Origin of the sequence: Burkholderia sp. lig30 (genome assembly GCF_000687455.2) — a bacterium.
Lineage (GTDB): Bacteria > Pseudomonadota > Gammaproteobacteria > Burkholderiales > Burkholderiaceae > Burkholderia.
Genome location: NZ_JGVW01000033.1, coordinates 1 through 56,828, shown reverse-complemented (window position 1 = coordinate 56,828; position 56,828 = coordinate 1). Strand labels below are relative to the sequence as shown.

Sequence of the window (56,828 nt, the reverse complement as noted above, 5' to 3'; positions counted from 1 at the left end):
GCCCGGTACGCTATTTCGAATTGAACCACATCAAACCAATTCGAGGCGTTCACGCCTCGCAGGAGACACGATCATGACGCAGATGTTCGAGGAAGGGCTGGGCCGGCGCGACGCAAACTACGTTCCGCTGTCGCCGATCGACTTCCTGGTGCGCGCAGCGGAAGTCTACGGCGACCGGCTCGCCATCGTGCACGGCGACGTGCGGCGCACCTGGGGCGAGACCTATACGCGCGCGCGGCGGCTCGCCAGCGCGCTCGTGCAGGCCGGCGTCGGCCGCGGCGAGACGGTCGCGGCGCTGCTGCCGAACATCCCGGCGATGGTCGAGGCGCACTTTGGCGTGCCGATGGCGGGCGCCGTCCTCAATACCCTCAACACCCGGCTCGACATCCCGTCGATCCTGTTCATGCTGCGTCACGGCGAGGCGAAGGTCCTGATCGTCGACACCGAGTACGCCGACTTCGCGCACCGTGCGGCGCTCGAAGTGCCGGGCCTGAAGATCGTCAGCGTCGCCGACGTGGCGCCTGCCGACCACGACCGCTTCGCGGGCGCGACCGATTACGAGGCGTTCCTCGAAGGCGGCGACCCCGATTACGCATGGGTCGGCCCGTCCGACGAATGGGAAGCGATCGCGCTGAACTACACGTCCGGCACGACGGGCGACCCGAAGGGCGTCGTCTATCACCACCGCGGCGCGTACCTCGGCGCGCTCAGCAACATCCTCGAATGGGACATGCCGAAGCATGCCGTCTACCTGTGGACGCTGCCGATGTTCCACTGCAACGGCTGGTGCTTCCCGTGGGCGGTCGCCGCGCGCGCGGGCGTCAACGTCTGCCTGCGCCGGTTCGACGCGAAGACCGTGTTCGACCTGATCCGCAACGAGCGCGTCACCCACTACTGCGGCGCGCCGATCGTGCAGAGCGCGATCGCGAACGCGCCGGCCGAATTGCGCGAAGGGATCGACCACACCGTCCACGCGATGGTCGCGGGCGCGGCGCCGTCGCCGTCCGTGATCGCGAAGATGAAGGAGATCGGCTTCGACCTGCTGCACGTGTACGGCCTCACCGAGGTGTACGGCCCGGCGTCGGTGTGCGCGAAGCAGGCGCACTGGGATCAGCTGTCCGACGAGGAACGGGCGCGCGTCAACGCGCGGCAGGGCGTGCGCTACCACCTGCAGGCGGGCGCGACGGTGCTCGACCCCGATACGCTCGCGCCGGTGCCCGCCGACGGCGAGACGCTCGGCGAGATCATGTTCCGCGGCAACATCTGCATGAAGGGCTACCTGAAGAACCCGCATGCGACCGAGGAGGCGTTCCACGGCGGCTGGTTCCACACCGGCGATCTCGGCGTGCTGAGCCCGGACGGCTACATCCGCATCAAGGACCGCCGCAAGGACATCATCATTTCGGGCGGCGAGAACATCTCGAGCATCGAGGTGGAAGACGCGCTGTACCGGCATCCGGCTGTCTCGGTGGCGGCGGTCGTCGCGATGCCCGACCCGAAGTGGGGCGAGGTGCCGTGCGCGTTCGTCGAGCTGCGCGACGGCATGCAGGCGACCGAGGAAGAGATCATCGCGCATTGCCGCCTGCTGCTCGCGAGCTACAAGCTGCCGAAGGTCGTGCGCTTCGGCGAGCTGCCGAAGACGTCCACCGGCAAGATCCAGAAATTCCAGCTGCGCACGGAAGTCGGCTCGGACAAGGCGATCGACCTGGCCGGCGATCCGGCGAAGTAATACCACCCGCGTTCCGGGCGGCTTTCCGCCGCCCGGCGCAACACGCGAACGGCCCGGCCGCCGGGGAGCATCCCGCTCCGGCGGCCGGGCCGTTCGTGCATTTGCGTCGGCTCTCAGCTTTCCAGTCTCAGCTCCGGGGCTCCGGGGCTCCGGGGCTCCCAGCTCCCAGCTCCCAGTTCCCAGCTCCCCAGCTCCCCAGCCTCGCGCCTCGCGCCTCCAGCCTGAGGCATCAAGCCTCAGGCGTTGCGACCCTCGCGCGTCAACTCAATCCTCGTCCGCGGTGCTGAACAGCAGGTGCGAGATCATCGACTTGTCGATCGCTTCGTCGTTGAGCGTACTCGCGAGCAATTCGCCGGCGAGCTGCTGCGGCGAGAACACCATGTCGGGCTTGAGCAGCTTCAGCCGCTCCAGGTTCCGCCCGTGGTTCACGAGCGCGACGGTTCGCACCGACGCCGCCAGCGCATGGATCGCGAGGATGATGAACGCGTTCTCGCCGTCGTCCGAGCGCAGCGCGAGCACGGCGCGCGCCGTCGTCGCGCCGGCGCGCTCCAGCACTGTGTGGTCGGTCGCGTCGCCGACGACCAGGTCGGTGCCCGCCGGATAGTTGTGCTCGGTGTTGCCGGACACGATGACGGTGACGGCGTAGCCGCGCTTGCGCAGGCCGTCGTGGACGCTGTGCGCGACGGGCGTCGCGCCGACGATCAGGTAATGATTCTTGCGGATCACGTTCGAAATGCCTCCCTTGACGATTCGTTTGAGGTTGCCGCCGATCACGGGGCCGATGACCGCGCTGATCGACGTCGCGAATACGGTGATGCCGAGCACGATCACCGACGCGGTGAAGAGGCGCGCGGTAGTGGTATGCGGCACGATATCGCCGAAGCCGACGGTCGACATCGACACGATCGAGAAATACACGGCGGTGGTGAGGTCGCGGATCGGCGGCGCGAACTCCTCGCCGAGATAGAGGGTGCCGAAGGTCGCATAGATCAGCAGCGACGCGATGCTGAGCATCGCGAACAGGCTGCTGGCCGCGATGCTCGCGCGGTCGAAGTGGCGCCAGTAGTAGAGCAGCGCGCCGGCCAGCACGCCGGTATAGACGAAGACGGTATGGTCGCGGTAGCCGCCGAGCAGGCTGATCGCGGCGGCGGCGACCAGCAGCACGATCGACAGCACCCAGGCCACTCGGGCGCGCAGCAGGATGCCGACCGCCATCGTCGCGAGGCCGACCGCGACGATCACTTGCGGCAGCACGACGAGGCCCACGCTGTCGACGAGGCGCAGCGCATTCGCCAGCCAGGTGTCGTCGAGCGTGAGGCCGGCCCGGTCGATGACGGGGCGCACCACCATGAAGCCGTCGAGCGCGAGCAGGACGGCGAAGTACCAATGCAGGCCGATCGACGCGATGATGCGCCGCAGGCGGGTCACAGCTTGCTTCATTCCAGCGTACCCGGCACTGCGGGCCTGTCCAACGATCCAGCCGCTACCCTATAGCATCTGACGATTTGTTGCATTGTCGCGGGTCGTCATTCCGCGCCGATCCAGCCGAACCGCCAGGACAGGCGCTGCGTCGCGGCGAGCAGCTGCCGCGCGGTCTCGCTGTCGCGGCTGCGCGCAAAGCCGCGCGACGCGCCGATCACCGCGATGACGAGCCGGACGCTGCCGGTGTGGTCGAACACAGGGGCGGCCAGCGTCGCGATGCCCGGCACTGGCGCGTCGAACGCGTCGTCGATGCCTTCGGCGCGAATCCGCGCGAGGCGGGCCCGGTACGCGTCGCCCGACAGCGCGGCATCGCCCGTGCCGGCGGGCGCGTCGCCTTCGGCCATGCGGCCCGCCAGCCGGACCGCTTCGCCCGGCAGCAGGTCGGCGAGCACGTCCTCGGGCACGTAGGCGGCAAACGTCCGGCCGATCGCCGTGTTGACGAGCGACATCACCGTGCCGACGCGCAGGCTGAAATGCTGCGGCCGCGCAGCTTCCTCCAGCCGGATCACGGTCGGCCCGAGCGGGCCGAGGATCGCCGCCGCGACGCTCATGTCGGTCGCCTCCGCCAGCGCGACGATCTCCGGCTCCGCGTCGCGCGTCGGCGACACGCGCTGCATCGCGATCAGCCCGAGTTCCCGGCTGAGCGGCCCGGCATCGAAGCAGCCGGCGTCGTCGCGGCTCAACAGGCCGATCTTGATCAGGCTGACGAGGTGCGGAAACGCCTTGGCGGCCGGCATGCCCGCCGCCGCCGCGAGATCCCGCAACGGCAGCGCGCGGCCCGCGGACACGAGCGCGAGCAACAGGTCGCCGGTGTTGTCGAGCGCGTTGATGCCGCGCTGCGCCTTCGCGTCGTCGGCCAGCGCGGGCGGGCAGCGCGCCACCGCCGGCGTGCCCGGCGGCGTATCGTCGGGCACGCCGAGCGCGTGCGTGGCCTGCCGCGCCGCGTCCTGCAGCGCGGCGGCCACCGGGCCGTCCCACGCCACGTCGATCGAGCCGGTCGAGCCGATCACCGTCAGCGCGAGCTGCAGCCGGCCGTCGGCATCGAGCACCGGCACGCTCATGCTGCTCACGCCCGGGCTCGGCAGGTCGATGCTGCGCTCGATGCCGCGCCGGCGAATCTCGTCGATGCGCGCTTGCCATCGACGCGCGGCATCCGGATCGGCCGCGGGTGTGCCGTTCCCGCCGGCGAGCGCGCCGGGCGCGCCCGCCTGGGCTTCGGCCATCGCCGCGCGCTGAAGCGGGTCGCCGAACGCCGAGAACACGCGTCCCGTCGCGGTGGCGTCGAGCGACATCACGGAGCCGACGTGAAGGTTGACGTGCAGCGGATAGCCGCCGCGCTCGTAGCGCACGATCGTCGGGCCGAGCGCGCCCGGCACGCACAGCGCGACGCTGAAGCCGATCGCGTCGGCGAGCCGCGCCGCATGCGGCAGCGCGGCGCGGTAGGCCGGCTGGCGCTCGATCGACATCAGGCCGAGCCGCAGCGACAGCGGCCCCGGCTCGTAATTGCCGGTGATCGCGTCGCGCTTCACCAGCGCGAGGCGGGTGAGGCTCACCAGATACGTGTGCGCCTGCGCGGTCGACAGCCCGGCGTCCGCCGCCAGCTCGCTCAGGCCGAGCGGCTTGCGCTGCCGCGCCAGCGCGTCGAGCAGGCGGCCGCCCACCTCGACGCTCTGGATGCCGCGCTGCGCCTTTTGCGCCGCGTCGCCTGCCGCGCGGTCCGCGCGCTCCTGGTCTTTCAACAATGTGCTTACCCCGTATCGAAACACCCGCATGGTATCCGACACCCATATCGGCGCCAGCCCGCGCGTTTACCCGCATTAGTAAATAACAAGCAAACTTGTTATTGACAAATTATAGGCCCGGGACGATGATCCATTCACCCCCAACACATGGCGTGCAGCCACGGAACGGAACATGTCCAAAGCATTTGCCTCCCAGGCCGATCTCGAAGCGAAAGAAATCACCTGGACCCAGCTCTCCGAAAACGCCTACGCATACACCGCGGAAGGCGACCCGAATTCGGGCGTGATCATCGGCGACGACAGCGTGCTGATCGTCGACACGACCGCGACGCCCGCGATGGCGCAGGACCTGATCGCGAAGATCCGCAGCGTCACCGACAAGCCGATCAAGCACGTCGTGCTGTCGCACTACCACGCGGTGCGCGTGCTCGGCGCGTCCGCGTATTTCGAGGAAGGCGCGCAGAACGTGATCGCGAGCCGCGGCACCTACGAGATGATCGTCGAGCGCGGCGAGGCCGACATGAAGTCGGAAATCGAGCGCTTCCCGCGCCTGTTCGCGGGCGTCGAGACGGTGCCGGGCCTGACCTGGCCGACGCTCGTGTTCGAGCGCGAGATCACGCTGTTCCTCGGCAAGCTCGAAGTGAAGATCATGCATCTCGGCGCGGGCCACACGAAGGGCGACACGATCGTCTGGCTGCCGTCGCAGAAGGTGCTGTTCTCGGGCGACCTGGTCGAATACGACGCGGCCTGCTATTGCGGCGACGCGCAGCTCGAACAGTGGCCGGCGACGCTCGAGGCGCTGCGCGCGCTGAACGCCGAGAAGCTCGTGCCCGGCCGCGGCCCGGCGCTGCTGAACCCGGCCGAGGTGAACCAGGGCCTCGACTACACGAAGGATTTCGTCACGACGCTGCTGGAGCAGGGCCGCAAGGCGGTCGAGCGCAAGCTCGACCTGAAGGGCTCGATGGCGCTGACGCGCGAAGCGATGGACCCGAAGTTCGGCCACGTGTTCATCTACGAGCACTGCCTGCCGTTCGACGTGTCGCGCGCGTATGACGAAGCGAGCGGCATCGCACATCCGCGCATCTGGACCGCGGCGCGCGACAAGGAGATGTGGGCCGCGCTGCAAAACTGACGCGCGCCCGCCGCGAGGCGCCCGCACGGGCGCCTCGTCGTGGTTCCCCGATCCGCTCACAAGAAGGCGCAACGACGCCTCGGAGACCGCCGCGCGATCCGCGCGCGGCCCGTTTGGAGAGAGACATGCCCCAATCCATTCCTGCCGGCCCGGCGGTGGCGCCCGCGTGCGCGTCCGACGAGCAACTGATGTTCCGCAAGATCGCCTGGCGGATCATCCCGTTCCTTTTCCTGTGTTACGTCGTGTCGTTCCTCGACCGCATCAACATCGGCTTCGCGCAACTGCAGATGAAGCACGATCTCGGTTTCAGCGATGCGATGTACGGCCTCGGCGCGGCGGTGTTCTACGTCGGCTACGTGTTTTGCGAGGTGCCGAGCAACATGCTGCTCGCGAAATTCGGCGCGCGCCGGACCTTCACGCGGATCATGCTGCTGTGGGGCATCGCGTCGGCCGGGATGATGTTCGTGTCGGCGCCGTCGCATTTCTATGCGATGCGCTTCCTGCTCGGCGTGTTCGAGGCGGGCTTCTTTCCCGGCATCGTGCTGTACCTGACCTACTGGTTCCCGGCCAGCCGGCGCGCGGCGGTGATCTCGGTGTTCTTCGCGGGCGTCGCGGTCGCCGGCGTGCTCGGCGGGCTGATGTCGGGCTGGATCATGCGCGACATGAGCGGCGTGCTCGGCCTCCACGGCTGGCAATGGATGTTCGCGATCGAAGGCGCGCCCGCGATCGTGCTCGCGTTCGTCGCGCTCGGCTATCTGGTCGACCGCCCGCAGGACGCCTCGTGGCTCACGTCCGCCGAAAAGGAGCGCATCGCCGCGCTGTGCGCGCAAGGGCAGGGCAGCGACCACGCGCACGACACGCGCAGCGTTGCTGCCGCGCTGCTGAACCCGCGCGTCTATCTGTTCGCGTTCATCTACTTCTCGCTGACCTGCGCGTCGCTGACGCTCAACTTCTGGATGCCGCTGATGATCCGCGACTTCGGCATCACCGATGTGGTGGCCGTCAGCCTCTATACCGTGGTGCCGAATGCGATCGGCGCGGTCGGCCTGATCGTGATCGCGCGCCGCTCGGACCGCACCGGCGAGCGCCGCAAGCACTTCGCGTTCTGCACGGTCGGCGGCGGGATCGCGCTCGCCGCGCTGACGCTGCATCTGCACAGCTTCGCCGCGATGCTCGCGTGCCTGTCGATCGCCGCGACGCTGATCTTCGCCGCGCTGCCGATTTTCTGGGCCGTGCCGACCGGCTATCTGTCCGGCAAGGCCGCGGCGGCGGGCATCGCGCTCATCAGCAGCATCGGCATCACGAGCGGGATCGTGAGCCCGTGGGTGATCGGCCTGATCCGCACCCGCACGGGCAGCATGGATCTTGCCGTCTACCTGCTGTCTGCACTGCTGCTCGCGAGCGGCGCGGCGCTGATGCTCGGCGTGAAAGGCGAGCCGGCGCGGCAGCGCTGAATGCAGCGCGGCGGGCGCGGCCGGCGCCGCCCGCCGCTTTCATCCATCACGGGAATTCATCGACGAGATGGTCGATGTCTGCCCCGCTTCAATCGCAGTGGAATGCTCACGGAAGACACCTTGTCGACGCCCTCGCGCCGCAGGGGGGATCGAGGCTGAACACGGCGCAGGCCAGAAAGAAGGCGCGGCGCGGCGGTGACATGCTTTCCGTCGCGATCGCGTCGATCGAATGACGTTATTCATCGGATTCATTCAACCGACTCGACCCGGACACATAGCTGTCCCGTCGTCGTCATGTCCGGTCACTATCTTTCAGTACGGCTTGTTATTTCTTGTAATACGCCGTCCGCCTCTCGCCATCTCGCGCCCCCCGACCCCGTCCGGTCGTCTTCAAGGAGCAGTCATGAGGAATCATCCGCTCGAACGCGCATTCAGGTTGTGCGTCGTCGCCTCTGCCGTATTGCTTGCGATACAGGGGGCGCGTGCCGATTCAGACGACGAAAGAGGATTCACGGAACACAGTCGTGGGATACCGCTGGCGACGGGGCAGTACATCACGCCCCGGCATCTCGACGGCGCGGTGCTGCAGCCGCTCAACCCGGGCCTGCCCGCGTACCCGAACTTCGTCGCAGGCGAAGCGGTGCGCTCGCAGCTCAGCCCCGACGGCACGACGCTCGCGGTGCTGTGCGCCGGCCAGAATTCGCTTTATTTGCCCGACGGCAACGTCGACACGGCAAACTCGACGCAATACCTGTTCCTGTACGACGTGAAGGGCGCCAACAAGACCCGGCCGGTGCTGACCCAGGTGATCAAGCAGGCCAACGCGCACGTCGGCCTGGCCTTCTCGCCGGACAGCGGCACGCTCTACGCGGCGGGCGGCGTCGACGATGCCGTGTATGTGTATCGCCGCACCGGCGGCGCGTGGTCGCAGTCGGCGAAAATCGCGCTGGGTCATGCGGGCCTGGGCCTGGGGCTGGGCGTGCAACCCAATGCCGGCGGCCTCGGACTGTCCGCCGACGGCAAGACGCTGGTCGTGGCCAACAACTACAACGATTCGATCAGCGTGATCGACACCGCCACGCAGACAGTGCGCTACGAGCACGACCTTCGCCCGTATCGCGCGAACAATGAAGGCACGAACGGCGGCGCCGGCGGGACTTTTCCGTTCGCGGTGGTCGTGAAGGGCAACGGCACCGCGTACGTGTCGTCCGATCGCGATCGCGAAGTCGTCGTGGTCGACATCTCGTCGCCCACCGCCGGCCACCTGGTCAAGCGCATCAAACTCGACGGCAATCCGCTCGGGATGACGCTCGATGCCGCGCAAGCCCGGCTGTACGTCGCGCAGGACAACGCCGACCAGGTCGCGATCATCGACACCGCGAGCAACACGGTCGCCGCGAAGATCGATGCGCGCGGTCCGGCGCACCTGCTGCGCGGGTCGAAGTACACCGGCGCGGCAACCTTCGCGGTGACGCTTTCCCGGGACGGCAGGACGCTCTACGCGGTGAATTCCGGCGCGAACTCGGTCGCTGTGATCCCGCTGACCGGTCACAGCGCGAACACGGTCACGGGCCTGATCCCGACGGCCTACGAGCCGCACGACATTACGTTCAGCGCCGACGGAAGCTGGATGTATATCGTGAACGGCAAGAGCGTCACGGGCGCGAATCCGGGCCACCTGTATGGTCATACGGAACTCGTCACCAGCGTCACCTTCCCGGGCGGCAATGCGGCGGCGGCTGCGGCGGCGAGAGCATCGAACCAGTATCAGTTCCAGCTCGAACGCGCGTCGCTGGTCAGCGCCAGGGTGCCCGACGCGCACGCGCTCCACCAGCTGACGGAGATCGTCGCGCGCAACAACTTCTATTCGGACGACCCGGCCGAGCGCGGCGAGCGGAAGATCGAGTTCCTGCGCAACCGGATCAAGCACGTCATCTACATCGTCAAGGAAAACCGCACGTTCGACCAGATCCTCGGCGACCTGCACAACGGTGCGAATGCCGATCCGAAGCTGGCGATGTTCGGCAGGAACATCACGCCGAACTTCCACCGGCTGGCGACCGGCTTCGTCACGCTGGACAATTTCATGGACCCCGGCGACGGCAGCATGGACGGCTGGTCATGGGCGTTGCAGGGCCGCGTGACCAATACCGAAACGATCACCCAGCAGATCAACTACGCGGCCGTGAACCGGGGCTTGTCCTACGAGTCCGAAGGGTCGAACCGCAACGTGCCGGTCAATCTGGCCACTGTCGCGGACCGCGACCACGCGACCAACGGCGCCTACAGCAGCGGCGCGGGCGGGCTGGCCGGCGGGCCGGCGAACCTGCTGGCGGGCACCGGCGACCATGCGTCCTCCGATGCGCCGTTCGGCATCCAGAAGGGCTACATCTTCAATGCGGTGCTCGAAGCCGGCGGCACCGTGCGCAATTACGGCTTTCTGGTGAACAACATCGGCAGCATCGGCACCCAGAGCGCGCCGGTATCGAATCCATTCGGCGCGGGCATCGTGCAGGTCGCGCCGCTCGACACGTCGCTCGCCGCGCTCACCGACCTCTACTTCCGCGGTTACGACCAGAACTACCCGGATCTCTGGCGCTACAACGAGTGGAAGCGCGAATTCGACCAGTTCGTCGCGCAAGGCAACCTGCCGAGCCTGTCGACGGTTCGCTTCAGCCACGACCACACGGGCAGCTTCGGCACCGCGCTCGCCGGCGTCAACACGCCGGAAACCCAGCAGGCCGACGACGACCTCGCGGTGGGCCGGCTCGTCGAGGCCGTGGCCCACAGCCCGTATGCGGCGAACACGCTGATCATCGTCACCGAAGACGATTGCCAGGATGGCCCGGATCACGTGGATTCGCATCGCGCGACGAGCTATGTCGTCGGACCGTACGTGAAGCAAGGCGCGGTGGTCAGCACGCGCTACAGCCAGGTCAATGTGCTGCGGACGATCGAAGACATTCTCGGCACGCAGCACATCAACCTGAACACCGCGTATCAGCGGCCGATGACGGACGTCTTCGACATCCACGCGTCCGGTGCATGGACCTACGACGCGACCGCCTCGACCGTCCTGAAGACGACGACGCTGGCGCTGTCCGAGCCGGACGGCAGCGTGCGGTTCGCGCAGGGTCCGGACGTCAGGCCGACGCACGACGCCGCCTACTGGGATCGCGTGACCGCCGGCTTCAACTTCGACGAGGCCGATCAGGTGCCGCCCGCCAGATACAACAAAGTGCTGTGGTCCGGCATCAAGGGCGCGAAACCGTATCCGGCGCTGCCTCGCCGTCAGACGCTGGCCGGCACGGACGACTGACGCACGGCGCGAATGCGCGGGCGAGGCAGCGGCGCTGCTCGCCCACGCGCGCGCAGCGCGACGGCTTGGGCCCGGAGCTTGCGCCGGTCGGACACATCCCGGTATCGCGTGCGATTCCGCGCCGAACGATGCGCGCCGCCGCTTTCAGCGCGTGATGAACGGCGCAGCGGCATCCGGCGCCGTGCGCGCATGCTTGCGCTGCCGCAGCAGCGCGACGCGGCAATTCTCCCGTGCGGTTTCCTGGCCGTCGTCGTCGAGCAACACGAGATCGCCGCGCATCACGTTGAGTGTGATCACGTCGGAGCCGGCGTCGCCGAGGGCTTCCGGTGTATGGACCGAGCCGGCCGGTTCGAGCACCGTCGAGCCTGCGTGCGCGACCCAGTCGTATTCGAGATAGCGCCACGCACCCTGCAATGTGTAGACGAACACCTGCCCGTCATGGCGGTGGCGCGGCAGCGTTCCGCCCGCCGGCATCCTGAGCAGCGCGGTGAGCGTGTCCTCGGCCGCATTGATGTGCAGATACTTGATCGCGAGGCCCGGCAGGTCCGGGCTCATCGGCAGCCACGGCAGCGTGTCGCCGGGCAGGCACGAGATCGGTGGCAGGTCGGTCGGGAACGGAGCGGACGTCATGGCGGCAAGGAGTCGGCGAGGATCGCGGAAGCCGGCATTATCGCAGAGCGGCGCATAGATGCCGAGCGGGCGGCGGGCTCATGCCGCTTCGCTGCCTGGCCGCCGCTCACGCGGGTCACGCCGCCAAGGTGAATCCGCCGCTCACGCCGCCTCGCTGCCGCCGCGCACGACGGCCGTGGGCTGCGTTTGCGCCAGATGCCGCAGCAGCTTCGTCACCATCACGACGACCGTGAGCGCGAGGATCACGAAGAACACCGCGAGCGGCGTCAGCACCTGCACCGACACGAAGCCGGCGAGCCCCATCATCGCCGACGACACGAGCAGCAGCGCGCAGCCGAGGATCGCGCTCGTCAGGCCCGCGATGTGCGGGAACAGCGAATTGCCCTTGGCCATCAGCGTCGGATACATCGCGCCGGCGCAGAACCCCATCACGAGCACGGGCGCGGCGAGCGTCCAGATGCGCAGGCCGACCGTCAGCGCGAGCACCAGCATCGCGATCGACGCGGCGGCCATCACGCGCGTCAGGACATGCAGCCGCCGCTCGGCGGACGGCAGGCGCGGGCCGTGCACGCGGTTCGACAGGCCGCCCAGGAAATACATCATCCCGATGCCGAGCGCGAGGTAGCCGAAGTAGGTCGGCGGCTTGTGCAGCGTGTTCTGCACCATGAACGGCCCGATGATGTTGAACACGAGCAGGATGCTGTAGCACAGCCCCTGCGCGAGGAAGCAGCTCTGGAACACCGGGCTCGACAGCACCTTTCCGGCATTCGTCATCAGCGTGCGCGGCTCGAGACGCACCGGCCGCCGCAAGGTCTCGCGATAGCGCCACAGCACGGCCCACATCGCGAGCGAGTAGACGAGCAGGAACACGAGGCACGCCTGCCAGCCGAACCACGTCTGCAGGTGCGCGCCGATCACGGGCGCCACGATCGGCGCGAGCCCCCACGCGATCGACATGTAGGTGAACGCGTGCATCAGCGCCTGTCCGGAAAACGAATCGGTGATGATCGCCTTCGCGAGCAGGTTGGTGGTGGCGATCCCGAAGCCCTGCAGGCAGCGCGCGAGGATGAACGTCTCCAGGTTCGGCGCGCCGAGCGACAGCAGGCAGCCGATGGTGTAGACGATGAGCCCGAACGCGAGCACGCGCTTGCGTCCGTACGCGTCGGCAACCGGCCCGAACACGAGCTGGCCGAACGCATAGGCCGCCATGTAGCCGGACACGCTCGACTGGATCGCCTGCGGCGACGTCGTGAAAAAGCGCGCCATCGCGGGCAGCGCGGGCACGTAGATGTCGATCGCGAGCTGCCCGGCGGACGAGAACAGGCAGATCATGAACAGCAGGAAGCGCGGCGAGTTCGGCACGCGCGCGGCAGTGACGGCGGGATCGGGAATCGAGTGGTTCATGACGGCATCGGAGGAGCGGCTGCCGGCGCTGCGACGTCATCCTGTTCGGATGTCGAACGGGTGTGCGGCCGGCGTGATCGGCCTGTATTGTGCCTGTTGCCGCGCCGGTCTGCCCGATAACCATTGCGCGCGCAAGGATTGCCCGGCGATGCGGGCAGCGCGCGATCCACCCGATCAGCCCGGCTTGCCGGCTGCATGCGCCGCATCCAGGCACGACTGGAACAGCAGCGCGGCCCGCGACGGCCGCGGCGAGCGCCGCAGCAGGCTGACGAACCGGCACGCATAGTGGAACCGCTGCGGCGCGATCGCCTGCATCAGCCCCTTGTGCTCGAAGCTCTCCGCGTAATGATCGGGCAGGAAACCGAGATAGCGCCCCGACAGGATCAGCGTCGCGATCGATTCCTGGTCGGACGCGGTCGCGCTGCGCGTCAGTTTCGCGCGGTGGCTGAGCTCCATGTTTGGCGAGTGATAGCCGAGCCCGGCGAACGGATACTTGCGGATCGCGCTCCAGGTCAGGCGGCCGTGCGGCGCGTCGAACAGCGGGTGCTGCGTGCCGCAGTACAGCCGCATCCGCTCGTCGAACAGGTCGGTGTAGACGAGGCTGCCGGAACTGCGGTGGGCCGGAATGATCCCGACCTGATAGCTGCCGTCGATGATCCCGCGCTCGACCTCGTTGATCGACGCGACGTGCAGGTTCAGCGCGACGTCCGGCGCTTCGTCGGCGAACTGGCGGATCGCGTCGCCGAGGCGCGCGTGCGGATTGGTCGCCGTCTTGTCGAACACGGCGACGTGCAGCTCGCCGCCCATCCGGTCGTGAATCCCGTCGATCCGGCTGCGGAACGCCTCCATCGACGCGAGCAGCCGCAGCGTTTCCTCGTAGACGGTCTGCCCCTCGGGCGTCAGCGTGAAGCCCGCGCGGCCGCGCCGGCACAGCACGAGGCCGAGCCGCGTTTCGAGATCCTTCACGTGCCGGCTGATCGTCGAGATGCCGATGTTCAGCTCCAGCTCGGCCGCCGCCATCCCGCCGCACTGGACGACGCCCTTGAAGACCCGCAACAGCCGCAGGTCCATGTCGCTGAGCTGTCCGAGCAGCGCCCGGCTCTTCGGTTTCTTTGCTTGCATGATTGCGCAAGTGAACATTGATATTGCGATATTCAAAAGACTAATTGGCGTCCCGACAATGCGCAACATCTTCATCGACGAGGGGCGCGCCGCGCCGACCGACATGACCGTTCAGACCGCACCGCAGCAAGAAGAAGCTCTCCGCACCGACGCCGCCTGGCTCGACGCGCACTGGATGCCGTTTACGGCCAACCGCCAGTTCAAGGCCGACCCGCGGATGATCGTGTCCGGCCAGGGCGCGTATTACACCGACGCCGACGGCCGCAAGATCTTCGACGGCCTGTCGGGCCTCTGGTGCACGGGCCTCGGCCACGGCCGCGCCGAGATCACCGAGGCGGTGAGCCGCCAGGTCGCGCAGCTCGACTACGCGCCGGCGTTCCAGTTCGGCCATCCGAAGTCGTTCGAGCTGGCGAACCGGCTCAAGGCACTGACGCCGGACGGCCTCGACTACGTGTTCTTCACCGGCTCCGGCTCGGAATCGGCCGACACCTCGCTGAAAATGGCCCGCGCATACTGGCGCGCGAAGGGCAAGGGCACCAAGACGCGCCTGATCGGCCGCGAGAAGGGCTACCACGGCGTGAACTTCGGCGGCATCTCGGTCGGCGGCATCGGGCCGAACCGCAAGCTGTTCGGCCAGGGCATCGACGCGGACTTCCTGCCGCACACCCAGCTGCCGGAGAACCGTTTCTCGCGCGGCCTGCCGGAGCATGGCGCCGAGCTGGCCGACCGCCTGCTCGACCTGATCGCGCTGCATGACGCATCGAACATCGCGGCGGTGATCGTCGAGCCGTTCTCGGGCTCGGCCGGCGTGGTCGTTCCGCCGAAGGGCTATCTGCAGCGCCTGCGCGACATCTGCACCGCGCACGACATCCTGCTGATCTTCGACGAAGTCATCACGGGCTTCGGCCGCGCGGGCGCGATGACGGGCGCCGAGGCGTTCGGCGTCACGCCGGACATCATGAACGTCGCGAAGCAGGTGACGAACGGCGCGCAGCCGCTCGGCGCGGTGATCGCGAAGAAGGAGATCTACGACACCTTCATGGCGGCGGGCGGCCCGGAATACATGCTCGAATTCCCGCACGGCTACACGTATTCGGCGCACCCGGTCGCATGCGCGGCGGGCGTCGCGGCGCTCGACGTGCTGGTGAAGGAAGACATGATCGGCCGCGTGCGCGAGCTCGCGCCGCATTTCGAGGCGGCGGTGCACGGCCTGAAGGGCCAGCGCCACATCGTCGACATCCGCAACTGCGGGCTGGCCGCGGGCCTGACGATCGCGCCCGCGCCGGGCGAGCCGGCGCGCCGTCCGTACGAAATCGCGATGCGTTGCTGGGAGAAGGGCTTCTACGTCCGCTACGGCGGCGACACGATCCAGCTCGCGCCGCCGTTCATCGCGGAAAAGCGCGAGATCGACAACCTGGTCAACGCGCTCTCCGACGCGCTGAACGCAGTCGAGTGAGCCGTGCGCGGCACGCCCCCGATTACCGAATCACGAGCGAATCCGAATCATGAAACACGATAGCAACGTCACCTCCACTCTCGGCCACCTGATCGACGGCAAGCGCGTCGACGGCGGCAGCCGCGTCCAGCCGGTGTTCGATCCGGCCACGGGCGCATCGAACAAGAGCGTCATGCTCGCGGACAAGCCGACCGTCGAGGCGGCCATCGCGTCCGCGCAGGCCGCGTTTCCGGCATGGCGCAACACGCCGCCGCTGAAGCGCGCCCGCGTGATGAGCCGCTTCAAGACGCTGCTCGAGGAGCATGCGGACGAGCTGTGCGCGCTGATCACGGCCGAGCACGGCAAGGTGCTCGCCGACGCGATGGGCGAACTGCAGCGCGGCATCGAGAACGTCGAATACGCGAGCTACGCGCCCGAGCTGCTGAAGGGCGAGCACAGCAAGAACGTCGGCCCCGCGATCGACTCGTGGAGCGAGTTCCAGGCGCTCGGCGTCGTCGCCGGGATCACGCCGTTCAACTTCCCGATCATGGTGCCGCTGTGGATGTGGCCGATGGCCGTCGTGTGCGGCAACACGTTCGTGCTGAAGCCGTCGGAGCGCACGCCGTCGTCGACGCTGCGGATGGCCGAGCTGGCGCTGGAAGCCGGCCTGCCGCCGGGCGTGCTGAACGTCGTCAACGGCGACAAGGAAGCGGTCGACACGATCCTGACCGACGCGCGCGTGAAGGCGGTGAGCTTCGTCGGCTCGACGCCGATCGCCGAATACATCTACACGACCGGCTGCGCGCACGGCAAGCGCGTGCAGGCGCTCGGCGGCGCGAAGAACTTCGCGGTCGTGATGCCGGACGCGGACATCGGCAACGCGGTGAACGCGCTGATGGGCGCGGCGTACGGCTCGTGCGGCGAGCGCTGCATGGCGATTCCGCTGGTCGTCGCGATCGGCGACGAGACGGGGGATGCGGTGGTGGCGGGCATCCAGGCCGAAATCGCAAAGATGAAGGTCGGCCCGGGCGTCGAGCAGGGCGTCGACATGGGGCCGCTCGTCACGCAGCAGCATTTCGACAAGGTGACGGGCTTCGTCGAGGCGGGTGTCGCGGCGGGCGCGACGCTGGTGGTCGACGGCCGCGGCGTGAAGGTGCCGGGCCACGACGGCGGCTACTACCTCGGCCCGTGCCTGTTCGACCACGTGAAGCCGGGCATGCCGATCTATCAGCACGAGATCTTCGGGCCGGTGCTCGGCGTCGTGCGCGTCGCGTCGCTCGGCGAAGCGATGGCGCTGATCGATGCACACGAATACGGCAACGGCACCTGCCTGTTCACGCGCGACGGCGAGGCGGCGCGCTTCTTCAGCGACAACATCCAGATCGGCATGGTCGGCATCAACGTGCCGCTGCCGGTGCCGGTCGCGTACCACTCGTTCGGCGGCTGGAAGCGCTCGCTGTTCGGCGACCTGCACGCGTACGGCCCGGATGGCGTGCGCTTCTACACGAAGCGCAAGACGATCACGCAGCGCTGGCCGTCGGCCGGCGTGCGCGAAGGGACGGTGTTCAGCTTCCCGTCGAGCCGCTGACGCGCGGCCGCGATCGCGCGCGGCGCTCGCCATGCGGCGGGCATCGCGCGCGCCAACGCGCAGGCACACGGCCCGGCCGGGCGATCCGGCCGGGCCGTCGCATGTCGGGCGTCCGGGCGCGCGATGCGCTCAGGGCGCCGCGACGTGCCAGATGTTCCTGAAGCCGTCGCCCTTGCGGTCGCCTTTCGTCTGATCCTGCGAGAAGAAATACAGCGGCTTGCCCTTGTAGGCCCATTGCAGGCTGCCGTCGTCGCGCCGGACGACGGAATAGGGCGCGGCGGGATGGTCGGTCGCGCTCGCCCGGTACGGCGGCCACAGGCTCGGGCATCCGCCGGTGCAGGCGCTGGTGCCGGCATTGGCCGGGTCCTTGTCGAACGTGTAGAGCGTCATGCCGTTCGCGGCGACGAGCGCGCCGCCGGCGGGCATCGCCGGGGTCTCCTGCGCAACGGCGCTGGCCGATGCGGCGGCCAGCAGGATCGAGCAGGCGAAAAGCACGGCTTTCATGATGGTCTCCTTGTTCTCGGGCCGACGTTGAGGCCGGCCGCGCGCGGCGCCGGTCGCCTTCTCAACCATAGGCGGTTTTCGTCGCTGCGACGGCCTTTCGTCGAAGCGCGACCGTCGCCACGCATGGCCATGGCTATCGTCCGATCAATGGATGGCGCGGGCCAGGTGGGCGCACGGGATCGGGCCGGCAGAGCGAGGCGCGCAGCTCCCCATACGTGATGCTCCCGATGACGCGCGCCGCCGCGTTTGCCAGAATCGAAGCGCGCACCGGCGATGCCGAGCGCTTTCACGGAAAACGGGAGATGAGCATGAACGACGAAACGCTGAACATGAGCATTCGCAAGCTGCTGAAGTCTTTCGGCATCGCCGCGCAGCGCGAGATCGAGCACGCGGTCGCGCAGGCCGCGGCCAGCGGCGACGTGACGGGGAGCGAGACGCTGCCGGCCACGATCACGCTGGAAGTCGCCGGCCTGAAGCTGAAGGTCGCGTTCGGCGGCGACATCGAGCTCGAGTGACGGGGCCGCGTCCCCGGGGCGGACGCGGCCGGCAACGCGCGTTGCCCCGTTCCTGAGCGATGCCTTCCGGCGGCCCGCGCAAGCCCGCTATCGGCGGGAACCTGCGCCCGGCTGGCGCGGGCGTCAGAACGCCGGCACGGCGGCCGGCTCGGACGAGCGGTGCAGCAGCACCGGTATCGACTTCGAGGTCGGCGTGTTGCAGACGTCGCCGACGCTCGACAGCGGCACGAGCGGGTTGGTTTCCGGGTAGTACGCGCCGATGCAGCCACGCGGAATGTCGTACTCGACCAGCCGGAAATAGTTCGCGCGGCGCTCGACGCCGTCGTTCCACACCGTGGTCATGTCCACCCAGTCGCCATTCTTGAAGCCGAGCATCGCGATGTCGGCCGGATGGATGAACACGACGCGGCGCTGCCCGAACACGCCGCGATAGCGGTCGTCGAGCGCATAGACGGTCGTGTTGTACTGGTCGTGCGAGCGGGTCGTCATCAGCGTCATCAGGCGCTCGCCGTGGATGTGCTTCGCGCGCGCGATCGGCGTGTCCTGCTGGATCGCGTGCACGACGAAGTTCGCCTTGCCGGTCGACGTCGCCCAGTCGCGCTCGCGCGACGCCACGCGCAGGTGGAAGCCGCCCGGATGCGCGATGCGCGCGTTGTAGTCGTCGAAGCCTTCGACCACCTGTTCGATCGCGTCGCGGATCGTCGCGTAGTCGCGCGCGTAGCCGAGCCAGTCGACCTTCGCGTCGCCGAGCGTCGCATGCGCGATGTTCGCGACGATCGCGGTCTCGGACATCAGGTGCGGCGACGCGGGTTTGTTCATCCCGTACGAGATGTGGACCATGCTCATCGAGTCCTCGACGGTCACGCCCTGTGCGACGCCGGCCTGCGTGTCGATCTCGGTGCGGCCGAGGGTCGGCAGGATCAGCGCGTCGGTGCCGTGGACCAGGTGGCTGCGGTTCAGCTTCGTCGTGATGTGGACGGTCAGCGCGCACGAGCGCAGGCCGTCGAAGGTGCGCAGCGTGTCGGGCGTCGCCATCGCGAAGTTGCCGCCGAGGCCGATGAACACCTTCACGCGGCCTTCGATCATGTGCGCGACCGTTTCGACGACGTCGAGCCCGTGCCCGCGCGGCGGCTCGAAGCCGAACACCCGGCCGAGGCGATCGAGGAACGCATGCGACGGCTTCTCCTCGATCCCGACCGTGCGGTTGCCCTGCACGTTCGAGTGCCCGCGCACCGGGCAGAGCCCCGCGCCTTCGCGGCCGATGTTGCCGCGCATCATCAGCAGGTTCGACAGCAGGTGCACGGTCTGCACCGAGTGCTTGTGCTGGGTGATGCCCATGCCCCAGGTCGCGATCACGCGCTGGCCGTTCGCGTAGATGCGGGCGAGGCCCTCGATGTCCTCGCGCGCGACGCCGGATTCGGCTTCGAGCAGCGGCCAGCTTTCGGCGCGCAGGTCGTCGGCGAACGCGTCGAAGCCGAGCGTGTGCTCGCGGATGAAATCCACGTCGATCACGCGCTCGCCGCCTTCGGCGACGGCCCGGTCGTCGAGCTCGACCACATGCTTCGCGACGCCCTTGATCAGCGCGAAATCGCCGCCCAGCTTCGGCTGGATGAACGTCGACGCGATCTTCGTGCTGCCGAACGTGAGCATTTCGAGCGGATGCTGCGGGCTCGCGAAGCGTTCGAGCCCGCGCTCGCGCAGCGGATTGACCGACACGATCGTCGCGCCGCGGCGCGACGCCTCCCGCAGTTCGCCGAGCATGCGCGGATGGTTGGTCGCGGGGTTCTGGCCGAAGATGATGATGGTGTCCGCCCGCTCGAAATCGTCGAGCGTGACCGTGCCCTTGCCGATGCCGACCGTGGCCGGCAGGCCGCGGCTCGTCGCTTCGTGGCACATGTTCGAGCAATCGGGGAAATTGTTGGTGCCGTACATGCGCACGAACAGCTGGTACAGGAACGCGGCTTCGTTGCTGGCCCGGCCGGACGTGTAGAACGCCGCGTCGTGCGGCGAGTCGAGCCCCTGCAGGTGCTTCGCGATCAGCGCGAACGCGTCGTCCCACGCGATCGGCCGGTAGCGGTCGGTGCGGGCGTCGTATACCATCGGCTCGGTCAGGCGGCCGTGCTGCTCGAGTTCGTAGTCCGTCTGCTTCATCAGTTCCTCGACGGTGTGGGCATCGAAAAACGCCGGCGTGACGCGCTTGCTGGTCGCCTCGGCGGCGACCGCCTTCACGCCGTTCTCGCAGAATTCGAAGGTCGACGCGTGCTGCCGGTCGGGCCACGCGCAGCCGGGGCAATCGAAGCCGTCCGGCTGGTTCTGCCTGAACAGCGTGCGATAGTTGCCGCCCGCGACCCGTTCCTTGATCAGGTTGATCGCGACGTACTTGAGGGCGCCCCAGCCGGCGGCGGGGTGGTGGTATTCCTCGATCTTGCCCTTCGGTTTTGCCTTTTCCATGGCGTTGGCTCCATTGACGACCCGTCGCCAAGCCCCGACACCCGGGACTCGCCGCGCGAAATGTTCACTGGCTGGAATCGTAAGCGCAGACGGGGTGCGCGAAGGCGCACACATCCGGCGGGGTCGCAAGAGCACAGTTCTGTTAGCATCTCGGCGGCGCGGAATCTGTGCCGCGACCGGACGCCGCAGCAGGCCAGACTGCGAACCGTCGCGCGGGGAAGGGGGGCGATGAAACTTTACGAAAAGCTGGCGGACGATATCGAGAAACTGATCCGGCAAGGCGTGTACAGCTACGGCGATCGCGTGCCGTCGGTCCGGCAGACCAGCCAGCAGCACCGGCTCAGCATCACCACCGTGATTCACGCGTATCTGCTGCTGGAGAGCCGCGGCCTGGTCGAGAGCCGGCCCCAGTCCGGCTATTTCGTCAGCCTGAGAAGCGGCGACGGCGAAAGCCCGTTGCGCGAGCTCCAGCCGACCAGGCCGATCGCCACGTCGTCGTCGGTCGACGTGAGCCGGCTGGTGCTGTCGACCTTGCGCGCGATCGGCACCGACGATGCGGTGCCGCTGGGCTCGCCGTATCCCGATCCGAGCCTGTTTCCGTTCGAAAAACTGAACCGCTACGCGTACGCGGCCGGCCGCGACAAGACGCGCTGGTGCGTGACGGACGCGCTGCCGCCCGGCACGCCGGCGCTCGTGCGCCAGATCGCGCGGCGCTACCTCGAAAACGGCATGCCGGTCGATCCGAACGAGATCGTCGTCACGATCGGCGCGACCGAGGCGATCAACCTGTGCCTGCAGGCGGTCGCGAAACCCGGCGACGTGATTGCCGTCGAATCGCCGACCTTCTATGCGATGCTGCACGCGATCGAGCGGATGGGGATGAAGGCGATCGAAGTGTCGACGCATCCGGAGCACGGCATCGACATCGCGGCGCTCGCCGCGATCATGGAATCGCAGCCGGTTGCCGCGTGCATGGTGATGCCGAACTTCCAGAACCCGCTCGGCTTTCAGATGCCGGACGCGCGCAAGCGCGAGCTGGTCGAGCTGCTGACGAAGAAGGACGTTCCGGTCATCGAGAACGGCGTGTACAACGAGCTGTATTTCGGCGACACGCACCCGAGCACGTTGAAGTCCTACGATACCCGGGGGCTCGTCCTGCATTGCGGATCGTTCTCGAAGAGCCTGACGGCCGCCTACCGGATCGGCTGGGCGCTGCCGGGCCGCTATCGCGATCAGGTCGAGAAGCTCAAGTTCCTGAACACCCTCGCGACGCCGGCGATTCCGCAGCTCGCGATCGCGGAATACCTCGAACGGGACGGCTATGAACATCAGCTGCGGCGGGTCAGGAAGGCCTACGCGCAGCAGGCGAGCCTGATGCGCGCGATGGTGTCGCGGTTCTTTCCCGACGGCACCCGCATGTCCTGCCCGGCGGGCGGCTACGTGCTGTGGATCGAGTTGCCGCCGAAGGTCGATTCGATGCGCCTGTATCAGCTCGCGCTCGAGCGGGGCATCACGATCGGGCCGGGCTACATGTTCTCGACCTCGGATGCGTACCGGAATTTCATCCGGCTGAACTACAGCAGCCCGTGGTCCGGCGACATCGAGCAGGCGGTGATCACCGTCGGCAAACTGGTCTCGACGCTGGCCGGCTGACGCGGCGCGTGCCGGTGTGCGGCCCGATCGGAGGAGCACAGCTTGCGGGCAGCGCGGCGAGCACAGTATGCGGATCGCGTGTCAGGCCGGCGCGGGCCGGCGCGCCGCGGCTAGAATCGGCGCTGTCGCAACTGCTGTACAGGAAGGGCGAACATGAACGAACCGCAATCGGGACAGGCGGCCGACGCCGAATTCGACCCGGTCGTCGCCGTGGTTCTGGAGCAACTCTGGATGGCGTCCGCCGACGGTTCCGGCAAGCCGTGGACGCTGGCGAAGCTCGCAAAGCGCGCCGCGCTGCCGATGAGCACGCTGCGCCGGACGCTCACGATGCTGAAGTCGGCCGGCCTGGCCGACTTCGACATCGACGAGGAAGGGCGCGGGATGGCCACGCTGACCGGGCCGGGGCGCGCGCTCTGCGAGACGGTGGCGGGAGCCGGCTCCGGCCGCGCAGGCTGACGCCCGGAAGGCGTGCGGCGCGGGGCGGCGAACCGCCGAACCGCTGTCCGGCCGCGCGCGTCTCAGCCGCCGGTGACCGGCGGGAAGAACGCGACTTCGCAGTCATCGCGCAGCACGAACGTGCCGGCGACCATTTCCTGATTGATGGCCGTCCGGACCGGGCGGCCGGGGTGCAACGCATCGGCCGCCCGCGCGTCTCTCGACGCGAGGAGCGTGCGCAGCGAGTCTACGCTCAGCGCCGGCGCGTCGATGGTCATCACTTCCTGAGCGATGCCGAGCTGTTCGCGAATGCTCGCGAAGTATCTGATGGTCAGTTTCATGCGGGGCCTCTTGCTGTCAATGTCGATGCGTGCGGAGGCTGCGTCAACCCCATCGCCGCATCGTGTGTTCGTCGCGCGATGGCGCGCGGGACGCGCCGGCCATCAGCCGCCCACCAGCGACATGCGGACGGTCGGGTAAGCCTTGCCCGACCCGGGCTTGCGTCGGGTCGCGCGACGCTCGGAGTAGCGGTCGTCGCGGCGGGTCCAGACGGCGCGGACCGCGTCGGCGAGCTGCGCGGCGGATGCGGCCTCGGACAGCCACGGCCTCAGGTCGGTGCCCTGTGTCGCGAACAGGCACGTATAGAGCTGACCGTCGGCCGACACGCGCGCCCGCGTGCACGAACCGCAGAACGGCTGCGAGACGCTCGAGATGAAGCCGACTTCGCCCGAGCCGTCCGCGTGCCGGTAATTGACCGACGTGCCGCCACGTTCGGGCGTGTCGACCGGGATCAGCGGGAACGCCGATTCGACGATGTCGCGCGTCTGCGCGGCCGTCAGCACCTTCGCGCTCGACCAGAAGCTCGCGCCGCCGACGTCCATGTACTCGATGAACCGCACCGCGATGCCGGAACCCTTGAACAGGCGGACGAGCGGCAGGATCTGGCTGTCGTTCACGCCGCGTTCGATCACCGTGTTGACCTTGAGCGGCGCGAGCCCGGCCGCGTGCGCGGCGTCGATGCCGTGCAGGATGCGCGACACCGGCACGTCGACGTCGGTCATGCGCCGGAACACCGCGTCGTCCACCGCGTCGAGGCTCACCGTCACGCGGCCGAGCCCGGCGTCGCGCAGCGCGCGCGCCTTCTCCGCCAGCAGCGTGCCGTTCGTCGTGAGCGCGATTTCCATCGGCTTGCCGTTCGCGGTCGTCAGCGCCGCCAGCCGTTCGATCAGCGTTTCGAGCCCGCGCCGCAGCAGCGGCTCGCCGCCGGTGATGCGGATTTTTTCGACGCCGAGCGACGCGAATGCTTGCGCGGTCCGGACCATCTGCTCGAACGACAGCCGCTCGGACGACGGCAGGAACGGGTAGCCGGCGTCGAACACGTCGCGGGGCATGCAGTACGTGCAGCGGAAATTGCACTGGTCGATGACCGACAGGCGCAGGTCTCGCAGCGGGCGGTCGAGCCGGTCGGCGGGATTCACGATGGCGGAGAGCGGGGCGCGACGGGGTGCCGCGTCCGCGGGTAATGCGGGGGCGATGGCGTTCACGATCGGTCCGAGGGTCCGGGTCAGCATGCGATTTCCTTTCGGGCAGGTCAGGTCAGCCGATAGCGCAGATCGGGCCGGGTTTCCGGCGGCGCAGTCTCGCCGCACAGATCGAGGAGCGCGCGCTCGATGTTGCGCGTCATCGCGTCGAGCGCGAGATTGTTGGGCGCGACGCCGAACGGTTGCGCGATCTCGCTGGCGATCGCTTCGAGCGCGATCAGCGTGTAGGACACGAACGTGCAGACGAGCGGCGTCGCGAAGCCGATCGAGTCGACCAGCCCGTACGGCAGCAACGCGCAATACGCGTAGACGGTGCGGTGCAGCAGCACGCCGTACGCGAACGGAATCGGCGTCGATGCGATCCGCTCGCACCCGCCGACGGCGGAGCCGAGTTCGTTGAGCTGCGTGTCGATCGCCCAGAGCTGGCTGTCCGACAGCGCGCCGCTGCGCTTCAGGTCGCCGATGCGGTGGCGTGCTTCGTTGAGCAGTGCGATCGGCGTGAAGATGCGGCCGGTCGCTGCCGCCGCCGCGTACGGGCCGAGCAGTCGCGTGAGGTCGGCGGTCGCGTCGGTTCCGCGCAGCTGGTGCTTGAACGCGTAGACGAAGGCGATCATCAGCCGCACGAACGCGGCGCGGTCGAACACGGCCGGATCGTCCGGCGTGTAGGCGAGCACCTGCGATGTCAGCGCACGCGAGCAGATCAGCAGGTTGCCCCACAGGCGGCGGGCTTCCCAGAAGCGCTCGTAGCTGACGTTGTTGCGGAACGCGAGAAAGATCGTCAGCGCGACGCCGCACAGCGTAAACGGCGCGGTGTTCAGCGGGATTTTCTCGCCGAACAGGCGGCCGTGCGTGAACATCGCGAGCACGCTGATCAGCGCCATGAAGGCCAGTTGCGGAATGATCGCCTGCAGCACCGAACCGCGCCAGACGAACAGCATGCGAAACCAGTTGGGTGCGGGTCTGACGATCATGGCGGGTAGACGAAATAAAGTCGTTCGGATGCGGTGCGTGCGCTGCCGTGCGCAGAGCCCATGCCCGGTGTGTGGAATGACGCCGATGACGGCAGGCGTGCGCGATGGTCAGAGATTAGGGGGATTCGACGCAGGCGGGCAGGCACACATCGGCCGACGCGGCAGGAGCACAGTTGCCGACGGGACAGAGCAGGCCGAGGCGGCGGGAGCACAGTTTCCCGGGGTCGGCTCCGGAATCGGCGGGAGCGCAGTTGTGCCGGGGGAAAGACGCCAGAGGCGGCGTCATCGGCGCGGCGGCCGTGGTGCTCGGCTGATCCGGCTACGGGTGCTGGCCAGTCATGCGCGCGGACAGGCGCGAGGCGGCGTGCGCGTCACGCGGTTCGACGCATGAGAGGCTCGGGGCGGCATGCGCGTCACGCGATTCGACGCATCAGGAACAACGCTTTGCTGGATGGACTGCGGGCGGTCGGAGGGCGACCGGGGCGGCGGGACGAGCGGGGGGCGAGGCGGAAAGGTGCCGCGTCAGGCGAGGCGGCGCGGGCGGGATGTGTCGATCCGGCGGAAGCCGGAAAGCCCCGTGGGCGCTTTCCGGGCCATCTCGTCGCGGAACGAGGTCATGCTCAGCTGCCGAAATAGATGTTGCAGAAGCTCACCGGGCCGACGCACGCATTCGGATCGTCCTTGCTCGACTGGGCCGACGGGCGGCGCTCGATGCGGCCGTGGGCAGGTTGGACGGACTCAGTGCGGTTCGCCTGTTGCGTGGCGTTGTCCGCGGGAGCCGATTGCGCGTGCGCGACGGCGGCAGACAGCGACAGGGCAACGAGGGCGAGGTGCAGCGGCTTCATTCGATTCTCTCCAGGTGACGCCGTCTTGGTGGCGGCGATCAAACTATAGGCTTGCACTGCCTAAAGATTAATCACCTGGAGTGGATAGCTTATTTGCTCACCGAAGAAGGATGTCGCGTACGCGGCATCAGCGGCGGCGGTTGAACGGTGCGTCCTTGTCGATCAGCGCGCTGCGGATGAAGTGCAGGCAGCCGATGATGCGCTGCATCCTGTGGCGTTCCTCGGGAATCGGGTACCACTCGTGCGTGGTGTGCTGCACCGCGCGGATCGCGAGGTTCACCGACTTCAGCGTGCGCGCGTGATGGCTCGGCGTCGGCTCGTCGAAGAACTGCGGCAGCGTGTGCAGCACGAGATGAATCGCCTCGACCCAGCGCAGCGTCGGCTCCGGGTGCACGGACGTGAACGCGTCGAGGTCCGCGCGCAAGTCGATCACCGCGTGGCCGACTTCGAGCGTCGAGAGCATCCAGCTCAGCGCATCGCGATGCTGGCGGGTACGCTTGACGAGCAGCGTGCGCAGCTGCGCCATCAGGTCGTGCGTGCTCGACTGGAAGCGCTGGTCGAGGCCTGTGAGCGAGCCGTCGCACGCGAGCGCCACCTGACGCCGCAGGTCGTGCGTGATCTTGCCCATCAGCCACGGCATGTGGGTTGGGAACGCCACCGCGAACACGATCGACGAGGTGAGCATCGCGATCACCACCGCGAGGCCGTTGTTGATCAGCAGGTCGGGCGTATACGAGATCACGTTGTCGGGGCCCGCGAGCAGGCAGAAGAACACCGCGAAGCCGACCCCGTAGCCGGACAGGCCCGGCCGCATCGCGAGAAACGCGCCGAAACCGAGCGTGGGTGCGAGCATCGCGCACAGCAGCGGGTAGCCGTCGATGTTCGGGTACACGTAGCACAGGTACAGATAGCCGACGAGCGTCGCGCCCGCCGCGCCCACCGCCATCTGCGCGACGAACTTCGGCGCGCGCGGCGACGTCGAGCTGAGCGCGCACGCGATCGCGGTGCCGATCACAGCGAGCGAGCCGCTCGGCCATTCCGACGCGATCCAGAATGCGCTCATCGCGCCGACCGCGATGATCGTCCGCAGGAACGTGAAGCCGACGAAATAGCGGTTCGTCTTCAGCGCGTACTGGGTGACGGAGCGCTCGAACGCGTGGCTGTCCTCGCTGAGCGACGCATACGTGTCGGTGTAGCCGAGGAATTCCCCGGTGAAGCGGTACATCAGCTCGACCGCGGTGTCGAAATCGAGCAGGCCGCCCGCCGCGTGATCCTCGATCGCGCGGCGCGACGCGCGCGCCCGCTTGGGCAGCGCGTTGTGGAACTGCCGCAGGTCGGCCAGCGCACCGCCCGGGCGGGCCGGCCCTTTCTTCAGCTCGTCGCGCAACGCGGCGATCAGTTGCGCCAGCTCGTCGACATACGGCGTCAGCGCGTCGAGCACCACGTCGACCTGGTTCGCGCGCAGCCGCTTGGACAGCTGGTGCAGCGCGTGCAGCCGGGTACACGCGTTCATGAATTCGCTGTTGAGGCGCGCGAGACGGCGGTTGCGCGCGCGGATGTGCGGGTCCTCGAACGACGCAAATGCGCGGTTGGATTCGAAGCCGACGATCTGGTCGACGAAATCGGCGAACTGGCGCTCGAACATGCCGCGCTCGATATTGCCGGCAAGCGCGCTGGCCGCGAACGTCGCGAACTTGAGGTGCCGCGCGTTCAGCGAGCGTATCAGCGCCTTCGCGGAGCTGAGCGGCAGGATCAGCCCGCTCACGGCGCCGGAGCAGAAGATCCCGACCGCGACTTCGCCGGCGCGGGTCAGCGCGGACTGGAACAGCGCGTTCGGCGTCATCACGGCCGGCAGGCCGATCAGCGCGGCCGTATAGCCGGCGAGCACGAAGCCGTACCAGCGGAAGTGGCGGTTACGCACGGCCAGCGCGATGCAGCCGCCGATCCACAGCGTGATGCCCGCCATGTACAGCTCGGGCTGCTGCGCGAACAGCCCGCCGAGCGCGAGCGCGGCGACCAGGCCGACCGAGGTGCCGAGCACACGGTAGAAGCTCTTCGCGAAGACCATGCCGCTCAGCGGCTGCATCAGCACGAACACGGTGGTCATCGCGATCCGCGGCTGGGACATTTCGAGCCGCATCGCGATGCCCATCGCCATCAGCGCGGCCATGACCGTCTTGAACATGTGCAGCCAGATCAGGCCGTCGCTCGTCGCCCAGTCGCGCGCGAGATTCCGGAAAAGATCGAGCCTTTTCGCCCATCGTTGCAATTCGACGGAATGTTGCTCAATCACGGACTGTGGCTTCATGAAATGGGTCGGTACGCACGGCGGCGCGGCAATGCGGCCTGGCCTGCACGATCGCACCGGTTCGACAGGGGAGGCGCCGATTGTAGGAGCGCGCCGCTTTTGCATTAACGTGGCGACCGGGAAACGACAGTTTCTGCCAGAGCAACAATGTCACGCGTGGAGTGAAGGAAAATATCGACTCTACAGCAGGTTTCTATCAGAAATGGATACGCTTCAGAACATGCGGGTGTTCGCGCGCGTCGTCGAGGCGGGCAGTTTCACCGCTGCCGCGCAATCGATGAATTCGACGACGGGGGCGATGTCGCGCGCGGTGTCGGAACTCGAGGCACGGCTGCGGACCCGCCTGATGAACCGCTCGACCCGGCGGCTGGCGCTGACGTCCGCCGGGGAGAATTATCTGCGGCGCTGCCGCCAGATCCTCGCCGATGTCGACAAGGCGGAGGAGGAGGCGAGCTGCGCGCACGAGCGGCCGGCCGGCGTGCTGCGCATGCACAGCTTCGCGAGCGTCGGGCACCATTACGTGCTCCCCGCACTGACGCTCTATCGCCAGCAGTACCCTGACGTGTCGGTCGAGCTGACGCTGTCGCAGCGGATGCCCGACCTGTTCGACGGCACGAGCGACATGGCCGTCGTGACCGCGTCGTCGCTGCAGGATTCGGAGCTGGTGTCGCACCTGCTGGGTTCGACCTTCAGCATCCTGTGCGCATCGCCGGATTACCTGCGGACCCACAGCGCGCCGCAGCGCCCGCAGGAGCTGATCGAGCACGACTGCCTGACGCTGCAGACACCGGCGTTCCCGACGCACGAGTGGCTGCTCGAAGGCGCGGGCGGCGTCGAGCAGATCCACGTCAGCGGCCCGGTGCAGACCAATACCGCGGAATCGCTTGCCCTCGCGATCCGCGAGGGGATCGGCATCGGCATGCTGCCGCTCTACGCGGCAATCGACGCGCTGTGCGACGGGACGCTGGTGCGCGTGCTGCCCGGTCACACCCTGCAGAAAATGAACATCTATGCGCTGTATCCGTCGCGCCGCTTCGTCGACGCGAAAGTCCGCACCTGGGTCGAGTTCCTGCGCACGCACGTGCCGGGTGTCGTCGCGCGCGACGTGGCGATGCTGTCGGCGATCGATGCGCAGTCTCAACCCGAGCTTCCGCAGCAGGAAAGCGAACTGTCCGTTTCGTGCTGAACGCGCGTTCGGCGTTGCCTTTTCGTTCCGGCCTGCCGCTGCCCCGCGCGTGGTCTCGCGCACGGGCGGCGGGCCGCATTTCATTGCGCCCGCATGAGGGCCGCGTTCGCGGGCCTGCCTGATTCCACGTGCACTGCCTCGGCCGGCCCGTAGGCGGCTTCGTCGCTGTCGCGCTGCGCGAGGCGCTTCGCGTCGAGGCGTTGCCGGGCGGCCATGAGGTCGTTCGGGTAGTCGCCTGCCTCGCCGCGCGCGGGGTTGTAGCCGACGGATTCGAGATCCTTCAGCTCCTGGATCACCTGCGCGCGCGTGGCCGGCGGCGCCGACGATTGCGCGAACGAGGCGACCGGCGCGGCAAGCAGCATGGCTGCGGCGGCAGCGGCAACAAACGATTTCACGGCTCTCCTCCAGTCATTGGATGCGGTTCGTTGCGCCGATGCGCTCGAACGGTCGATGAAAGTCTACGGAGCCGCAGGGCCTGCAAAAAGTCCGTTTCCCGTCAGGCTGCGTTCCAGAACCGACAACATTGGCGGCACGCGTCGCCCACGGAATATGTCGATTCGTTTCCTGATAATCTGCCCGGACTCAACATGACGGCCCGCGCGGCGCTCCCACCGCGCGGCGCGGGCCTCGCATCCGACGCCGGGAACGGACATGAACCTCTTCAATGCAACGCTGCGCGGCCGTGACGGCCTGTTCACCATCGCCACCGCCGCCGGCGCGATTACCCGGGTCGACGCCCAGCCGGGCCCGCTGACGCCGGGCGGCGCCGGCGCGGCGCAGCCGTGGAGCGCCGCGGACATCGACGCGGGCGGCCGCCTCGTGATCCCGCCGCTCGTCGAGCCGCACATCCATCTGGACGCGGTGCTGACGGCGGGCGAGCCGGCCTGGAACATGAGCGGCACGCTGTTCGAGGGGATCGAGCGATGGGCCGAGCGCAAGGCGACGATCACCCGCGACGACACCAAGGCGCGCGCGCACGCGGCGATCGGCATGCTGCGCGACCACGGCATCCAGCACGTCCGCACCCACGTCGACGTGACCGACCCGTCGCTCGCCGCGCTGGAAGCGATGCTGGAGGTCAGGGAAGAGGCGCGCGGGCTGATCGACCTGCAGATCGTCGCGTTTCCGCAGGAGGGGATCGAATCGTTCGACGGCGGGCGTGCGCTGATGGCGCGGGCGATCGAGATGGGCGCGGACGTGGTCGGCGGCATTCCGCACTTCGAGAACACGCGCGAGCAGGGCGTCAGCTCGATCCGTTTCCTGATGGACCTGGCCGAGCGCACCGGCTGCCTGGTCGACGTGCATTGCGACGAAACCGACGATCCGCAGTCGCGCTTTCTGGAGGTGCTGGCCGAGGAGGCGCGGGTGCGCGGGATGGGCGCGCGCGTGACCGCGAGCCATACGACCGCGATGGGCTCGTACGACAACGCGTATTGCTCGAAGCTGTTCCGCCTGCTCAAGCGCTCCGGGATCAACTTCGTCTCGTGCCCGACCGAGAGCATCCATCTGCAAGGGCGCTTCGACACCTTCCCGAAGCGGCGCGGCGTCACGCGCGTCGCGGAGCTGGATCGCGCCGGCATCAACGTGTGCTTCGGGCAGGATTCGATCACGGACCCGTGGTATCCGCTGGGCAACGGCAACATCCTGCGCGTGCTCGACGCGGGGCTGCACATCTGCCACATGATGGGCTACGACGACTTGCGGCGCTCGCTCGACTTCGTGACCGGCCACAGCGCGAAGACGATGCATCTCGGCGAGCGCTACGGCATCGAGGCCGGGCGGCCCGCGAACCTCGTCGTGCTCGACGCGGACAGCGACTACGACGCGCTGCGCCGGCAGGCGAAGGCGATGCTGTCGATCCGGGCGGGCGAGGTCATCATGCGGCGCGAACCGGAGCGCGTCAGTTATCCGTCGCTGACGCAGTGACGCGCTGACGCGGAGTGGCCGCGCGGGGCGGCGTCACGCCCGCCCGATGCGGCTTCGCCGGTGCGCGAGCCGGCCGGCGGCGCCGGCAATCCCGTTGCGGGCGCCCGCGTGCGTCACGCGTCGACCGGCATCGCGCTGGTGCACTTGACTTCGTCGAGACACACGCTGGAATGCACGCCGCTCACGCCGGGAATGCGCATCAGCGTCTCGAGCAAGAACGTCGACAGCCCTTTCAGGTCGTGCGCGACGACCTTCAGCACATAGTCGATGTCGCCCGTTACCGAGAAACATTCCTGGATCTGCGCGAGATCCGACACGAATTTCTGGAATTTCGACAGGTCGCGGATGTGGCCGCGCTCCATCGTCACGTGGACGAACGCGGTCACGCCGAAACCGAGCGTGTCGGGGTCGAGGCGCGTCTCGTAGCGGCGGATCGCGCCGATTTCCTCGAGGCGGCGATGGCGCCGCAGCGTCTGCGCGGGCGACAGGCCGACGGCCTTCGCCAGTTCGAGATTCGTCGCGCGTCCGTTTTCCTGCAGGATGGCCAATAAGTGGCGATCGATCCGGTCAAGATCGGCTTCAGGCATTTTTGTTTCCTAGTCTGTCTCCTGCATGCAATCTTATCTCATAATGTAGGGTTTGCATGAAGGGCTTACGAAACCCGATTTCGTCGCGGCAACGCTAAACTGGGCGCCGATTTTCGTGTGCGACCGCCGCTGGCGGCGTGCGCGGCATCCGGCGGCCCGTCAGGCGGCGGGTTCGCGCGTGACGGCGGAGGCGGATGCCCGGCATGAGAATCGGCAGTCCCCAACCCGGCGGCCCCACGAACGGCCGCTGGCAGAGCAAAACAGCGCCCGGCACACCGAAGGCGCGCCGCTTCCCCGGGAGGCGGACAGAGTGGAGAAGACATGGTTTCTGGACAAGAGAACGACGGCCTGAAGCGCGGGCTGAAGAATCGCCACATCCAGCTGATCGCGCTAGGCGGCGCGCTCGGCACGGGGCTGTTCCTCGGCATCGCGCAGACGATCAAGATGGCGGGGCCGTCGGTGCTGCTCGGCTACGCGCTGGCCGGCGTCGTCGCGTTTTTCATCATGCGTCAGCTCGGCGAGATGGTCGTCGACGAGCCGGTCGCCGGGTCGTTCAGCTATTTCGCCGACAAGTATTGCGGCCATTTCACCGGCTTCCTGTCCGGCTGGAACTACTGGGTGCTGTACATCCTCGTCAGCATGGCCGAACTGTCGGCGGTCGGCATCTACGTGCAGTACTGGTGGCCGGGCGTGCCGACCTGGATCTCCGCGCTGGTGTTCTTCGTCGTGATCAACGCGATCAACCTGACCAGCGTGAAGTCGTACGGCGAGACGGAATTCTGGTTCTCGATCATCAAGGTCGTGGCGATCGTCGGCATGATCGGCTTCGGCGGCTACCTGCTGGCGTCCGGCCATGCCGGCGCCGAAGCTGGCGTCGCGAACCTGTGGCAGCACGGCGGGTTCTTCCCGAACGGCGTGTCCGGCCTGGTGATGGCGATGGCGGGCATCATGTTCTCGTTCGGCGGGCTCGAGCTGGTCGGCATCACCGCGGCGGAAGCGGACGATCCGCAGCACAGCATCCCGCGGGCGACCAACCAGGTGATCTACCGCATCCTGATTTTCTACATCGGCGCGCTCGGCGTGCTGCTGTCGCTGTATCCGTGGGAGAAGGTCGTGTCCGGCGGCAGCCCGTTCGTGCTGATCTTCCACGCGCTCAGCAGCGACGTGGTCGCGAACGTGCTCAACGTCGTCGTGCTGACGGCCGCGCTGTCGGTGTACAACAGCGGCGTGTACTGCAACAGCCGGATGCTGTACGGCCTCGCGCAGCAGGGCAACGCGCCGAAGGGCCTGCTGTACGTGAACCGTCGCGGCATCCCGCTCGCGGCGCTCGGCGCGTCGGCGCTGGCGACGGCCGCGTGCGTGCTGATCAACTATTTCATGCCCGGCAAGGCGTTCGAGATGCTGATGGGCCTCGTCGTATCGGCGCTGATCATCAACTGGGCGATGATCAGCCTGATCCACCTGAAGTTCCGCCAGGCCAAGCGTGCGGATCGACAGGAGACGCGCTTCAAGAGTCTGGGCTATCCTTTCACGAATTACCTCTGTCTGGTGTTCATGGCGGGCATCCTCGTCGTGATGTACCTGACGCCGGGTCTGCGCCTGTCGGTCTACCTGATTCCGGTCTGGCTCGCGGCGCTCGGCATCGGGTATCGCTTCCGCCAGAAGAATGCCGGCTACGCGCTGCGTGATCGTGCGCCGGCCCAGCCGCAGTAAGGCAGTCAACGCGATTTTTCATTGAGTCCGATAAAGCCATGTTCGAACACATCGACGCCTATCCCGGCGACCCGATCCTCACGCTGAACGAAAACTTCCAGAAAGACCCGCGCACCGCGAAGGTCAACCTGAGCATCGGCATCTACTTCGATGCCGACGGCAAGATCCCGGTCATGCAGGCCGTGCGGGAAGCCGAAACGGCGCTGCAGCGCGACATCGGCCCGAAGCCTTACCTGCCGATGGTCGGCATGGCGCCGTATCGCGACGCGGTGCAGGCGCTCGTGTTCGGCGCCGACCACCCGGCGCGCGCGTCGGGGCGCATCGCGACCGTGCAGACGCTCGGCGGCTCGGGCGCGCTGAAGATCGGCGCGGATTTCCTGAAGCGCTACTTTCCGGACGCGCAGGTATGGCTGAGCGATCCGAGCTGGGAAAACCACCGCTTCATCTTCGAGCGGGCGGGGTTCACGGTGAACACGTACCCGTACTACGACGAGGCGACGGGCGGCCTGAAGTTCGACGCGATGCTCGCGGCGATCGACGCGCTGCCGCGGCGAAGCATCGTGCTGCTGCATGCGTGCTGCCACAATCCGACCGGCGTCGATCTCGATGATGCGCAGTGGCTGAAGGTGATCGACGTGCTCGAGGCGCGCGAGCTGCTGCCGTTCGTCGACATGGCGTATCAGGGCTTCGGCGCGGGCCTCGACGCGGACGCGTTCGCGGTGCGCGAGCTGGCGCGCCGCGGGCTGCCGGCGCTGGTCGCGAACTCGTTCTCGAAGAACTTCTCGCTGTACGGCGAGCGTGTCGGCGGCCTGAGCGTGATCTGCGAAGACGCCGACGCGGCCGACCGCGTGCTCGGCCAGCTTGCGGGCGCGGTGCGTTCGAACTACAGCAACCCGCCGATCCACGGCGCGAAGATCGTCGCGATGGTGCTCAACACGCCGGAGCTGCGCAAGGCGTGGGAGCAGGAGCTGGCGTCGATGTGCCGGCGCATCGCGAAGATGCGTCAGTCGATTCATGACGGCCTGCGCGACCACGTGCGGGGCGAAGCGCTGACGCGATACGTGAAGCAGCGGGGGATGTTCACCTACACGGGCCTCGCGGAATCGCAGGTTGAGGCGCTGCGTGAGCAGCATGGCGTGTATATCCTGCGCTCGGGGCGGATGTGTGTCGCGGGGCTGAACGACGCGAATGTCGGGGTGGTTGCCGACGCGATCGCTGCGGTTCTGAAAAGCGGCGTTTGAATGAGGGGGCGGGCAGTGTGCCGCCCGCGTCCTGCCGCGAAAAACCGGCTGCCGTCATCGGGACGGCAGCCGGTTTTTTTTCGGCTTTTTTCGTGGATTTTCGGGGAGAGGCGCTTGTCGACCGATTCTGTTGAAAAACTCTTCGACCACGGCTACGGCGAGGTTTTTGGGGGTCCTCTTACCCCCAACCGATGCTCACGAGGCGCTTGTAGGGCGATCTGAGAGGTCGATTTTTCGCGAGCCAGTCCCGCGGCACGAGAAAAGGAGTTTTTCAACAGAATCGACCCATTACTGCCGTTGATTGCCACCTCAGGCGTAGGACAGCTTCCGAGGTAGAACGGCCATCAGGCTCATTCAGATAATCGGTCAGCCTTCCGATTTCGTTTTCTGACGAGAATGTCGAGGACGGCCATGAGCGAGCTGTGACCGTACGTAACCTGGCTTCAGGGGGCGTCTGGTGAGTAATTTTTGAGATCCCAGTCGTTTTTCCGCACGAGATCCTGGAATTTCAGAATGGATCGTGATTGCACTTGGCGTACAAATTCCGAGCCTGTCTGTGCTTCCACATTCATGTATTCGTTTATCCACGTCTTTTCGTCGATACCAGTCGCGGGACTTCCTTTCAGATTGGCGGTGGTCATTTCAGCAATACGCCGAGCGCGTGAAATTCCTCCTTGGACAACAGCGTATGTAATGATCGCGCGGGCAAGCTTGGTCCTCAACGACAATTCATCGGCAAATTTGGCGCCCGAAGCGGTCGCACTGGTGATACCTTCAAGCTGATTGATGAGATTGGTTGTTTCCGGAGGCGCGGCCCCACCCGCAGCCGGCAAAGCCGCACCGCTCCCTTGTTTGCGATTCTTGAGATAAGTGCTCAGCTTTGCGACAGTAGAGGGCTCGCTAATCAACCCAGAGTCAAGCAAAAACTGTAAATTCTCGGCTGCTTTGTCAGGATTGTCTGTTTTGATCATTTCCAGGATTCGGGCCTGCTCCGACTTCTGCGAATCAGCAGCCCGTTGTAAGTGCGCGTTAGTGTAAGCGAGGATGGCGTTGCCGCCTGCGGCAGCGGCAGCGGCTAGAATTGCGACAACCAACGGGCTTCGCCAACGTGACGCCGCTTGTTCCTTCCTTTGCAGGTCAAGTTGGGCCTCTTGGGTCGACTGAGCTTTTTCCTGCACGGAAACTTCACGATCGCGAAATGCTTTTTCGGCTTCCCACTTGACGCGATCGAGCTCTTTTTCATTCGACGCCTTATCAACATCACTTGGGGTAGATGCCATTTTTTTCACCGATTCATATGTATTGCAGTTATCTTAGGCCCCCCCGCAGCGAACTTACAACGACGAGGGCGCCGTGCCAATCCGAGCGCCTTCCAAGCAATCTTCTGCCTCGGTCGCAAAATAGCGCATCGCCGGCAACCTTTGTTCTGCAACGTCGGGGATACCCCGGTCGCGGATGATAGGCACCGAAGCGCCGGAGATGCCGGCAGCCATGGGTTCAGCGATTCGCTTGATTACATAGTCTCCAGCACAAAGAGGTTTGCACTCGCAAATCATTTCTTCGTTTTCTTCCGCGGCTGGATATGAGCTTCTACTGAGCCCGCGAGCTTTTGCACTTGTTTTTTTGTGACACTCGTGGGTTTGCTCAAAGCTTCGCCTGCTGCGTGCTTCACGGTTTTGCTCGTCTTCGTCGATTTCGTTGCCATGATGTGTCCCCGTTGTAATTGGATTGATCATAGGTAAACCATCCGCATAACCCAAGGATCAGACCGTAGCACGGCGTAGATGATTGACGGGCAAAGGGCCGCTATCAGTGCGGACCTAACGTTTGAGTGTCCGTATGAGCGCTCTGGTGAAGGGCCGTAGATGGCCGACTTCCGCCTGATGCGGTCGGCCGAAGCCGACCTGCATCAGCCCTTCGGAGTGGGGGAACAACAAGGGGTTTTGGGTTTCTGCCTACGCAATGTGAAGTGGGTTCGGTGGTCGTCGCAGTGAGTGGGCGCGCGTGGGTTGGAGGGGCCATCAAGCTGTTTGGCCTACTGTCAAAGGCTCAGGGCCCCGGCGGGTTAGGGGTGGGGTAGGTGAGGGTGCTGCGGTTGGTCCCGCCAAAGGTAAGGTAGTAAGGCGTTTGCAGCGGGCCACCACTCGCCATCGGTGCGACGAACACGTCGTATGCTTTCGTGCTCACATCGTACCGACGCACCGATCCAGTATCCGGCCCGTTCCCTGTGATCGGCACGAAAAGCTTGCCGTCCGGGCCGAACAGGAGAGCTTGCGCATAAGAGCGGGCGGTGTCTGACACACCGGGTGGGTCGAGATTAATCTGGTCCACGAAGGCGCCAGGCGTGCCCCCGCGAGGACCTTGGAAAATCAGGATCTTGTCGTTGCCGGTCGCTCCCGATTTGAAACTGGTGATGTAGAGGTTGCCATCCGGCCCGAATACCAACCCTTCTGGGCGTTGGAGGTCATTTACGCTGTCAACGAAGACGTCGACGAATTGACCGTCCAGGGTGAAGCGCAGAACCTGCCCTCCGACTCGCGTTGCGGTGCAGGGATAGTTGGACACGTAAAGTCTGGCATCCGGCCCGACCACAACGCCGCGAGGGTGGAACTCACCCGGGGAGTTCGGGGTTGGTAGGCTACACGTCCCAAGTGGCGTGGCAGCGGGCGGAGCATAGGCGCCGATAAAAGTCCCGTCATTCTTGTATTTCAACAGCCGTCCAGGGAGTACCGGCTTATACTGCCGGGACTCAGTGCTGAACTCGGCCACGAACAGGGTACTGTTGTCGATACCAACAATGATGCCGCGCGGCACGCCCGGCGCATTCGGGTCGCCGTTGGTGACGATCCGATTTACGAGGCCATTCTGGTCGTACTCCAGAATGTCGCCGTTGGTTGAGGTATTAACGTTCTGGTCCGAAACAATCAATTCGCCGAGCCCCGCAAAGACCAGTCCCATAGGCCCGCGCAAACCGCCTACCGACTGTTTCACAAAGGTTCCCTGGTACTGACCGTCGGTGGAGCGAAAGCGTTTCACGGTACTGTCACCGTTATCGCCAATATACAAAGAGTCTTGGGCATGTGATGGAGGGCTATGGCCGAACTCAAGCGCCATTGCGAGCAGCACGCTGATTGTCAGCGTTACAATCCTGGTGTCTTTTGGCATGGCAAACTCCTTTTTGTTGGTGCGGGAACTACTATGTATGTAGAGTTAATGCTGGCGTCTAATGGTATGGACGCCCCCACCTAAAACGGCATCGATGTACCAAAGTGGAAGTGTCAAAGCCACCACCTGAACGAGAGGCGGCGTCATCATGAAGATTAAGAAAATCGGGATCGATATGATTCAGGGTGCCTCTTCACCTGCCTTGTCGGGTACGACTACAAGGTAATCAATCGCGCTAAACGCAGGCCCCTGTGCCGGATTACCGGAGTCACCTAAAACGACCCGATTTCCTGTCCGTGGGTTCACCCGGAAGAGTTTTGTTGCGGCGCCGATTCCTGCGCCCATGATCATGTTTCTGTCCTGATACAGGAATGCGCGGGTATAGTCGACCGCGGAAGCCGATTCGCCGACCACCTGGTCGCTATCGTTGATCGCGCCAGCAGAACTGTAGTCCCCACCAGAAGGCGTACCCAGATCCTGTATGGCAAGCGCGTAGGCCGAGGCCGGCTGGCAGGCCTGAAAAGATATCAGGGCGAAGATCATCACGGCGCGGGAAATGCAATAACCCACGCCGGATCGCTTGCATTCGGATGGCATTGCCCACTCCTTCGGGCAGAATCGCGCTACTCGCCCGGTAGCCGAGAAGGCGAATTCGGTGGTGTGGGCGGGGCAACAACTAATGTATCGACGCAAGCCCCGGCTGGATCGTTGGCTCACCGGCCAAGCGATTTCGATACAAGCATGAATCACACCATGGCCGCCGACTCAAGGATTCCGGATTTTCGGCCTCCAACTCGCGTCAAAAGCGTTTCAGCAGAGAAACGCGACGGGCGGGAAGCACATGCTCGTCCATGGCGTCGAAGTCCCGAATGTCCTGAAAGCGACCTGACGCGGCCTGACCAGCACCGATACCCGAAGGCCAGCAAGGCCGATGACGCGACAAACATGATCATCGGAGGAGCGGTCCGGTACCTGAGTGAAGCCGACGTTCGAATGTCCGCCTGAGCGCGCGGTCAGATGTCCATAGATGGCCGAACCCGGAAGTTCGTCGTCCGACGACGATCATGCTTCGCGACTCGGCCTCGAATTTCCGTAGTCGACCCGTAAGGGACCTTCAACTCGCCCAACAGCGGTCGTTCAAAATGTTGCATCATTGGCAGCGTAGTCAACAACCCCGGCTGATTGCGTACAAGTCAATGTCGCCAGACGAAATCAATGCAGGATGCTCCGAGCTGTTTGATGCGTGGTGCGAACGTCGTGCTGTTCGCCCTTTGCGACATTTACTCTCAGCATGGCCACTGACGAGTGGCCTAACCGACGATTGGGGTGCACTTCGTGAAGCCTTACGAGCATTGCGAGCAGATCGTCGTACAGAGATTCCCGATACGGAACTTGGTCAAGTGGATGATTTGATCCGCGCTGTTGACCTAGTCGTCTTTCGCCAATGAATTGCCTACCGACCAGCGCCGCTGGAAATCCAGGCTCGAACGACGACATCGACAGTGGCCACCACCGTATCCCAATCGTCAGGATCGAGTCCATGTGCATCAATCCCGTTCAGCGCTTTGGCAGCCAGTTGGTTCGAGCGGGCGGTCGAGATATTAAATCGCTCTTGGATAAGCGTCGCCGTTCTTCGCAGGGTGTCCGGACTGTAGCGTTCAGTCACTGGCATTCACCCATTTATTGAGTCTTCTCGCAAGGTCATAAATCTCGCATCGAAGTTCGTCGAAGCGCTCATTGTCGTCGTGGGGGACCAACACTCCGGTCTCGTCGCTGGTCCGCTGAAGGACAACATCGTTGAGGCTGCCCATCCCCCCGTATGCCGACAGTAGGTGTTCCACGCCGTAGCCATCATGGAGGAGAATGAGCCTCGCATCTTTGGCCAACCAATCTGCCCAATGAATTTGGCCGTACAAGCGCAGCAATTTTTCCGCTTCGCGAAGCATCTCGGCAAGTACTTCAACTTCTGAGGTCATTGATACCCCTTAATCGGCTGTTCCGTATAGCGAAGCTCAATCCGAACGCAGTGGAGTTGACGAGGTCGAATGGTCAAAGCTCACCGCCCGGCGCCCGATGCCGCGCGCCGTTTCCGCGCAGAAGCGAGGGGCCGAGGACATCTGTCACTCAGCAACTCGGACGCACAAATTCCAGCCCGAATCTCACGTTGTAGGCAAGGAAGCGTCCTTCGGGCGTTATGAGGAGGCCAGCAATATTCTCGCGCTGAAAGTCGTCAAGACGCGATTCATCGTTGATACCAAGGCTCACATTAAAGGCACCGTTTTCCTCGATTACCACCTTGTGATCATAGTTCACAACCGCCCCGAAACAGGTAATCTCGCCTCCGTCGACAACTAGTGCTGAATGCAGATCATCGGCACTTACCCAGCGACCCTGCATTTGCTGTGGCAGCGGCTCATCACGTCCCAATCGATTCACTGTTCCCCCTCATGCGCGAGTGTGATTGTCGACGATATAGGAGGCGGTGTCGAATGTCCCAAACTGGCCGCATCCGGACCCACGATGCCGTTGGACCTACTCGGGCGACCGTCCGGGGCCCGGACCGCAGACATGAACCCTGAATGGATCGTTGACATGGAGAAACTCCAAGTTCCCAAACCTTCGCGTAGCGCGGCAGAATCTTGCTCGAGTATCTATATCCAGCCAGACCACCGTTATGAGGAAGCCCGGGTTCCCCGGCGAATGAACTGCTGTTCGATCACCGTGCTTCCCCACTGATTGCCCGGCTCCTCGTGCGCCAGCTCAAAACCGAAAGATTCGTAAAGCCGCCGTGCGGCATCCAGCCCCTTGAACGTCCAGAGTTGGGTGGCAGCGAATCGTTGCCTGTCGCAAAAGGCCACGGCCTCTGCCAGCAGCTGGCGACCCACTCCGCTTCCACGGCAGCCATCGTCCAGAATGAACCAGCGCAGATGGCTCTGGTTGTTGCCCAAGTCCTGCCCGTCGATGGCGATGGAGCCGACAATCCGGTCATTTTGAGTCGCCGCCCAGATTTCATTACACGGCTCGTCAAGGCGGCCGACAAACTCGGCTACGCCACTGGCCACTTGGCATTCGAAAAACTGCCCGAAACCGGAGTGCCGGGAATAGAACGCGGCGTGCATTTCGGCCACGCGCCCGACCAGTCCCGGCCGGTAACCCGAGCTGACCTGAATCGAACGAGGTGAGGCCTCAGCCGTTCCGAGGCGACAGGCCGTCAGGGCTTGAGCGTATGCACTTAGCCCTTGGGCCACCGCTTGCCGCTGCGACGGGTTCAACTGCTCAAGCGCGGTTGTGACCTGCATTCGGCCGTAGGCGTGAATCTCCGCAACCGTGTGTTTACCTTGTTCTGTCAGGAATAACTGTTTGACGCGGCCATCATCATCACCGGCAGCTTCCCCCAGTTCCCCGGCCTGGATGAGCTTGCCCACCATCCGGCTGACACTGGATTTTTCGAGCCCCAGAACCTGCACGAGTTGAGCCGCCGTCATGGAACCGCTTGCCCCGATTTCCAGCAACGCATGTACTGCCGAAGGAGAATAGTCGGTGCCCGCCAAGGTAGCCTGCATGAACCCCAATTCGCGGACCATCATGCGCGATGCTGCACGAATTTCTTCAATTAGGGATGGATCGGTGCTCATTTGCGGAATCTCCTCATCGATATGGTTGCATCGTACAACAATATGGTTGCGCGATACAACCATGTTGCTGGGAGATTTGACGGTCGTGCGTATTTGCCGCGAGTAGGTAGGTGCTTTAGTGCCGATTGAGTGCAATGCCGCAAACGAGCCAGGCAGAAATCGGCAGGCCGTCGCGCGGGATAAGGGCTCGTCATGGCCGACTGCCGTCCGGCGTGGGCGGCTGCACCTGACCTTTACGGTCATACGCAGTTGCGATAACCCGAATGCCGCTCCCGAGGTAGAGCGGTCGCTTGAGTGCCCGTCCATGCGCGGCGGCGGACGAGCGGATGTGGCCGATAGCCCGCTTTAACTGCAGCGCTTGCAGGCGGGGCCGATCCGATCTCCGCGACGCGCCGAAAACAACGCGCCAGCATGCGCTAGCGCAAAGAGTGCCCGACAAAGCGCTGGTATTTTTACGGGTTTTGTTCCGCAAACCTACGCCATGAAGCGCCCAACACTCCTCAGCCCCGCCGGCTCGCTGCGCGCCTTGAACTACGCTCTCGCATACGGCGCCGATGCGGTGTACGCGGGCCTGCCACGCTACAGCCTGCGCGCGCGCAACAACGAGTTCCGCAACACGGGCTTCCTCGGCGAAGGCATCGAAGCCTGCCGGGCCGCCGGCAAGCGCTTCTACCTGACCGTCAATCTGATGGCGCACAACCGCAAGGTCGACACCTTCATCAGGGACTTGAGCGATGCGGTGGCCCTTGGCCCGGATGCGCTGATCATGGCCGACCCCGGGCTGATCATGATGGTCCGCGAGACGTGGCCCGACATGCCGGTCCACCTTTCCGTGCAGGCCAACACCGTCAACTACGCCAGCGTCCGTTTCTGGAATTCGATCGGCGTATCGCGGGTGATCCTGTCGCGCGAACTCTCGCTCGACGAGATCGCCGATATCCGCCAACGCTGCCCCGATACGGAACTCGAAGTCTTCGTGCACGGTGCGTTGTGCATCGCATATTCCGGCCGCTGCCTGCTCTCCGGCTACTTCAATCACCGCGACTCGAATCAGGGCACCTGCACCAACGCGTGCCGCTGGAGCTATCGCATGACCGAATCGGAACTGACGGCTGAAGGCGAACACGTGCCGCGCCACGCGGCAGCGGATCGCGTGTATCTGCTGGAAGAAGAAGCGCGCCGCGGCGGCGAATGGATGGAGCTGTCCGAGGACGAACACGGCACGTATCTGATGAATTCGCGTGACCTGCGTGCGATCGAGCATGTGCAGCGACTGGTCGATATCGGCGTCGATTGCCTGAAAATCGAAGGTCGCACCAAGTCGCATTACTATGTCGCGCGTACCGCACAGCTCTATGCGCGCGCCATCGACGACGCGGTCGCCGGCCGCCCGTTCGACGCGGGGCTCATTGGCCGCCTCGACGGCCTCGCCAATCGTGGCTACACCGACGGCTTCCTGCAGCGGCATCGCTCCGAGGATTATCAGAACTACGCCAGCGGATCCTCGGGTAACGCGCGTCAGCAGTTCGTCGGCGAATGGCTGGCTTATGACGCGGCGACCGGGCTGACGACGCTCGACGTGAAGAATCGTTTTGCCGTTGGCGACGTGCTGGAGATCGTGACGCCGGACGGCCCGCGCGACGTGACCTTGACTCGCATGGACAACATGGAAGGGCAAGCCTGCGATGTCGCGCCCGGCAGTGGCCACACGGTGCGGGTCGATATCGGGGAAACCGGGCCGATGACGCTTGTGGCCCGATATGTCGCGGATGGTGAGTAGGCGCTGAACCCGAGGATCTTCCGCACGCGCCAGGATGCCCGCACATGGATGAACCTCAAAAAAGCGCTTATAAGAAGCATATGGGCACTTCGCCGCCTCATTGTGCTACATTTATGAGGCACAAGGAGACGCCTCATGGATTGCACCCTACAGATCTTTCTGGACGATCGCTGGGTCGACTGCGCCCAGATCGAATTCGACGGTGGACTTTGCCAATGGAATTTCCAGGTGATGTATGCCGTCGAGCATATGGACGCGCCGCTATCGTTGGCCGAGCCAGTCGATATGGACATCCGCACGGCGCGGACCATGCCAGCCTTCCTCTACGATCTCGTCCCGCAGGGGGGCGGTCGCCGATTCCTGCTGGGCGAGCTGCAACTTCCGGACGGTCCTGAAGCGGACTTTCCGTTGATCTGCGCGGGCGCCTTCAATCCGGTCGGCCGCATTCGGGTCGCAGAAGCGGTCGACTACTTTGAGGCGCACGTCGCGCGGCACCCGGACGCGCGCGGCCTGCCCGGCATGACGATCGACGATGTCACCGGGCGCAGCGCGGAATTCACGGAAAGGATGCGCTTGCACGGGATGCTGGGCACAGGCACCACGGGTGTCCAGGGCGCTGCGCCGAAATATCTCCTGACGCGGGATCGGGCGGGCCTGCTGCACGGCGATGCGGTTCTGCCCGATGCCGATGCTACCCGGCATCTGATCGCGAAACTGCCGCGCGGGAAGAGTGCGGCCGACGAGAAGGTTCTGCGCAATGAAGCGGCGTATATGCGGGTGGCCGCTGCGCTCGGTATTCGCACGCATGCGGATTTGCCGACCCTTCACGGGGACGTTCTGCTGATTCCGCGCTTCGACCGGATCGCGCGCGACGGGAAAGTCGTGCGACTCCATCAGGAAAGCGTGGCGTCGATTCTGCGGCTGTCCGGCTTCGATCGGCGCCCAAGTCTTTTCGAGGTGGTCGCCGGGATTCGCCAGGTCGTGACCGATCCCGTCGCCGAAACGCTCGAATTCATCAAGCGCGACGTGCTCAATCTTGCCATGCGCAACACCGACAATCACGCGCGCAATACGGCCGTGCAACTCATCGACGGCGAGGTCCGGCTCACGCCCCTGTTCGACTTCGCGCCGATGTACCTGGACCCGGAAGGCGTGCCCCGAACGCTCAGGTGGTATCACCCCGATACCCGGGTTGAGCTGACGGACTGGGGCGACGTGCTTGCGGCATTGCCTGTACCTGACCACGAACGCCGGATGCTCGCGCTCGGAATGAGTCAATTCGGCGCGCAGATCGAACGCCTGCCCGACATCATGGAAGAGCAGGGCGTCGACCGCGACATCATCGCGTTCCTGACACAGTCCATCGATGCGCAGGTCCGACAACTGAACGCCCTTTAACCGCCAGAGCCCCATCATGCCCCGTCGGAACCCGCTGACCCGTGACGAGCAGAACACCCTGCGCCGCGCCTTCTATGAAAGGATCGAGCGGGGCGACATGAGCATTCCCGAGGCCTTGAAGGCGATGCGCGGAATGACCGGCCTGACACAGGAGGAATTCGCCGCGCACCGGGGCGTGAGCCGTCGGGTCATCCAGGACATCGAGCGCGGGACCGGCAATCCGACCGTCGATTCGCTCAACAGCATTGCGAAGCTTTTCGGCCTGCAAGTGGGTTTCGTTCCGATCCGGCGAAAAGAAACCGCTTCGCCGACCTCGACCTGACGGCCGGCGAAGCGCTCAGCTCGGCAGCAGCGAGCCGCTTCGAATCGGCTTGGCCCCGGCGATGGACGCGACCTCCATCCCCGCCGTGGCGAAGCGCGTGCGGTGCCGCGCATACAGCACGCCGACGATGGCGCTCCTGATCGTGGCGACGCGCCCGGTCAGCGGGTCGACGACATCGGCGATCTCCTGGCCGGGCTCGACCCGGACGCCGAGCGGCGTGCGGAACACGAGCACGCCGGACATCGGCGCGCGGAGCGACTCGGTGCCGGCGAACGGCGTGGCCGCGAACTCGAGTGGCGGCAAGGGGGCCGGCGTACCGTCGATGACGCCCCGGTACGTCAGGTATTCGACGATCGCGTTCGCGTCGCGCTCGGCATACGCGTAGGTCACGTCCGACTGGCCGCGCAGCTCGATCGTCACCGAGATCGAGCCGTTCGGAATCGGATAGCGCTCGCCGTAGCGCGCACGCAGCTCGGACCAGCAGAAGCTGTGAATCTCGTCGAATGGATTGCCGATCGAATTGAGCGCGAACAGCGAGGCCTTCGCGTCGAGATAGCGCGCGAGCGGCTCGACATCGGGCCACAAGTCGGGGTTCGTGAACAGATGCATCGCGGCTTCGAAGTCGCAGTGCAGGTCGAGCACGACATCGGCGTCGTACGACAGACGCTGCAGCGCGAGGCGCTGCGATTCGAGCTCGGTGGCCGGCGTCTGCTCGTCGAGCGCCTCGCGCATGGCGGCGCGCACGGCGAGCAGGTTCTGTTGCGCGTCGCCGGTCAGGCGAGGCTCGATGCGCGGGATCACGAGCTCGGCCAGATCGTGGAAGTTGCGGTTGAAGTTGGCCGCGGTGCCTGTTTCGAAGCGGCCGATCAGCTGGCCGAGCAGCCGCTGGTTGAGGCCGATCGGATTGGGTACCGGCACGACGACGATTTCGCCGCGCAGCCTGCCTGCCGCCTCGAGCGCGTCGAGGCGCTTGCGGAGCTCCCATGCGACCAGCATGCCCGGCAGCTCGTCGGCGTGGAGCGACGACTGGATGTAGATCTTCTGCCCGCCGGCCGGGCCGTAGTGGAAGCTGGTCAAGTGACGCTCGGTGCCGAGCGTCGGGGAAATCAACGGATGGGTCTGGGTTTGCATGATGGCTCGTTGGCTGTCAGGAGCCGTACACGTCGAACGAGAAGTACTTGCCTTCGATCTTCTTGTAGGTGCCGTCCTTGATCATGTCGGCGATCGCCTTGTCGATCTTCGTCTTCAGGTCGGTGTCTTCCTTGCGCAGGCCGATGGCGGCGCCGTGGCCGAGCGTCCCTTTCGGGTCGCTCAGGTCGCCGCCCGTGAACTCGAAGCCTGCGCCGCGCGCGGTCTTCAGGAAGCCCATGTCCGCCTGCACGGCGTCTTGCAGCGCCGCGTCCAGACGGCCCGCGATCAGGTCCCCATAGACCTGGTCCTGGTCCTGGTAGGACACGACCTTCACGCCATTCGGCGCCCAGCTGGTCTTCGCATAGGTTTCCTGGATCGAGCCCTGCTCGACGCCGACCGTCTTGCCTTTCAGCGCATCAGCGGTCGGCTGGGCAGTCGAGCCCTTCTTCGCGACGAGGCGAGTCGGCGTGTGGAACAGTCTCGCCGAGAACGCGATCTGCGCTTCACGCTGCGGCGTCATCGACATCGACGACAGCACGCCGTCGAACTTCCGTGCCTTCAGCGCCGGGATCATGCCGTCGAACGCGCTTTCGACCCAGACGCATTTCGCGTTCAGGCGCTTGCAGATCTCGTTGCCCACGTCGATGTCGAAGCCGACCAGCTTGCCGTCCGCGCTCTTCGATTCAAACGGGGGGTAGCTCGCATCGACACCGAACCGGACGGTGGACCAGTCCTTCGCGGAGGCGGAGGTTGCGATCGCCAGGATCGCCATGCACAGGGCAAGTTTCTTCATTGACGTAAGGTTCCCGAAGGGTGGTTGGGTGCCGCCGAGGAGGACGGTGGCGGGTTCAACACGAGGTGCTGTGCCTGCGAGTTGTATATACAAGATACGGAATCAAAATATTGGGAGGAAGTAGGGTTTTCGCTGAGGATGAGTCGGGGAGCGCCAATGCTGGCGATGGATGCGGGTGAGGCGGGGTCTGGCTGGGAAAAATGGAATGCGTGTCGACGGTCTTGTTGTATAGACAGCAATCTTCCCGACGAAAGCGTGACGAAGGTCGGTTGCGTAGCAGGCTGTGTCGTGTTGGAAAACACCTTGGGAGGCCATGGCCATGGAATTGGCGGCCGCCGGATCAGCGAAACGTTGCACTTGATTCCAGAGACCGTCGAGTGCCAAGGGAAAAGAGCCCCGACGAATTTCAGGGATTTTTCTTTACGCGTTGGGGCGCCATCTGGACTCGAATCGACTTAAGCGGTTTTTCAGGCTGTCGCTTCTCGCTGAAAATCAATGCGTTGCCGGACTCGGGTTCACGGTATCGAAAATCGGGGAGTGCCGGTCTGAACGACTGAAAACAAAAAAAATACATTAATTTCCACTGCATGGCCTGCAATAGCATGAGCCCTCAAGAACAATGGACGCAGCACCGCATCGCGATGCGCGGTCTTCGAATACTCGGGGCAATAATGAGAACCGGCGCAACAAGCAGGCCATTCGTGATTCCGAAAACCATTAGAAGAATTGTTTGCGCATGCGGGGGCGCCCTTGCAGGGCCGGCAATTGCGCATTGAGTCGCGCAGGCTGAATCCCGATTCTCATTCAATCTCTCGCGTTGCATGCAGATTTGCTTTTTCCGGGCGATCTGCGATGCGGGGCCCAACACAGGTCGGCGGCGCCGGACGGCCCGACGCGCCTCCGCGGCTCTGAACGCTACGGTGATCAAAATGGCTCAAACCCGCGTTATTACCCGGCTGGCAGCCGGTTTCGGCGTCGTGCTCGCCATGCTCGTCGCCCTGTCCGTGGTCGGCATGGCCGGCATGGCCAGCATTCGCAGCAAGCTGGACGACATCGTGCTCATCCACGACGCCGAGACGATGCGCGCGACGAACCTGCGCAGTGCGGTGAGCGGTATCGCCATCGCCATCCGCAACATGGCTGTGATGACCAATGAAAGCGATGTCACGGCGGAACAGTCGGCGATCAAGGCGCAGGAGGCTTCCTATGCTGAAAACTATCGCGCGCTGGGTCGTCTGTTTGACGCCTCGCCGCTCACCACCGGGGAAGAGCGCCGCCTTTTCGCCGCGCTGCGTGACCAGGAGGCGCAGACATTGCCGCTCGTCGAGAAGGAGGCGATGAACTGGGCGCTTGCCAATGATCAGGATGCGGCATTAAAAGTGCTCGTGCACGAAGTGAGGCCGAAGCAGGTCGCATGGCTGTCCACGCTGGACCAGTTGCTCGCGCTTGAGCAGGGCCGCGCGCGCGATGCGGCGGATGCCGCGTCCGCGACGTGGTCGCGTCTTGCGGTGGTCACAGTGGCCGCCGTGATAGCGGCGCTCTGCGCGGGCGTGGCGGCTGCGATCCTGATTACGCGCAGCATCTTGAGGCAGCTCGGCGCCGATCCGGGCGACGCGCAGCGTCTCGCCGGCGAAATCGCTGGCGGAAACCTCGCGGTGGCGGTGGCGCTTCGGCCGAACGACAGTCGCAGTCTGATGGCCTCGCTCGAATCGATGCGCTTGCAGCTCATGTCGATCGTCGGACAGATCAAGACCTCGGCGGAATCAATCGCGGTGCGCGCAGGCGAGATCGCGGCCGGCAATACGGATCTTTCGCAGCGCACCGACGAGCAGGGCGCAGCGCTTGAACAGGCCGCGGCCAGCATGGCCGAACTGACCGCCGCCGTGACGCAAAACTCGGCCGATGCGGCGCATGCCAGCAGCATCGCCCGTGCCGCTTGTGAAGCGGCGGGGAGGGGCGGCGAGGTGGTCGGGCGCGTGGTATCGACCATGGAGGACATTGCGGGAAGCTCGGCGCGTGTCGCGGAGATCATCGGCGTCATCGAGGGCATTGCGTTTCAGACCAACATCCTCGCGCTCAATGCGGCGGTCGAAGCAGCGCGTGCCGGCGCCGAGGGGCGTGGCTTCGCCGTGGTGGCCGGCGAGGTGCGCACGCTGGCCCAGCGTAGCGCGGATGCGGCGAAGGAGGTCAGGGCGCTGGTCGGTGAATCGGTCGGGCATGTCGAGGCGGGGTCCCGCCTCGTTGCGGATGCGGGCGAGAGCATCTCGGGACTCGTGCGCTCGGTGCATGAACTCACCGACATCATGGGCAATATCGCGACTGCGTGTGCCGCCCAGAAGAGCGATATCGAACAGGTCAATCGCGCCGTGACGGAAATGGACGAGGCGACGCAGCGCAACGCAGCGCTCGTCGAGCAGGTGGCCGGCGCCGCGCAAACGCTGGCTGGCGGCGCAGGCGGCCTGCGCGAGGCGGTGGCGGTGTTCAACGTCGCCAGTGCGCACAGCAACGCGCGGCACGAAGTGATTGACGACGACGCGCGTTTCGCCATACAGGCAGGCAGCGTAATGCGCGCCGGTACTTTTGCGTCAAGCTCGTAGCTGGGCGCCTGACCCAGGGGCGAGTTCCGCCAACCCGCGTTACCGCATTCCCCCACTGGCGACGATATGCTCCCCCGTCAGCCATCGAGCATCGTCCGATGCAAGAAAAACGACGGCCGACGCAATATCATCCGGCTGTCCCACGCGGCCGAGTGGCGTCTGGCCGACCGCAACGGCCTCGAAATCCGATCCGATGACCCCGGCACTGTGCGTACCCTCGGTCGCCACCACGCCGGGATTGATCGCGTTCACGCGGATCTTCCTCGGTCCCAGCTCGCGTGCGAGCACACCGGTAATCGCATCCACTGCGCCCTTCGTACCGCTATAGACGGCGCTCGCCGGTGGCGTAACGGTCGTCACGACCGAACTGACGTTGATGATGCTCGCGCCCTCGCCAAGATGCTTGACGGCCGCCTGCGTGGTGAGCAGCACGCCGAGCACGTTCGTATCGAACTGCCTGCGGTATTGCGTCTCCGTGATCTCTTCGATCGGCGCGAACTCGTAGACGCCAGAGTTGTTGACGAGTATGTCGAGGCGACCGTAAGTTTCGATCGCCTTGTCGACAATACCTTGCGCATCGGCGGCCTTCGACACGTCGCCGCCTACGGCAACCGCATTCCCTCCGGCCGTAGCAATCGCGGACACGACCGCGTCCGCACCCGCCTTGCTGCTCGCGTAGTTGACGACCACCGAAGCCCCTTCGGCCGCGAGCGCCTTCGCGATAGCGGCACCGATACCTTTCGACGCGCCCGTGACAACGGCTACCTTTCCTGCAAGTTTGCCCATGATGTTTCCCTCAGCGTAAATCGCACTGTCGATTGGAACCGGCGTCTTGACCTCCACAAAGCAATCGGCCGGCGATGAGCCAGAATGTAGCGATCCGTGCCGCTGCGATAAAGCAGCCTTGCACGAATTGACTGGCAGGATCACCCGAACAATCGGAGTAAGCGGGCGCAGAATCTCCAAAGGCATGGACCGCAACGACGAATACTCAATGGGATGGTCACCCCCACCCTGCGTGCGGCACGCCTGTCGCGCCCGCCCGCGCCGCGGTACGATGTGCGACGAAAACCTCAAGTCGAAGGAGCGCACCGCAAATGACCATTCGAATCGTGCAACTGGGCTCGCCTCGCGCGCCCGACGAGGGCCTGCGGATCGGCACCGTGCGGCGGCCGCCGCGTGGCGTGCCGAAAACCGAGTTCGCGTCGCGCGACTACTACGACGTATGGCTGCCGACGCTCTCTCCGAGCCCCGAGCTGGTCACGCAGGCCCAGGCCGCCGAGACCGATGCGGACTGGCGCGCGTTCGCCCGCAAGTTCCGCGCGGAAATGAACCATGGCGATCCGGCGAAGGTGCTGGACGTGCTGGCCGCGCTGTCCGCCACCACGCATTTCTCGATCGGCTGCTACTGCGACGACGAGCGGCGTTGCCACCGCAGCATCCTGCGCGAACTGCTCGCGGAGCGGGGCGCGGCGGTCGAGCCCGGCACGGCGTAAGCGCCAGCCTCCGCGCACGGGCTGCCGTCCGGCGCCCCCGCGCACGGGCCGCATCCCGCCTCCGCCGCGCACGACGCGGCATCCCGGCCGCAGCCCCCCGCATCCTCGCGCCATCCCGTGTTCCCGAACCAGGGCCGATCCCCCGCAATTGACCCATGTCAACGCCCCGTCAGCCCAAGCAGCGATCATGACATCTGCCTCCGGCAGTCGCACCGGAACGCCCCCCGTCGCCTTCAAGACATCGGGCAGCGACCGCCGGCCGTCTGGATGGAGACCTTGATGATACGAAAGCAATACCGGATCGTGCTCGCTGCGGTGAGCGTATTTATCGCCCTCGGGGCGCTTGGCGGCGCGGTGCACGGCCTCCTGTTCGACAACCAGCGTGTGTTCAAGTACGCTGTTATCGCGCTTGCGGCGGGCATTACCGCGTTCGTCGCATTGCTCAATCCCACTGCCAAAGACGAGCGCTGACACGCGCCGTCCCGTTTGCGCGGGGCGATCATGAAAGGCATCCTGCGGCTTGCGTTCAAGCTGCTCGTGAATGACAGCGCCAAGTTCACCGCGTTGATCGTCGGGATCACGTTCGCGGTGCTGCTGATGGTCGAAATGACCTCGCTGTTCTCCGGAATCCTGAACAAATCGTCGTCGACGGTGATCAACATCGGCGCGAAGGTCTGGGTGATGGACCCGGCCGTCCAGACGATCGCCAACAGCATCGGCATGCCGGATTACGTGCTCGACGCGGTGCGCAGCACGGAGGGCGTCAAGTACGCGGTGCCGCTGTATTCGGGTGTGGCGCTCGTGAAGTTGCGCAGCGGCACGTATCAGGCGGTGACGGTGATCGGCCTCGACGACGCCAGCCTGCTCGGGCGCCCGACGATGCTGCAGGGGCGCATCGAGGACATCTACGCGGAAAACGGCTTCATCGCGATCGAAGACACCGAGTTCCGCAAGCTCGAATACCCGAAGCTCGGCACCGATTTCGAGCTGAACGACCATCGCGGCGTGATCGTCGGGATCGCGAAGGTCGCGAGCAGCGGGCTGTTCGGCACGCCCACGCTCTACACCACCTACACGCGCGCAGTGCAGTACATCCCGTCGACGCGCTTCACCACGTCGTACATCCTCGTCGAGCCGAAATCGGCGGCCGCGATCCCGCACATCAAGGCGGTGGTCAATGCGCTCGGCTACGCGGCCTACACGCGCGAGGAGTTCGTCGAGCGCATCTCGCGTTTCTACAAGTACGAAACCGGTCTCGGCACCAACATCCTGCTGATGACGACGATCAGTTTCATCATCGGCCTGTCGATTTCCGGGCAGACGTTCTACACGTTCATTCTCGAGAATCTGGAGAAATTCGGTGCGCTGAAGGCGATCGGCGCAAAAAATCGCGAGCTGGTCGCGATGATCCTGTTCCAGGCAACCTTCACCGCGCTCACCGGCTATGGCCTCGGCGTCGGCCTGTGCGTCATGCTGATCACGCTCGCCAAGCTGCGCATTCCGGACTACGCGGCGCTGATCACGTACGGCAATCTCTGGCTCGCGTTCGCGATGGTGGTCGTGATCGCGGCGCTGTCGAGCTACATGGGCGTTCGGCGCGTGTTGCGCATCGAGCCGTTCGACATCTTCCGGGGGTGAGCGTGGGCGGCATCGCGATCGACGCGCGCGGCGTCAACAAGTGGTTCGGCGAAGGCGACGCGCGCACGCAGGCGCTGCGCGACGTGTCGATGCAGGCGCGCTTCGGCGAGATGCTGCTGATCGTCGGGCCGTCCGGCAGCGGCAAGACGACGCTGCTCAGCGTGATATCGGGAATCCTGCGCCCCGAATCCGGCACGGTATCGATCGAAGGCGTCGACCTGTGGCAGCAGCCGAACGACGCGATCGCCGAATTCCGCCTGAACCGGATCGGCTTCGTGTTCCAGGACTATCACCTGTTTCCGCGCCTGACGACGGTGGAGAACGTCGCGATCCCGCTGATCCTGCGGCGCCGCCCGTGGGACGATGCGATCGCCGAGGCGCTGACCTACCTGGACATCGTCGGCCTGAAGAATCGCGCGGGGTTGCCGCCGGTAAAGCTGTCGGGCGGCGAGCAGCAGCGCGTCGCGATCGCGCGCGCGATCGTCAGCCAGCCCGACCTGCTGATCCTCGACGAGCCGACGGCGTCGCTCGACGGCGACACCGGCCGCGTGATCATCGATTTCGTCAAGCACGACGTGCTGAACGACAAGCGCTGCATCGTGATCGTCACGCACGACAGCCGGATCTTCGAGTACGCGGACCGGATCCTGCGGATGGAGGACGGCAAGCTGAACGGCATCGACCGCGGAGGCGTGCGATGAAGCAGAAGCTCGTGTTCGTGATCGCGTTCATCGGCTTTCTCGCGAGCCTCGGCGCCGCGTGGGTGTACAGCCGGCGTGAGCCGCCGCAGCCGCCGGTGTTCCGGCCGGCCGCCAATCCGTACGCGCGCGGCGTCTATGCGATCGGGATCGTCGAGAGCGCGCAGCCCGCGGGCGAGAACGTCAACGTCTATCCGGACGTGACGGGCGCGGTGACGGGAATCCTGGCGCATGACGGCGACGCGGTGAAGGCGGGGCAGGCGCTGCTGACGATCGACGACGCCGTGCAGCGGGCGACCGCCGCGCAACTTGCCGCGCAGGCGGATGCCGCCGCCGCGCTGCTCGCCGAGCTGAAGGCGCAGCCGCGCCGCGAGGTGCTCGACGTCGCGAGCGCGCAGGTGAAGGCCGCGCAGGCAAGCCTGAAGCTGGCTCAGGATCAATACGACAAGCAGCGCCGCGCGTTCGACATCGACCCGAAGGCGGTGAGCCGCGACACGCTCGATACCGCCGCGAACAACGTGCGCGTCGCGGCGACGAACCTCGAGGTCGTGACGCGCCAGTTCCAGCTCACCCGCGCTGGCGCGTGGAGCTACGACGTGCGCAACCAGGAGGCGCAGGCCATCGCGCTGCGCAAGGCGGCCGATGCGTCCGCCGCGCTGCTCGCCCGCTATACGCTGCGCGCGCCGGCCGACGGCGTCGTGCTCGCGATGAACGCGGCGCTCGGCTCGTACCTGACGTCGCAGGGCGTCCACGACACCTATTCGCAGGGCAACGCGCCCGCCATCGTGCTCGGCACGCCGGGCGACCGCCTGCAGGTGCGCTGCTATGTCGACGAGATCCTGATCCACCAGTTGCCGGACCCGAAGTCGCTGAAGGCGCACATGCAGGTGCGCGGCACGTCGGTCGAGGCCGATCTCGCGTTCGACCGGGTGCAGCCGTACGTCACGCCGAAGATCCAGCTGTCCGACCAGCGCACCGAGCGCGTCGACGTGCGGGTGCTGCCGGTGATTTTCCGTGTGGTGCCGCGCAAGGACGTGCGGCTTTTCCCGGGGCAGATCGTCGATGTCTACATCGCCGGCAAGTAGCGGCGCGCGTATGCGCCGGGCCGCGTCCGCCAGGTTCGGCGCAGGCGCGCTGGCGCTCGCCGCGTTGCTTGCGGGCTGCGCGGTCGGGCCGGATTTCTCGCGGCCACCGCCGCCATCCGTGTCGCGCTACGTACCCGACGGCGACGCGGCCGGGACGGCATGGCGCGGCGGCGGCCAGACGCAGGCGCTGGCCGAAGGCGCCGCGCTGACACGCGACTGGTGGACACAATTCGGCAATCGCGCGATCGACGCGGCCGTCGACGACGCGCTCGTCGGCAGCGCGACGCTCGCCGGCGCGCACGCCACCCTGCGCCGCAGCGAGCACGCGTTGCGCGCCGGCGCGGGGATCTTCTTTCCGCAGGTAGACGCGCAGGCGGGCGCGTCGCGCCAGCAATATTCGCCGCAGCGCACCGGGCAGGGCCTGCCGCCGACGATCTTCAACCTGTTCACGCTGTCCGCGACCGTCAGCTACACGCTCGACATCTGGGGCGGCGAGCGGCGCCAGGTCGAGGGGCTTGCCGCGAACGTCGACGCGCAGCGCCAGGCGCTGGCGGGCGCGTACCTGATGCTGAGCGCCAACGTCGTCAACACGATGATCGCGCGGGCCGCGTACAGCGACGAGATCGACGCGACGCGCGAGATGGTCGCGCTGCTGCAGGAGCAGGTCCGCCTGACGCGCGCGCAGGTGACAGCCGGCGCGACCGCGTACGCGGCCGTGCTGACGCTCGAGACGCAGCTCGCGTCGCTGCAGGCGACGCTGCCCGCGCTCGCGCAGAAGCGCGCGCAGGCGGACGACCTGCTCGCGCTGCTCGCCGGGCGGTATCCGGCCGACTGGCAGGCGCCGGCCGTGTCGCTGGCGCACATCGCGCTGCCGGCGAACCTGCCGGACACCGCGCCGTCGACGCTGGTGCGGCGCCGTCCCGACATCCTGCAGGCGGAGGCGCAGCTGCACGCGGCGAGCGCGCAGGTGGGCGTCGCGACGGCAGCGCTGTTTCCGAGCATCACGCTGTCCGCGTCCGGCGGCTTCGACAGCACGGTCGCGAGCAACCTGTTCGCGGCAGGCAGCAAGACGTGGAGCGTGGGCGCGGGGCTCACCGCGCCGCTGTTTCACGGCGGCACGCTCTGGTATCAGCGGCGCGCCGCGCAGGACGCCTACGACGAAGCCGGCGCCGCCTACCGGCAGGTGGTGCTGTCGGCGTTCTCGCAGGTCGCCGACACGCTGCGCGCGCTCGCGAACGACGCGGCCGCGCTCGATGCGCAAACCCGCGCGCTCGCCGCGGCCGCCGATGCGCTCAAGCTCGCCGACGCCGGGTATCGCGCCGGCATCACCGGCTACATCCCGTTGCTGGTCGCCGACAGCCAGTACCACCAGGCGCGTCTCGCATGGCTGCAGGCGGTCGCGCAGCGGCTGCAGGACACCGTCGCGTTCTACGTCGCGCTCGGCGGCGGATGGGGCGACGGCGGTTGAGGGGACGGCTGCGCAGCGCGAGGCCGGGCGTTGTCGCGGGAGAGGTCGCGCCGGCCGCTAATCCGGGTCGCCCGGGGCGTCCGGCGGGACCCACGGCGGCAACTCGGCCCAGCCGAGCGGCCCGTACACGCTTCCGCCCGCCGACTCGATCGTTTCGACGAACGTCTGCAGCGTCGCGCCGCCCATCACGACGAGCAAGCGGCCGTCGAAGAAATTCTCGCTGCGCAGCCACGGCGCCGCGCCGTTGTTGATCTGCTCGACGCTGCACGAACAGGCGAGGCGGCCGGCTTCGGGCGGCAGCAGCGGCCCGTCGAACGCGACCTTGAGGATCTGCGTGCGCGAGTCGCTGTAAGGCGGCTTCGCGACGTCCTGGTACGGAACCGCCGCCCAGCTCTCGCCGCATTGCTCGTCGAGCGGCAGGCACGTGAAATACGCCCACGGCGCGCGCACGAAGCACAGCCGGTACTGGTCGCGCGCGCCGTCCAGATTCGCTATCAGGGCCATGATTCATTCCGTTATGCGATACCCCGTGTGTCGAGTGCGGGGCGTGCTCGGGGCAAGCGCGCGCGTCGCGCGATCCGCCGGCGTGCGGCCGCGGGCGGTCGTTCACTATTGGGCCGCGGCGCGGCCGGCGCGTTGACCCACGTCAAGCGCACGGCCGGGACGAGTCCGTTGATGTGGGTCAACCGCGCGCCGGCGCGCACCTCTA

Annotated in this window: 50 protein-coding genes; 24 read left to right on the top strand and 26 right to left on the bottom strand. The window is 66.0% G+C overall.

The window, feature by feature from the left end; genetic code table 11:
- Positions 1-73: 73 nt before the first annotated feature.
- Positions 74-1,729, top strand: coding sequence for an acyl-CoA synthetase (locus LIG30_RS02285; protein ID WP_038709311.1), 1,656 nt, complete (start codon positions 74-76; stop codon positions 1,727-1,729).
- Between the two features lie 264 nt (positions 1,730-1,993).
- Here LIG30_RS02285 and kch read toward each other — a convergent pair whose 3' ends face one another.
- Together kch and LIG30_RS02275 are read right to left on the bottom strand one after the other, a co-directional pair.
- Positions 1,994-3,169 (bottom strand): voltage-gated potassium channel protein, encoded by a 1,176-nt coding sequence (kch, locus tag LIG30_RS02280; RefSeq protein ID WP_038709310.1) that lies wholly within the window; start codon positions 3,167-3,169, stop codon positions 1,994-1,996.
- A gap of 86 nt (positions 3,170-3,255) precedes the next feature.
- Positions 3,256-4,953: an IclR family transcriptional regulator gene (locus LIG30_RS02275; RefSeq protein WP_235510143.1), complete on the bottom strand. Its 1,698-nt coding sequence runs from the start codon at positions 4,951-4,953 to the stop codon at positions 3,256-3,258.
- Between the two features lie 172 nt (positions 4,954-5,125).
- Between LIG30_RS02275 and LIG30_RS02270 the strand changes: the two genes are divergently transcribed.
- The 4 genes from LIG30_RS02270 to LIG30_RS02260 all read left to right on the top strand — a co-directional run bounded on the left by LIG30_RS02270 (position 5,126) and on the right by LIG30_RS02260 (position 10,858).
- Positions 5,126-6,085 carry an MBL fold metallo-hydrolase gene (locus LIG30_RS02270; RefSeq protein ID WP_038709308.1) on the top strand — a complete coding sequence of 320 codons (960 nt, stop codon included), beginning with the start codon at positions 5,126-5,128 and terminating at the stop codon, positions 6,083-6,085.
- Positions 6,086-6,210: 125 nt separating this feature from the next.
- Positions 6,211-7,539 (top strand): MFS transporter, encoded by a 1,329-nt coding sequence (locus LIG30_RS02265; RefSeq protein ID WP_038709307.1) that lies wholly within the window; start codon positions 6,211-6,213, stop codon positions 7,537-7,539.
- Positions 7,540-7,613: 74 nt separating this feature from the next.
- On the top strand, positions 7,614-7,772 hold the full coding sequence (locus LIG30_RS26740) for a hypothetical protein (protein WP_160326671.1): 159 nt from the start codon (positions 7,614-7,616) through the stop codon (positions 7,770-7,772).
- A gap of 170 nt (positions 7,773-7,942) precedes the next feature.
- Complete coding sequence (locus LIG30_RS02260; protein ID WP_051994833.1) at positions 7,943-10,858, top strand: bifunctional YncE family protein/alkaline phosphatase family protein; 2,916 nt, start codon at positions 7,943-7,945, stop codon at positions 10,856-10,858.
- 144 nt (positions 10,859-11,002) lie between these two features.
- Here LIG30_RS02260 and LIG30_RS02255 read toward each other — a convergent pair whose 3' ends face one another.
- The 3 genes from LIG30_RS02255 to LIG30_RS02245 all read right to left on the bottom strand — a co-directional run bounded on the left by LIG30_RS02255 (position 11,003) and on the right by LIG30_RS02245 (position 14,014).
- On the bottom strand, positions 11,003-11,488 hold the full coding sequence (locus LIG30_RS02255) for a 2,4'-dihydroxyacetophenone dioxygenase family protein (RefSeq protein ID WP_038709305.1): 486 nt from the start codon (positions 11,486-11,488) through the stop codon (positions 11,003-11,005).
- A gap of 141 nt (positions 11,489-11,629) precedes the next feature.
- Positions 11,630-12,892, bottom strand: coding sequence for a multidrug effflux MFS transporter (locus tag LIG30_RS02250; protein ID WP_038709303.1), 1,263 nt, complete (start codon positions 12,890-12,892; stop codon positions 11,630-11,632).
- Positions 12,893-13,066: 174 nt separating this feature from the next.
- Complete coding sequence (locus LIG30_RS02245) at positions 13,067-14,014, bottom strand: LysR family transcriptional regulator (protein WP_038709302.1); 948 nt, start codon at positions 14,012-14,014, stop codon at positions 13,067-13,069.
- 103 nt (positions 14,015-14,117) lie between these two features.
- Between LIG30_RS02245 and LIG30_RS02240 the strand changes: the two genes are divergently transcribed.
- Positions 14,118-15,470 carry an aspartate aminotransferase family protein gene (locus LIG30_RS02240; RefSeq protein ID WP_038709326.1) on the top strand — a complete coding sequence of 451 codons (1,353 nt, stop codon included), beginning with the start codon at positions 14,118-14,120 and terminating at the stop codon, positions 15,468-15,470.
- A gap of 49 nt (positions 15,471-15,519) precedes the next feature.
- Positions 15,520-17,037: a CoA-acylating methylmalonate-semialdehyde dehydrogenase gene (locus LIG30_RS02235; protein ID WP_038709300.1), complete on the top strand. Its 1,518-nt coding sequence runs from the start codon at positions 15,520-15,522 to the stop codon at positions 17,035-17,037.
- Positions 17,038-17,166: 129 nt separating this feature from the next.
- Here the strand turns inward: LIG30_RS02235 and LIG30_RS02230 are convergent, their stop codons facing one another.
- Positions 17,167-17,541 (bottom strand): COG4315 family predicted lipoprotein, encoded by a 375-nt coding sequence (locus tag LIG30_RS02230; protein ID WP_038709325.1) that lies wholly within the window; start codon positions 17,539-17,541, stop codon positions 17,167-17,169.
- A gap of 308 nt (positions 17,542-17,849) precedes the next feature.
- Between LIG30_RS02230 and LIG30_RS02225 the strand changes: the two genes are divergently transcribed.
- Positions 17,850-18,056, top strand: a complete 207-nt coding sequence (locus LIG30_RS02225) for a DUF6494 family protein (protein WP_038709323.1) — start codon at positions 17,850-17,852, stop codon at positions 18,054-18,056.
- A 123-nt stretch (positions 18,057-18,179) separates the two neighbouring features.
- Here LIG30_RS02225 and LIG30_RS02220 read toward each other — a convergent pair whose 3' ends face one another.
- Positions 18,180-20,507 carry an FdhF/YdeP family oxidoreductase gene (locus LIG30_RS02220; RefSeq protein ID WP_038709299.1) on the bottom strand — a complete coding sequence of 776 codons (2,328 nt, stop codon included), beginning with the start codon at positions 20,505-20,507 and terminating at the stop codon, positions 18,180-18,182.
- Between the two features lie 228 nt (positions 20,508-20,735).
- Here LIG30_RS02220 and LIG30_RS02215 point away from each other — a divergent pair, with 228 nt between their 5' ends.
- Positions 20,736-22,160, top strand: coding sequence for an aminotransferase-like domain-containing protein (locus tag LIG30_RS02215; RefSeq protein ID WP_038709298.1), 1,425 nt, complete (start codon positions 20,736-20,738; stop codon positions 22,158-22,160).
- A gap of 153 nt (positions 22,161-22,313) precedes the next feature.
- The gene (locus LIG30_RS02210) at positions 22,314-22,616 is read left to right on the top strand and encodes a helix-turn-helix domain-containing protein (protein WP_038709296.1); all 303 of its coding nucleotides are present in this window, start codon (positions 22,314-22,316) and stop codon (positions 22,614-22,616) included.
- A gap of 62 nt (positions 22,617-22,678) precedes the next feature.
- On the opposite strand, the gene LIG30_RS02205 is transcribed toward LIG30_RS02210, so the two are convergent.
- The 5 genes from LIG30_RS02205 to LIG30_RS02185 form a co-directional block, all read right to left on the bottom strand.
- Positions 22,679-22,936, bottom strand: coding sequence for a MoaD/ThiS family protein (locus LIG30_RS02205; protein WP_038709294.1), 258 nt, complete (start codon positions 22,934-22,936; stop codon positions 22,679-22,681).
- Positions 22,937-23,038: 102 nt separating this feature from the next.
- Positions 23,039-24,166 carry a GTP 3',8-cyclase MoaA gene (gene moaA, locus LIG30_RS02200; RefSeq protein WP_038709292.1) on the bottom strand — a complete coding sequence of 376 codons (1,128 nt, stop codon included), beginning with the start codon at positions 24,164-24,166 and terminating at the stop codon, positions 23,039-23,041.
- 20 nt (positions 24,167-24,186) lie between these two features.
- The gene (locus LIG30_RS02195) at positions 24,187-25,107 is read right to left on the bottom strand and encodes a bestrophin family protein (RefSeq protein ID WP_038709291.1); all 921 of its coding nucleotides are present in this window, start codon (positions 25,105-25,107) and stop codon (positions 24,187-24,189) included.
- Positions 25,108-25,727: 620 nt separating this feature from the next.
- On the bottom strand, positions 25,728-25,952 hold the full coding sequence (locus tag LIG30_RS02190; protein WP_038709288.1) for a hypothetical protein: 225 nt from the start codon (positions 25,950-25,952) through the stop codon (positions 25,728-25,730).
- A 127-nt stretch (positions 25,953-26,079) separates the two neighbouring features.
- Positions 26,080-28,260, bottom strand: coding sequence for an FUSC family protein (locus LIG30_RS02185; protein ID WP_038709286.1), 2,181 nt, complete (start codon positions 28,258-28,260; stop codon positions 26,080-26,082).
- A 202-nt stretch (positions 28,261-28,462) separates the two neighbouring features.
- Between LIG30_RS02185 and LIG30_RS02180 the strand changes: the two genes are divergently transcribed.
- Positions 28,463-29,446, top strand: coding sequence for a LysR family transcriptional regulator (locus LIG30_RS02180; RefSeq protein WP_051994831.1), 984 nt, complete (start codon positions 28,463-28,465; stop codon positions 29,444-29,446).
- A gap of 80 nt (positions 29,447-29,526) precedes the next feature.
- Here LIG30_RS02180 and LIG30_RS02175 read toward each other — a convergent pair whose 3' ends face one another.
- Positions 29,527-29,841, bottom strand: coding sequence for a DUF4148 domain-containing protein (locus tag LIG30_RS02175; protein ID WP_038709284.1), 315 nt, complete (start codon positions 29,839-29,841; stop codon positions 29,527-29,529).
- Between the two features lie 256 nt (positions 29,842-30,097).
- Here LIG30_RS02175 and codA point away from each other — a divergent pair, with 256 nt between their 5' ends.
- Positions 30,098-31,372, top strand: a complete 1,275-nt coding sequence (gene codA, locus LIG30_RS02170; RefSeq protein WP_038709282.1) for a cytosine deaminase — start codon at positions 30,098-30,100, stop codon at positions 31,370-31,372.
- Between the two features lie 113 nt (positions 31,373-31,485).
- Here the strand turns inward: codA and LIG30_RS02165 are convergent, their stop codons facing one another.
- The gene (locus LIG30_RS02165; protein ID WP_038709281.1) at positions 31,486-31,959 is read right to left on the bottom strand and encodes an Lrp/AsnC family transcriptional regulator; all 474 of its coding nucleotides are present in this window, start codon (positions 31,957-31,959) and stop codon (positions 31,486-31,488) included.
- 321 nt (positions 31,960-32,280) lie between these two features.
- On the opposite strand from LIG30_RS02165, the gene LIG30_RS02160 reads away from it, so the two are divergent.
- Positions 32,281-33,672, top strand: coding sequence for an amino acid permease (locus LIG30_RS02160; protein WP_038709279.1), 1,392 nt, complete (start codon positions 32,281-32,283; stop codon positions 33,670-33,672).
- 38 nt (positions 33,673-33,710) lie between these two features.
- Positions 33,711-34,913, top strand: a complete 1,203-nt coding sequence (locus LIG30_RS02155; protein WP_038709278.1) for an amino acid aminotransferase — start codon at positions 33,711-33,713, stop codon at positions 34,911-34,913.
- 443 nt (positions 34,914-35,356) lie between these two features.
- Here the strand turns inward: LIG30_RS02155 and LIG30_RS25910 are convergent, their stop codons facing one another.
- From LIG30_RS25910 to LIG30_RS02130, 8 genes are all read right to left on the bottom strand, one after another.
- Positions 35,357-36,193: a hypothetical protein gene (locus LIG30_RS25910; RefSeq protein ID WP_152985976.1), complete on the bottom strand. Its 837-nt coding sequence runs from the start codon at positions 36,191-36,193 to the stop codon at positions 35,357-35,359.
- Positions 36,194-36,247: 54 nt separating this feature from the next.
- Complete coding sequence (locus tag LIG30_RS25905; RefSeq protein WP_152985975.1) at positions 36,248-36,649, bottom strand: hypothetical protein; 402 nt, start codon at positions 36,647-36,649, stop codon at positions 36,248-36,250.
- 313 nt (positions 36,650-36,962) lie between these two features.
- A complete protein-coding gene (locus LIG30_RS02150; RefSeq protein WP_051994830.1) occupies positions 36,963-38,078 on the bottom strand; it encodes a hypothetical protein in 1,116 nt (371 codons plus the stop codon).
- Positions 38,079-38,258: 180 nt separating this feature from the next.
- Positions 38,259-38,675 (bottom strand): hypothetical protein, encoded by a 417-nt coding sequence (locus LIG30_RS02145; protein ID WP_083493860.1) that lies wholly within the window; start codon positions 38,673-38,675, stop codon positions 38,259-38,261.
- An 856-nt stretch (positions 38,676-39,531) separates the two neighbouring features.
- Positions 39,532-39,744, bottom strand: coding sequence for a hypothetical protein (locus LIG30_RS25900; protein WP_152985974.1), 213 nt, complete (start codon positions 39,742-39,744; stop codon positions 39,532-39,534).
- Complete coding sequence (locus LIG30_RS02140; RefSeq protein ID WP_051994829.1) at positions 39,737-40,054, bottom strand: DUF6966 domain-containing protein; 318 nt, start codon at positions 40,052-40,054, stop codon at positions 39,737-39,739. The genes LIG30_RS25900 and LIG30_RS02140 overlap by 8 nt, the downstream gene beginning before the upstream one ends.
- A 148-nt stretch (positions 40,055-40,202) precedes the next feature.
- Entirely contained in the window at positions 40,203-40,514 is a 312-nt protein-coding gene (locus LIG30_RS24840) for a hypothetical protein (protein ID WP_200929629.1), read from the bottom strand.
- A 236-nt stretch (positions 40,515-40,750) separates the two neighbouring features.
- Positions 40,751-41,713 (bottom strand): bifunctional helix-turn-helix transcriptional regulator/GNAT family N-acetyltransferase, encoded by a 963-nt coding sequence (locus tag LIG30_RS02130; RefSeq protein WP_038709272.1) that lies wholly within the window; start codon positions 41,711-41,713, stop codon positions 40,751-40,753.
- 481 nt (positions 41,714-42,194) lie between these two features.
- On the opposite strand from LIG30_RS02130, the gene trhP reads away from it, so the two are divergent.
- From trhP to LIG30_RS02115, 3 genes are all read left to right on the top strand, one after another.
- Complete coding sequence (gene trhP / locus LIG30_RS02125; protein ID WP_038709269.1) at positions 42,195-43,493, top strand: prephenate-dependent tRNA uridine(34) hydroxylase TrhP; 1,299 nt, start codon at positions 42,195-42,197, stop codon at positions 43,491-43,493.
- Positions 43,494-43,628: 135 nt separating this feature from the next.
- Positions 43,629-44,891, top strand: a complete 1,263-nt coding sequence (locus LIG30_RS02120; RefSeq protein ID WP_038709267.1) for a type II toxin-antitoxin system HipA family toxin — start codon at positions 43,629-43,631, stop codon at positions 44,889-44,891.
- Between the two features lie 16 nt (positions 44,892-44,907).
- Complete coding sequence (locus LIG30_RS02115) at positions 44,908-45,213, top strand: helix-turn-helix domain-containing protein (protein WP_038709266.1); 306 nt, start codon at positions 44,908-44,910, stop codon at positions 45,211-45,213.
- A gap of 15 nt (positions 45,214-45,228) precedes the next feature.
- Here LIG30_RS02115 and LIG30_RS02110 read toward each other — a convergent pair whose 3' ends face one another.
- Positions 45,229-46,344: a succinylglutamate desuccinylase/aspartoacylase family protein gene (locus LIG30_RS02110; RefSeq protein ID WP_038709265.1), complete on the bottom strand. Its 1,116-nt coding sequence runs from the start codon at positions 46,342-46,344 to the stop codon at positions 45,229-45,231.
- Between the two features lie 16 nt (positions 46,345-46,360).
- A complete protein-coding gene (locus LIG30_RS02105) occupies positions 46,361-47,137 on the bottom strand; it encodes an ABC transporter substrate-binding protein (RefSeq protein ID WP_038709264.1) in 777 nt (258 codons plus the stop codon).
- A 929-nt stretch (positions 47,138-48,066) separates the two neighbouring features.
- Between LIG30_RS02105 and LIG30_RS02100 the strand changes: the two genes are divergently transcribed.
- Entirely contained in the window at positions 48,067-49,734 is a 1,668-nt protein-coding gene (locus tag LIG30_RS02100; protein ID WP_160326670.1) for a methyl-accepting chemotaxis protein, read from the top strand.
- A gap of 39 nt (positions 49,735-49,773) precedes the next feature.
- On the opposite strand, the gene LIG30_RS02095 is transcribed toward LIG30_RS02100, so the two are convergent.
- Positions 49,774-50,520, bottom strand: a complete 747-nt coding sequence (locus LIG30_RS02095) for a glucose 1-dehydrogenase (RefSeq protein WP_038709317.1) — start codon at positions 50,518-50,520, stop codon at positions 49,774-49,776.
- 311 nt (positions 50,521-50,831) lie between these two features.
- Here LIG30_RS02095 and LIG30_RS02090 point away from each other — a divergent pair, with 311 nt between their 5' ends.
- The 6 genes from LIG30_RS02090 to LIG30_RS02065 all read left to right on the top strand — a co-directional run bounded on the left by LIG30_RS02090 (position 50,832) and on the right by LIG30_RS02065 (position 56,119).
- The gene (locus LIG30_RS02090; protein ID WP_038709263.1) at positions 50,832-51,230 is read left to right on the top strand and encodes a DUF488 domain-containing protein; all 399 of its coding nucleotides are present in this window, start codon (positions 50,832-50,834) and stop codon (positions 51,228-51,230) included.
- A 279-nt stretch (positions 51,231-51,509) separates the two neighbouring features.
- Positions 51,510-51,701, top strand: coding sequence for a DUF2964 family protein (locus LIG30_RS02085; RefSeq protein WP_038709316.1), 192 nt, complete (start codon positions 51,510-51,512; stop codon positions 51,699-51,701).
- Between the two features lie 30 nt (positions 51,702-51,731).
- A complete protein-coding gene (locus tag LIG30_RS02080) occupies positions 51,732-52,868 on the top strand; it encodes an ABC transporter permease (protein ID WP_038709261.1) in 1,137 nt (378 codons plus the stop codon).
- A gap of 2 nt (positions 52,869-52,870) precedes the next feature.
- The gene (locus tag LIG30_RS02075) at positions 52,871-53,569 is read left to right on the top strand and encodes an ABC transporter ATP-binding protein (protein WP_083493857.1); all 699 of its coding nucleotides are present in this window, start codon (positions 52,871-52,873) and stop codon (positions 53,567-53,569) included.
- On the top strand, positions 53,566-54,651 hold the full coding sequence (locus LIG30_RS02070) for an HlyD family secretion protein (protein WP_038709258.1): 1,086 nt from the start codon (positions 53,566-53,568) through the stop codon (positions 54,649-54,651). Before LIG30_RS02075 ends, LIG30_RS02070 begins: the two co-directional genes overlap by 4 nt.
- Positions 54,629-56,119 (top strand): efflux transporter outer membrane subunit, encoded by a 1,491-nt coding sequence (locus LIG30_RS02065; RefSeq protein ID WP_038709256.1) that lies wholly within the window; start codon positions 54,629-54,631, stop codon positions 56,117-56,119. Before LIG30_RS02070 ends, LIG30_RS02065 begins: the two co-directional genes overlap by 23 nt.
- A 57-nt stretch (positions 56,120-56,176) precedes the next feature.
- Here the strand turns inward: LIG30_RS02065 and LIG30_RS02060 are convergent, their stop codons facing one another.
- Entirely contained in the window at positions 56,177-56,623 is a 447-nt protein-coding gene (locus LIG30_RS02060) for a hypothetical protein (protein WP_038709255.1), read from the bottom strand.
- Positions 56,624-56,828 lie beyond the last annotated feature (205 nt).

Bases quoted from the DNA above. Each gene is read 5' to 3' on its own strand.
- LIG30_RS02285 (WP_038709311.1), top strand. From the start codon at position 74: ATGACGCAGATGTTCGAGGAAGGGCTGGGCCGGCGCGACGCAAACTAC.
- kch (WP_038709310.1), bottom strand. From the start codon at position 3,169: ATGAAGCAAGCTGTGACCCGCCTGCGGCGCATCATCGCGTCGATCGGC.
- LIG30_RS02270 (WP_038709308.1), top strand. From the start codon at position 5,126: ATGTCCAAAGCATTTGCCTCCCAGGCCGATCTCGAAGCGAAAGAAATC.
- LIG30_RS02265 (WP_038709307.1), top strand. From the start codon at position 6,211: ATGCCCCAATCCATTCCTGCCGGCCCGGCGGTGGCGCCCGCGTGCGCG.
- LIG30_RS26740 (WP_160326671.1), top strand. From the start codon at position 7,614: ATGTCTGCCCCGCTTCAATCGCAGTGGAATGCTCACGGAAGACACCTT.
- LIG30_RS02260 (WP_051994833.1), top strand. From the start codon at position 7,943: ATGAGGAATCATCCGCTCGAACGCGCATTCAGGTTGTGCGTCGTCGCC.
- LIG30_RS02255 (WP_038709305.1), bottom strand. From the start codon at position 11,488: ATGACGTCCGCTCCGTTCCCGACCGACCTGCCACCGATCTCGTGCCTG.
- LIG30_RS02250 (WP_038709303.1), bottom strand. From the start codon at position 12,892: ATGAACCACTCGATTCCCGATCCCGCCGTCACTGCCGCGCGCGTGCCG.
- LIG30_RS02245 (WP_038709302.1), bottom strand. From the start codon at position 14,014: ATGCAAGCAAAGAAACCGAAGAGCCGGGCGCTGCTCGGACAGCTCAGC.
- LIG30_RS02240 (WP_038709326.1), top strand. From the start codon at position 14,118: ATGACCGTTCAGACCGCACCGCAGCAAGAAGAAGCTCTCCGCACCGAC.
- LIG30_RS02235 (WP_038709300.1), top strand. From the start codon at position 15,520: ATGAAACACGATAGCAACGTCACCTCCACTCTCGGCCACCTGATCGAC.
- LIG30_RS02230 (WP_038709325.1), bottom strand. From the start codon at position 17,541: ATGAAAGCCGTGCTTTTCGCCTGCTCGATCCTGCTGGCCGCCGCATCG.
- LIG30_RS02225 (WP_038709323.1), top strand. From the start codon at position 17,850: ATGAACGACGAAACGCTGAACATGAGCATTCGCAAGCTGCTGAAGTCT.
- LIG30_RS02220 (WP_038709299.1), bottom strand. From the start codon at position 20,507: ATGGAAAAGGCAAAACCGAAGGGCAAGATCGAGGAATACCACCACCCC.
- LIG30_RS02215 (WP_038709298.1), top strand. From the start codon at position 20,736: ATGAAACTTTACGAAAAGCTGGCGGACGATATCGAGAAACTGATCCGG.
- LIG30_RS02210 (WP_038709296.1), top strand. From the start codon at position 22,314: ATGAACGAACCGCAATCGGGACAGGCGGCCGACGCCGAATTCGACCCG.
- LIG30_RS02205 (WP_038709294.1), bottom strand. From the start codon at position 22,936: ATGAAACTGACCATCAGATACTTCGCGAGCATTCGCGAACAGCTCGGC.
- moaA (WP_038709292.1), bottom strand. From the start codon at position 24,166: ATGCTGACCCGGACCCTCGGACCGATCGTGAACGCCATCGCCCCCGCA.
- LIG30_RS02195 (WP_038709291.1), bottom strand. From the start codon at position 25,107: ATGATCGTCAGACCCGCACCCAACTGGTTTCGCATGCTGTTCGTCTGG.
- LIG30_RS02190 (WP_038709288.1), bottom strand. From the start codon at position 25,952: ATGAAGCCGCTGCACCTCGCCCTCGTTGCCCTGTCGCTGTCTGCCGCC.
- LIG30_RS02185 (WP_038709286.1), bottom strand. From the start codon at position 28,260: ATGAAGCCACAGTCCGTGATTGAGCAACATTCCGTCGAATTGCAACGA.
- LIG30_RS02180 (WP_051994831.1), top strand. From the start codon at position 28,463: ATGGATACGCTTCAGAACATGCGGGTGTTCGCGCGCGTCGTCGAGGCG.
- codA (WP_038709282.1), top strand. From the start codon at position 30,098: ATGAACCTCTTCAATGCAACGCTGCGCGGCCGTGACGGCCTGTTCACC.
- LIG30_RS02165 (WP_038709281.1), bottom strand. From the start codon at position 31,959: ATGCCTGAAGCCGATCTTGACCGGATCGATCGCCACTTATTGGCCATC.
- LIG30_RS02160 (WP_038709279.1), top strand. From the start codon at position 32,281: ATGGTTTCTGGACAAGAGAACGACGGCCTGAAGCGCGGGCTGAAGAAT.
- LIG30_RS02155 (WP_038709278.1), top strand. From the start codon at position 33,711: ATGTTCGAACACATCGACGCCTATCCCGGCGACCCGATCCTCACGCTG.
- LIG30_RS25910 (WP_152985976.1), bottom strand. From the start codon at position 36,193: ATGGCATCTACCCCAAGTGATGTTGATAAGGCGTCGAATGAAAAAGAG.
- LIG30_RS25905 (WP_152985975.1), bottom strand. From the start codon at position 36,649: ATGATCAATCCAATTACAACGGGGACACATCATGGCAACGAAATCGAC.
- LIG30_RS02150 (WP_051994830.1), bottom strand. From the start codon at position 38,078: ATGCCAAAAGACACCAGGATTGTAACGCTGACAATCAGCGTGCTGCTC.
- LIG30_RS02145 (WP_083493860.1), bottom strand. From the start codon at position 38,675: ATGCCATCCGAATGCAAGCGATCCGGCGTGGGTTATTGCATTTCCCGC.
- LIG30_RS02140 (WP_051994829.1), bottom strand. From the start codon at position 40,054: ATGACCTCAGAAGTTGAAGTACTTGCCGAGATGCTTCGCGAAGCGGAA.
- LIG30_RS02130 (WP_038709272.1), bottom strand. From the start codon at position 41,713: ATGAGCACCGATCCATCCCTAATTGAAGAAATTCGTGCAGCATCGCGC.
- trhP (WP_038709269.1), top strand. From the start codon at position 42,195: ATGAAGCGCCCAACACTCCTCAGCCCCGCCGGCTCGCTGCGCGCCTTG.
- LIG30_RS02120 (WP_038709267.1), top strand. From the start codon at position 43,629: ATGGATTGCACCCTACAGATCTTTCTGGACGATCGCTGGGTCGACTGC.
- LIG30_RS02115 (WP_038709266.1), top strand. From the start codon at position 44,908: ATGCCCCGTCGGAACCCGCTGACCCGTGACGAGCAGAACACCCTGCGC.
- LIG30_RS02110 (WP_038709265.1), bottom strand. From the start codon at position 46,344: ATGCAAACCCAGACCCATCCGTTGATTTCCCCGACGCTCGGCACCGAG.
- LIG30_RS02105 (WP_038709264.1), bottom strand. From the start codon at position 47,137: ATGAAGAAACTTGCCCTGTGCATGGCGATCCTGGCGATCGCAACCTCC.
- LIG30_RS02100 (WP_160326670.1), top strand. From the start codon at position 48,067: ATGGCTCAAACCCGCGTTATTACCCGGCTGGCAGCCGGTTTCGGCGTC.
- LIG30_RS02095 (WP_038709317.1), bottom strand. From the start codon at position 50,520: ATGGGCAAACTTGCAGGAAAGGTAGCCGTTGTCACGGGCGCGTCGAAA.
- LIG30_RS02090 (WP_038709263.1), top strand. From the start codon at position 50,832: ATGACCATTCGAATCGTGCAACTGGGCTCGCCTCGCGCGCCCGACGAG.
- LIG30_RS02085 (WP_038709316.1), top strand. From the start codon at position 51,510: ATGATACGAAAGCAATACCGGATCGTGCTCGCTGCGGTGAGCGTATTT.
- LIG30_RS02080 (WP_038709261.1), top strand. From the start codon at position 51,732: ATGAAAGGCATCCTGCGGCTTGCGTTCAAGCTGCTCGTGAATGACAGC.
- LIG30_RS02070 (WP_038709258.1), top strand. From the start codon at position 53,566: ATGAAGCAGAAGCTCGTGTTCGTGATCGCGTTCATCGGCTTTCTCGCG.
- LIG30_RS02065 (WP_038709256.1), top strand. From the start codon at position 54,629: ATGTCTACATCGCCGGCAAGTAGCGGCGCGCGTATGCGCCGGGCCGCG.
- LIG30_RS02060 (WP_038709255.1), bottom strand. From the start codon at position 56,623: ATGGCCCTGATAGCGAATCTGGACGGCGCGCGCGACCAGTACCGGCTG.